Consider the following 54,786-nt stretch of genomic DNA (forward strand, 5'->3'; position numbering starts at 1 on the left):
GTCACACCCGTTCCCATCCCGAACACGGCAGTTAAGCTCTTCAGCGCCGATGGTAGTTGGGGGTCTCCCCCTGTGAGAGCAGGACGCCGCCTGGCAATGACAAGACAACTTGAGAAATCAAGTTGTCTTTTTTGTGTGTTTAAAAGCAAATTCTTTGCAATAAAACAGCTCTTTCCATTATAATTATCGTCAAATATAGTCAAGGTCAAGGTGGGGAATTCAATGAGAAACGTTTCTGATATTATTGAACAGTATTTGAAACAAGTACTCGAGCGTAACGGAAGCGAAATTGTTGAAATTAAACGAAGTGAAATTGCGGATAAATTTCAATGTGTCCCTTCTCAAATAAACTATGTGATCAATACTCGTTTTACAATTGAGCGTGGATATATTGTAGAAAGCAAACGGGGAGGCGGCGGCTATATCCGGATCATTAAGGTGACCATCCATGAGCAAAGTGACTTACTGGATCAGCTGCTCGCCCTTGTAGGTGTAAGACTTTCACAGGCAAGTGCAGAAAATGTGGTGTATCGGCTTCTAGAAGAGAAGGTAATTTCCGCTCGGGAAGCGAAGTTAATGGTAGGTGTAATGGAACGCTCAGTCCTAAACGCTGAACTGCCTGAACGTGATGAGTTAAGAGCAAGAATGATGAAGTCGTTTTTAGTATCCCTTAAATATATATAAGGCAGGTGGATGGTGTGATATGCCAGGAATGCCATGAGCGGCCGGCTGCTCTTCATTTTACGAATACAGTAAATGGACATACAACAGAAGTTTATTTATGTGAGCAGTGCGCCAATGATAAAGGAGAAACGTTATTTAGTGGTCATCCCACTTTCTCTTTAAACAATTTGCTCAGTGGATTATTTAACCCTGATGCTCATTTTTCAGCAAATCCTTCGCTTAACGAGCAAGAAACGCATTGTGAAAAATGCGGGATCACGTTTCAGCAATTTCTGCAGACAGGAAAGTTTGGCTGTGCACATTGCTACAAATCGTTTGATTCAAAGCTGGTGCCTATTTTAAAACGGCTTCATGGCGGCAATACTGTTCATCATGGAAAGATTCCCGCTCGGATGGGCGGTGCTCTTCATTTGCAGAAAGAACTGCAGTCGCTGCGTGAGCAGCTTCAGGAAATGGTAGCAGGTGAGCATTTTGAAAAAGCTGCAGATGTTCGGGATCAAATTCGCGCATTAGAAAAGCAAGTGTCGGATGAAGGAGGCGGCGGGTAATGTCACTGGAGCGGTTTATCAATCAGCAAACAAGTGCCTGGATGAGTGGAACCGGACCTGATTCCGATGTAGTGCTCAGTACACGTGTCCGCTTGGCGCGTAATTTGGATAATACGATGTTCTCTACCGTGTTCGGATTGGAAGAAGCTCAGCGAATAGTGGAAGAAATTCAAGAGGCATCTGCCGAAACGTTAGCACTGGAGCTTTTGAAAATGGAAGATCTGTCTCCTCTTCAAAAAAGAGTCCTCGTGGAAAAACATTTAATCAGTCCGTTTTTGGCGGAAGCTTCTTTATACGGAGCTGCATTCATATCCGAGCAGGAGGACGTCAGCATCATGGTGAATGAAGAGGACCATCTTCGGATTCAGTGCCTTTCTTCAGGCCTCCAGCTTCAGGAAACATTAAATAAAGCCAACCGAATTGATGATGTGATTGAAGAAAAGGTGCAATATGCATTTGATGAGAAAAAAGGGTATTTAACAGCTTGTCCGACAAATGTGGGCACGGGTCTGCGGGCCTCGGTTATGATTCATCTACCTGGCTTAGTTATAACCCGTCAGATGAACCGGATTATTCCGGCCATTAGTCAATTGGGACTTGTTGTTAGAGGAATTTACGGGGAAGGCAGCGAAGCTTTAGGGAACATCTTTCAAATTTCCAATCAATTGACGCTTGGGAAATCAGAAGAAGACATTATCAATGATCTGGACAGCGTGGTGCACGAGCTGATGTCGCGCGAGCAGTCTGCCAGAGACGCACTTATGCAAACGTCGCCTGTGCGGCTGGAGGATCGTATTTACCGGTCATATGGAATTTTGTCCAATAGCCGGATCATTGAAACAGCAGAAGCATTTCAATGTTTGTCCGATGTTAGATTAGGGATTGATTTAGGGTATATCCATGATATATCAAAAAGCATTTTAAACGAGCTGATGATTTTAACGCAGCCAGGCTTTCTGCAGCAATACGCGGGAGGACCGCTTCGAGCAGAGGAGAGGGATATTCGCCGGGCAGCATTGATCAGGGAGCGCTTTGAGCTAGATGAAACGAATTGAGATAAGGGGGAAATGGATATGATGTTTGGACGTTTTACAGAGAGAGCGCAGAAAGTATTAGCACTGGCACAAGAGGAAGCAATTCGGCTTGGCCACAATAATATTGGAACAGAACACATTTTACTCGGCCTCGTTCGTGAAGGCGAAGGAATTGCGGCAAAAGCCCTTTACGGCTTAGGGCTAAGCGCAGAAAAAATTCAAGAAGAAGTAGAAGAATTAATCGGTAAAGGCGACGGGGCATCGAAAACCGTTCACTATACACCTCGTGCAAAGAAGGTAATCGAGCTTTCCATGGACGAAGCGAGAAAGTTAGGCCACTCTTATGTAGGAACAGAGCACATTTTACTCGGCTTGATTCGTGAAGGCGAAGGGGTTGCGGCACGCGTGCTCGGCAATCTCGGTGTCAGCTTAAATAAAGCGCGTCAGCAGGTGCTGCAATTGTTAGGCAGCAACGAGTCAGGCAGTGGGCAGGGAGGCCAGGCTTCTAATGTCAGCACGCCGACGCTTGATGGCCTTGCACGTGACCTGACAGTTATTGCCCGCGAAGGAAGCCTTGATCCGGTTATTGGCCGCAGCAAAGAAATTCAGCGAGTCATTGAAGTGCTGAGCCGCCGGACGAAAAACAATCCTGTTTTAATTGGTGAACCAGGGGTTGGGAAAACGGCGATTGCGGAAGGGCTTGCCCAGCAGATTATTAACAATGAAGTGCCGGAAACACTCCGCAACAAACGAGTGATGACACTTGATATGGGAACGGTAGTCGCAGGCACGAAATACCGCGGTGAATTTGAAGACCGTTTGAAAAAAGTGATGGACGAAATTCGCCAGGCAGGCAATATCATTTTGTTTATCGATGAATTGCATACATTGATTGGGGCTGGTGGAGCAGAAGGCGCTATCGATGCCTCCAACATTTTAAAACCATCGCTCGCCCGTGGTGAACTGCAATGTATCGGTGCGACAACACTGGATGAGTACCGCAAGTACATTGAGAAGGATGCTGCACTAGAGCGCCGTTTCCAGCCAATTCAAGTTGATGAGCCAACGCTTGATGAGTCGATTCAAATCTTAAAAGGGCTGCGCGACCGTTATGAGGCGCATCACCGTGTAGCGATTTTGGATGAAGCGATTGATGCAGCGGTGAAAATGTCAGACCGTTACATTTCCGACCGGTTCCTGCCGGATAAAGCCATTGATTTAATTGATGAAGCGGGTTCAAAGGTTCGTCTTCGCTCTTTTACAACACCGCCGAACTTAAAAGAGCTGGAAGTGAAGCTCGAAGCCTTAAAGCATGAGAAGGATTCTGCGGTGCAAAGCCAGGAATTTGAAAAAGCGGCTTCACTGCGCGATGCGGAGCAAAAGCTGCGTGAAGAGCTGGATCAAACGAAAAATAGCTGGAAAGAAAAGCAAGGTACTGAAAACAGTGAAGTGACGATGGAGGATATCGCCATGGTCGTGTCCAGCTGGACTGGCATTCCAGTATCAAAATTAGCGCAAACGGAAACCGACCGTTTGCTCAATTTGGAAGAAATTCTTCACTCCCGCTTAATCGGGCAGGAAGAAGCGGTTACGTCGATTTCAAAAGCAGTTCGCCGAGCACGTGCAGGCTTGAAGGATCCGAAGCGGCCAATTGGCTCATTTATTTTCCTCGGCCCAACAGGCGTCGGGAAAACAGAGCTTGCCAAGGCGCTGGCGGAATCCATGTTCGGCGATGAGGATGCGATGATCCGTATCGATATGTCTGAATACATGGAGAAGCATTCGACTTCCCGTCTCGTGGGATCGCCTCCAGGATATGTAGGGTATGAAGAAGGCGGCCAATTAACAGAAAAAATCCGCCGCAAGCCGTATTCCGTTGTCCTGCTTGATGAAATTGAAAAAGCGCATCCGGATGTATTCAACATTTTGCTGCAGGTGCTTGAAGACGGTCGTTTAACAGACTCCAAAGGCCGGACGGTCGATTTCCGCAACACGGTGCTGATCATGACGTCAAACGTTGGCGCACAGTCGCTGCAGAAAAATAAATACGTCGGCTTTAACATTCAGGACGGTGCGCAGGATCATAAGGATATGAAAGGCAAAGTCATGGAAGAATTAAAACGCGCTTTCCGTCCGGAGTTCTTAAACCGGATTGACGAAATCATTGTGTTCCATGCACTTGAAAAGAAACATTTAAAAGAAATTGTCACACTGATGGCCGATCAGCTGACGACCCGCTTGAAAGAGCAGGATATCAATGTTGAACTAACGGAAAAAGCGAAGGAAAAAATAGCGGACGAAGGCTATGATCCAGAGTACGGAGCACGCCCGCTCCGCCGGGCTCTTCAAAAACAAGTGGAAGACCGTTTGTCGGAAGAGCTGCTGAAGGGCAATGTGCTGACTGGCCAGCAAGTCGTTGTAGATGTAGATGACAAAGGAGAATTTGTTGTCCGCACAGCAGCGGGGTCAGCCTCTTAACAGAATCAAATTTATCCAGCGGGTCTTTAAGACCCGCTGTTTTTCATTGAAAGGAGATTATTGTGGCAAAAGCAAAAACAAAATTTGTCTGCGGTGCATGCGGCTATGAATCCCCGAAGTGGATGGGAAAATGTCCGGGCTGCGGTCAATGGAATCAGATGGTAGAAGAAATGGAGATTACCGGAAAGCCGAAACGGACGACGTTTGCTCATTCAGACACCGTTATGGCAAAGCCTTCTCGCCTCGCAGATGTGGAAACTGCGCAGGAGCCGCGTGTCGAAACAGATTTAAATGAGCTGAACCGCGTTCTAGGCGGAGGAGTGGTACCGGGCTCTCTTGTTTTAATAGGCGGTGATCCGGGTATTGGAAAATCCACCCTTCTCTTACAGGTGTCATCACAGCTTGCCTCAAAAGCAAGCAATGTTCTTTATATTTCCGGTGAGGAGTCGGTGAAGCAAACGAAAATGCGGGCGTCGCGGATGGGCATCAATGATCAAAGCTTATACATTTATGCAGAAACAAATCTGCAGCTCATTCACTCCGCGATTGAGAACATGAAGCCGGAGTTCGTCATTATCGATTCCATTCAAACCATCCATCATCCGGAAGTCACATCAGCACCCGGCAGCGTTTCGCAGGTGCGTGAATGTACAGCTGAGCTAATGAGGATCGCCAAGATGAACAATATTGCGATCTTTATTGTTGGTCACGTAACGAAGGAAGGCGCGATTGCCGGACCGAGGCTGCTTGAGCACATGGTGGACACGGTCCTTTATTTTGAAGGAGAGCGGCATCATACGTACCGCATTTTACGGGCGGTGAAAAACCGGTTCGGCTCCACCAATGAAATGGGCATTTTTGAAATGAAGGAAGCAGGTCTTGAAGAGGTGGCGAATCCGTCTGAAATTTTCCTGGAAGAACGGACGAAAGGGACATCCGGATCGACCGTTGTCGCTTCGATGGAAGGAACAAGACCGGTGCTGGTTGAAATTCAAGCGCTCGTTTCTCCAACCGTTTTTGGAAATCCGCGAAGAATGGCGACAGGGATTGATCACAATCGTGTGACGCTGATCATGGCTGTGCTGGAAAAAAGAGTCGGGCTGCTCCTGCAAAATCAGGATGCGTATTTAAAAGTGGCAGGCGGCGTCAAGCTGGATGAACCGGCTATCGACTTAGCAGTCGCAGTCAGCATTGCGTCAAGCTTTCGAGACGAGCCGACAGGAGCCTCTGACTGTTTAATTGGCGAGGTGGGCCTGACAGGTGAGGTAAGGCGCGTATCAAGAATTGAACAGCGCGTAAATGAAGCAGCGAAGCTCGGGTTTACGAGAGTGATTGTCCCGGCGAACAATATCGGAGGATGGACAGCGCCGGCGGGGGTGGATATCGTTGGGGTTTCAACTGTAAATGAAGCGTTAAAAACGGTTTTTGGCAAATAAATCATGGAACAAATTGTATTCGAGTCTCGTATTAATAGCGCGGGGCTCGAAACGTGTTTATAATAAAAAGAATAAGGAGGTGAAACAAAACATGTTAAAGCGTCTTGTACAGGGTGGGTTCATTATTTTAGGCGGTACGCTTGGCGTATTTCTTCTTTCGGACTTATTCCTTTATTTTCATCTCGATCATCCATTCATTAATAACCCATATGTCACAGCGCTTTTAGGAGCTCTTCTTTTCTACCTGCTTACGTTTTGGGCAGTAGATTACATCGTGGAGTTTATTAAGTGGATAGAAGACCGGATTGTGAATGCGCCGCTGACGGATATCGTCACAGGCGGTCTCGGGCTGCTTATTGGCTTGCTTGTCGCTATGCTTGTCGGTATTCCGCTATCACAGCTTCAGCTGCCGATCGTGAATACTGTCGTGCCCATTCTTCTAACGATCGGCCTTGGCTATCTCGGCTTTCAGTTTGGGTTTAAGCGGCGCGATGAATTAACGTCTCTTTTTTCATCGAACAAAGCAGCGAAGCGGAAAGAAGGACAAGTGGAAGAAGTGTTGCCAGCGCTGCCGTTAAAGTCCTTTAAAATCCTCGATACGAGTGTCATTATCGACGGGCGGATTGCTGATATTTGCGAAACCGGCTTTTTGGATGGAACGATTGTTATTCCTCAATTTGTTCTGGAGGAACTGCAGCATATCGCCGATTCTTCTGATACACTAAAGAGAACGAAGGGACGCCGCGGTCTGGATATTTTAAACCGGCTTCAGAAGGATGTCCCGATTGATGTGGAAATGACGGAAAAAGATTACGAAGATGTGCATGAAGTGGACTCCAAGCTGATTAAGCTGGCGAAGGACATCGGCGGCATCGTGGTGACGAATGATTTTAACTTGAATAAAGTATGTGAGTTCCAGAAAGTGCCGGTGCTTAATATTAATGATCTAGCGAATGCAGTGAAGCCCGTTGTTATTCCGGGAGAAGAAATGCATGTGCTTGTGATTAAAGATGGGAAAGAACAGCGTCAGGGCATTGCGTATCTCGACGACGGCACGATGATCGTTGTGGAGGATGGCCGTGATTTCATCGGCAAGCAAATCGACGTCATTGTCACCAGCGTTCTTCAAACATCTGCCGGACGAATGATTTTTGCGAAACCAAAGCATGCATGATAAGAAAGGAAAGGGTTTAAACGAATGGACTATTATGTCGTGATTCCGGCTGCCGGAAAAGGAAAACGAATGAAAGCAGGGATGAATAAGGTGCTTCTCGAATTAGAAGGGCAGCCGCTTATTATTCATACCCTCGCTGTTTTTGAAGCAGACGTTTTCTGCAAGGGGATCGTGTTATCTGTTCATCCAGATGAACGAATGGAGTTTGAAAAGCTGCTGGCTGCGCACCGGATCACCAAAGTATGTGCGTTTGCAGACGGCGGTCAGGAACGGCAGCACAGCGTTTACAGCGGCTTAAAATCGCTCCCGCCGGAATCAGACATTGTCCTCGTTCACGACGGGGCAAGACCGTTTATTACCACTGAAACGATCGGCATGCTCGTCGAAAGCGCCCGTTTAACAGGGGCGGCCATTGCAGCGGTGCCTGTGAAGGATACGATCAAAAAAGCGGAAAGCGGCACAGTCACAGAAACAGTTGCAAGGGCAAGCCTTTGGTCCGTTCAAACGCCGCAGGCTTTTCAAAAGCAGGTCCTGCTTGAGGCACAGCAAAAAGCGGAAAAAGAGAGCTTTTTAGGAACCGATGAATCATCACTTGTGGAGCGAACCGGCTATCCGGTTCAAATCGTTGAAAGTGATTATGATAACATTAAATTAACAACGCCGGAGGATTTATATTTTGCCCGGGCGATTATTGCAAAAAGAAATGAAAGTCAGGTGTAAGGATCATGTTTCGAATTGGACAAGGGTTTGACGTTCATCAGTTAACGGAAGGGCGGCCTTTAATTATTGGCGGTGTCACCATTCCGCACGATAAAGGGCTGCTCGGCCATTCGGATGCGGACGTTCTGCTGCATACGGTAGCCGACGCGTGTCTCGGGGCGATTGGCGAAGGAGACATCGGCCGTCATTTTCCAGACACGGATGAAGCATTTAAAGACGCGGATTCAGCGAAGCTTCTCGAGCATGTATGGAAGTTAGTAAAGGAAAAAGGCTATGAGCTTGGGAACATCGATTGTACCATTATCGCTCAAAAGCCGAAAATGGCCCCGTATGTTGGCGCGATGCAGGAGCGGATTGCTGCGCTGCTTGAAGCGGAGAAAGAACAAGTGAATGTAAAAGCAACAACGACGGAAAAGCTAGGGTTTCCAGGACGGGGAGAAGGCATTGCTTCGCAGGCAGCCGTTCTGCTGGTGAAAAGAAACGGATAAACGGAATCAAAGGCAAAACAGCATCGGAGGAAAAAGGTTATGACAAACAGTGTACGCGTTCGTTACGCGCCAAGCCCAACCGGCCATCTGCATATTGGGAATGCACGGACAGCGCTATTTAATTACTTATATGCCCGCAATCTGGGCGGCTCGTTTATTATTCGGATTGAAGATACGGATCAAAAGCGGAATATTGAAGGCGGCGAACAAAGCCAGCTGGACTATTTAAAGTGGCTTGGCGTGGAGTGGGATGAAGGCCCGGACGTCGGCGGCGAATATGGTCCTTACCGCCAGTCTGAACGCAATGATTTGTATAAGCAATATTATGAGCAGCTTCTGGAAGAAGGCAAAGCATACAAATGCTACTGCACAGCAGAAGAGCTTGAGGCAGAGCGTGATGCGCAGCAGGAGCGCAATGAGATTGCCGGCTATTCGGGGAAATGCCGCAACTTGACGAAAGAAGAGCAGTCTGCGCTTGAAGCGGAAGGACGCCGTCCGAGCATCCGTTTTCTTGTTCCTGCGGGTGAAGCGATTGTTTTCAATGATATAGTGAAGGACGAAGTATCGTTTGATTCTGATGGCATCGGCGGCGACTTTGTCATTGTGAAGCAGGACGGAACGCCAACGTATAACTTTGCAGTAGCGGTTGACGATCACTTAATGAAAATGACGCATGTTCTTCGTGGGGATGACCATATTTCGAATACGCCAAAGCAGCTGTTGATTTACAAAGCACTCGGCTTTGAGCCACCGGTATTTGGCCATATGACACTTATCGTTAACGAAAACCGTAAAAAGCTGAGCAAGCGTGATGAGTCCATCATTCAATTTATCGAACAGTACAAAGATCTTGGCTATTTGCCGGAAGCTTTGCTGAATTTTATTACCCTACTCGGCTGGTCGCCAAAGGAAGAGCAGGAGATCTACACGAAAGAGCAGTTTATTGAGCAGTTTGATGCAGACCGCCTGTCGAAATCACCGGCTTTCTTTGATAAGCAAAAGCTTCTCTGGATGAATAACCAGTATATGAAGGAGCAGCCGGTAGAGCGTGTGACGGAGCTGGCGCGTCCGCATTTGGTGAAGGCTGGCTTGATCGAAGAAACGCTTTCAGCCGAACAGGAGGCATGGGTCACAGACCTTGTCGGACTTCTTCAGGAAAAAATGAGCTGCGGTGCGGAAATTGTCGAATTGTCTGAGCTGTTTTTCAAAGAAGAACTTGCCTATGAGGGCGAAGCGAAAGATGTCCTGGCTGAAGAGCAGGTGCCGGAAGTCTTGCGGGCATTTGCCGAAAAAGCAACAGCGCTCGATCCGTTTGAAGCAGACGGCGTGAAAAAAGCGATGAAAGAGGTTCAAAAAGAAACCGGCCATAAAGGGAAAAAGCTGTTTATGCCGATTCGGGCTGCGGTAACCGGGCAGACACATGGACCAGACCTTCCGAAAGCAATTGAACTGCTGGGCCGTGAAAAAGTGCTGACCCGCTTAAAGGCTGTTCTTGATTAAACGGCGGACCTGTATATAATAGAACATATAGTAAAAAACGTTGAAGAGGAAAAGTATGCGGCAGATGCCTTTCAGAGAGAACCGCCACGGCTGCGATCGGTTCAGGCCCCTCTGTCCGCAGAAGTGCCCCTCTGAGTCTGCGGCTGAACAAAAGTAAGCAGCAGCGGGTTAACACCCGTTATCAATTTGGAGTTGGGAAGACGGCCAGGCCGTTTTTCAAACAGAGTGGAACCGCGTTTACAAAACGTCTCTGTCTTTCAGAGGCGTTTTTTTATATGCCTGAAAAAGGGTTTGGAGAGGAGTGCGAGAAGCATGTTTCGTGTGTTAAAGCAGGACATCGATACTATTTTTGAGCAGGACCCGGCAGCAAGAAGCTATTTGGAAGTGATCTTAACGTATTCAGGTCTTCATGCGATCTGGTCGCACCGGCTTGCGCACGGCTTTTACAAGCGGAAATTTTATTTCATTGCCCGTGTGATTTCACAGATCAGCCGGTTTTTTACCGGCATTGAAATACACCCCGGCGCCCGCATCGGCAAAGGGCTGTTTATTGATCATGGCATGGGCGTCGTCATCGGGGAAACGTGTGAAATTGGTGATAACGTGACGCTTTATCAAGGAGTGACGCTCGGCGGGACCGGAAAAGAAAAAGGAAAACGCCACCCGACGGTTTTAGACGGCGCTCTGATCGCAACAGGCGCTAAAGTGCTGGGCTCGATTACCGTTGGCGAATGCGCGCGGGTTGGGGCAGGCTCGGTCGTCTTAAAGGATGTACCGGCTAACTCAACCGTCGTCGGCATTCCGGGACGCATTGTCGTCCAAAACGGAAAGAAGGTCGAACCGGCTGTGAAGGATTTAAACCACAGCAATATGCCCGATCCAGTTGCTGACCGGCTGAAGGGGCTTGAAGCAGAGATTGAGCGATTAAAAGAAGAAATCAAGAAAGGGGACCGTACGAATGTCCGTTAAATTATACAATACACTGACGCGTAAAAAAGAAACGTTTATCCCGATTGAAGAAGGCAAAGTAAAAATGTATGTGTGCGGCCCGACCGTTTACAATTACATTCATATTGGCAATGCCCGTCCGGCTATTGTGTTCGACACCGTCCGCCGCCACCTTCAATACCGTGGATATGACGTAATGTACGTGTCGAATTTTACGGATGTGGACGATAAGCTGATCCGTGCAGCGAACGAACTCGGTGAAGAAGTGCCGGCTGTTGCGGAACGGTTTATTGAGGCGTATTTTGAAGACACCGAGGCACTCGGCTGCCAGAGGGCGGATGTACACCCGCGTGTAACGGAAAACATTGAACTCATTGTGGCATTTATTTCAGAGCTTGTGAACAAAGGGTTTGCTTACGAGTCGGGTGGCGATGTGTATTACCGGACGCGCAAATTCGACGGCTACGGGAAGCTGTCTCATCAATCGATTGATGAATTAAAGGTAGGGGCACGGATCGGGGCTGGAGAGAAAAAAGACGACGCGCTCGATTTTGTTTTATGGAAAGCGGCAAAGGAAGGGGAAATTTCCTGGAGCAGCCCATGGGGAGAAGGGCGTCCGGGCTGGCACATTGAATGCTCGGCTATGGCGCGCAAATACCTCGGTGATTCCATCGACATTCATGCCGGTGGACAGGATCTTGCCTTCCCTCACCATGAAAACGAAATTGCCCAGTCAGAGGCGCTGACGGAAAAACCGTTTGCCCGCTACTGGCTGCACAATGGCTACATTAACATCGACAACGAGAAAATGTCGAAATCACTCGGAAACTTTGTGCTTGTGCATGACATTATTAAAGAAGTTGACCCGCAGGTGCTCCGCTTTTTCATGCTGTCGGTTCACTACCGTAATCCGGTCAACTATAATAGAGAGCTTCTCGACAGTGCTGCTGCCTCGCTCGACCGGCTGAAAATTGCGTATGATAATGTGAAGCATCGGAAAGCATCCAGCACGGATCTCACGGAAAATAATGACCAGTGGCTGGAGAAGATCGAGGCTCATCATACGCGTTTTCTTCAAGAAATGGATGATGACTTCAATACTGCAAATGCGATTTCCGTCCTGTTTGATTTGTCAAAAGACGCCAATGTATATTTACTGGAAGATCATACCGCAACAGCTGTTCTGGATGCGTTTTTGTCGAAATTTGAAGATATGTTTTTCGTGCTCGGTCTTCAGGTGAAGCAGGAGGAGCTTTTAGACGAAGACATTGATGCGTTAATTCAGGAACGAAACGAAGCGCGGAAAAACCGCGACTTTGCCCGTGCAGACAGCATTCGCGATCAATTAAAGGACATGAACATTATTCTTGAAGATACAGCACAGGGCATCCGGTGGAGACGCGGATGATGAAGCAGCTGGCTGAACCGATGAAGGATGCACGGCAGTTAAACGGCTTGGCGCTTGCGTACATGGGAGATGCTGTGTATGAAGTGTACGTTCGGAAATTCTTATTGGAATCCGGGCGGGTCAAGCCGAACGATCTTCACCGCACGTCGACAAAATTCGTGTCTGCTAAAGCACAGGCCGCACAGCTTCACCGGCTGCGGGAAATCGGCTTTTTAACGGAAGAAGAAGTGACAGTAGCCAAGCGCGGCCGGAATGCGAAGTCTGGCCACGTGCCAAAAAACACCGATGTTCTGACCTACAATCACAGCACGGCCTTTGAAGCGGTGATCGGGTTTTTATTTTTAACCGGACAGCTTGAACGAATGGAAGCCATTATACACGACATCTTAGAGAACGGAGGAGCGATCTAATGACACAGGAGCAGGAATGGATTGGCGGACGAAACCCGGTCATGGAAGCATTGCGGGCGGGACGCGACATAAACAAGCTATGGGTGCAGGAAGGTGCACAAAAAGGATCGATTCAGCAAATTTTAGCCAAAGCAAAGGAGCTCGGCATCCCGGTTCAAACCGTGCCAAAGCGGAAAATTGAACAAATGGTGCCGGAAAACCACCAGGGAGTGGCGGCGTCTGTCGCTGCTTACCAGTATGCAGAAATCGACGACTTGTTTGCGAAAGCGGAAGAAAGCGGGCAGCCGCCGTTTTTCCTCCTGCTGGACGAGCTGGAGGACCCGCATAACCTTGGATCGATTATGCGGACAGCAGACGCAGTCGGCGCACACGGCATCATTATCCCGAAACGTAGGTCGGTCAGCTTAACGGCCACAGCAGCTAAAGCCTCTACGGGAGCGATTGAATACATTCCCGTGGCACGTGTAACGAATCTCGCGCGTACGATCGAGGAATTAAAAGAGCGCGGTGTATGGATTGCCGGAACGGATGCAACGGGTGCGGAAGATTACCGCCGCTTTGACGGTACGATGCCGCTTTGTCTGGTCATCGGAAGTGAAGGCCGGGGAATCAGCCGGCTTGTGAAGGAAAAGTGTGATTTCTTGATTCAGATGCCGATGGTCGGCCATGTAACGTCATTGAATGCATCGGTTGCGGCATCATTGCTTATGTACGAGGTATACCGGAAGCGTCACCCGCTGGAGAACTGACGATGGAGATTCTTCTCGTCGACGGTTATAACATGATTGGTGCCTGGCCGGAGCTGCGTGCGCTGAAGGAAAAAGACTTCGCCGGAGCACGCGACCGGCTCGTCACACTGATGGCCGAATATCAAGGTGCGCACGGGTGCCGGGTGATTATCGTCTTTGATGCCCACTTTGTAAAAGGCACGGAGAAAAAGTTTCGTGATGCCCGGGTGGAGGTGATCTTCACCCGTGAAAACGAAACGGCAGATGAACGGATTGAAAAAATGGCGATCGAATTAACAAATGTTCGGGACCAGGTGACGGTTGCCACTTCAGATTACACGGAGCAATGGGCCGTTTTTGGACAGGGCGCTCTGCGGATCTCGGCGCGGGAACTTTTAACAGAGCTTTCGATCACACAAAAAGCCATCCAAAAAAACCTTGGTGAAATTGGCTGGGACAAGCCCCAGGCCCGCATTTCACTCAGCAAAGAAACAGCGGAAATGTTCGAAAAGTGGCGCCGGGGAGAAAAATGAACCGTTGACGTAGAAAAAATTGGTACTGTATACTAATCCTAGCGAAGTTTGACAAGCGGAGGGGGATGTGTAAGCGTGAACCGTTCGATAAGTGCAGGAACGATGGAGACATTAAGTGATGAGCAATTGGTTGAGCTTGTGCACAGCGGCAACAGTGAAGCCCTCGATTTTGTCATTCATAAATATCGGAATTTCGTCCGTGCCAAGGCCCGCTCCTATTTTTTAATTGGAGCCGATAAAGAAGATATTATACAAGAAGGCATGATTGGGCTGTATAAGGCCGTTCGCGATTACAAAGGGGACAAGCTCAGTACGTTTCGTGCGTTTGCAGAGCTGTGCATCACCCGGCAGATTATTACAGCCATTAAAACGGCAACGCGTCAAAAACATATCCCGCTTAATTCCTATGTTTCCCTGGATAAGCCGATTTACGATGAAGAATCAGACCGGACGCTTATGGATGTGCTCACGGGCACGAAGGCGAGCGACCCGCAGGAACTGATTATTAACCGTGAACAGTTTACGAGTATTGAAGGAAAAGTGAATGAGCTGCTGAGTGATTTAGAGCGACAGGTGTTAGCGCTTTATCTGGACGGGCGCTCGTACCAGGAAATTTCTGAAGAATTAAACCGCCACGTGAAATCAATCGATAATGCTCTTCAGCGGGTAAAGCGGAAGCTGGAGCGCTACCTGGAATTCAAAGAAATTACCATGCAGTGAATACTTGACGATATACCGCTTTCAATGGTACGTTTAAAGAATTGAAATGGTAAGGTGATTAAGATGGCGAAAAAAGTGCCGCTTGCGTGCTCTGTATGCGGAACGCGCAACTACTCAACGACGGCGAATACAGCCAGCGGTGAGCGCCTTGAAATAAAAAAATATTGCGGTGTCTGCAATCAGCATACTGTGCATAAACAGACGAAATGACACCGGCGCATTTCTTTTGGAGGTTTCAGCAAATGTCACGCATTACACAATTTTTCCGTAACGTGCGTTCTGAAATGAGCAAGGTCAGCTGGCCGAAACGAAAAGAGCTCACGACGTATACGATCACGGTCGTAACGACAGTAATCTTTCTGGCTCTTTTTTTCTCGGTTGTCGATCTCGGCATTTCAACGCTTTTACGCTGGGTTTTAGCGCTGTAAAGGGCTCGTTGGAAAATTACTTGAATACAGTCTGTTTTTTCCGTGCTATAATAAGAGTGGAATGAAACACTCATATTGTGAAACTTAAAAGCCCGTTTAACGGGTTTTTTCATTTGGCTGAAAAATGAATCGAAGCGTATTTTTATAAAAAAAGGAGGGAAGGACACAAGTCCCTTTCTATGGAAAAAAATTGGTATGTAGTTCATACGTATTCAGGCTACGAAAATAAAGTAAAAGCAAATCTAGAAAAACGCGTGGAGTCAATGGCGATGCAGGACAAAATCTTCCGCGTGATCGTACCGGAAGAAGAAGAACGCGATATTAAAAATGGCAAAGAAAAAATCACGAAACGAAAAGTATTCCCTGGGTATGTGCTGGTTGAAATTGTTATGACCGATGATTCATGGTATGTCGTTCGGAATACACCTGGGGTCACCGGGTTTGTTGGTTCAGCTGGTCACGGCTCCAAGCCGACGCCGCTTTTGCCGGACGAGGTTACATCAATCCTGAAGCAAATGGGAATGGAAGACCGTCGTCACGACGCGGACTACGAGCTGGGTGAAACCGTCATCGTAAAAGATGGGCCGTTTGCAGACTTTGAAGGCACGGTGGAAGAGATTGATCAAGACAAAGGCAAGCTGAAAGTGCTGGTGAATATGTTTGGCCGCGAAACGCCGGTTGAGCTTGATTTTGACCAGGTCAATAAATTATCCTAAAAAACAGGTTGAAATGTTAGTTGAAAAATGTTACTATTTCTTAGGTCAGTACGTCTCGTACTGGGTAAGAATTATTTTATAATCATCTTTATTCAAATAAAGATAGACAAGAGTGGGAGGGGCAAAGCCCCATGTACCACATCACGGACTTAAGGAGGTGTGTCTCGTGGCTAAAAAAGTAATTAAAGTCGTAAAACTGCAAATTCCTGCAGGTAAAGCAAACCCTGCGCCGCCGGTTGGTCCGGCACTAGGTCAAGCTGGTGTTAACATTATGGGATTCTGTAAAGAATTCAATGCTCGCACAGCCGATCAAGCAGGATTGATCATTCCGGTTGAAATTTCGGTTTTTGAAGACCGTTCATTTACATTCATCACTAAAACTCCGCCTGCAGCTGTTCTTTTGAAAAAAGCAGCTGGTATCGAATCAGGATCTGGAGAACCGAACCGCAACAAAGTTGCAACGGTTAAACGTGATAAAGTGCGTGAAATTGCTGAAACAAAAATGCCTGATCTAAACGCAGCTGACGTTGAAGCAGCAATGCGTATGGTTGAAGGAACTGCCCGCAGCATGGGTATTGTGATCGAAGACTAATCAGTTGTCTGTTTTTTGGAGGTTGCGTGAGGAGTAGAAATACTTCGTGCGCAGCCTTTGTTTGTGGGAGGTAAATTCCGCTAAAACCACTAAGGAGGAAACATAAAATGGCTAAACAAGGTAAAAAGTTTCAAGATGCGGCGAAGCTCGTTGACCGCACGAAACAATATTCAGTAGAAGAAGCGATTGAGCTTGTAAAGAAAACAAGCACAGTGAAATTTGACGCAACAGTTGAGGCGGCATTCCGTCTTGGCGTTGACCCTAAAAAAGCGGATCAGCAAATCCGTGGTGCGCTTGTACTTCCAAACGGAACAGGTAAAACACAACGTGTTCTTGTATTCGCTAAAGGCGAAAAAGCAAAAGAAGCAGAAGCAGCTGGTGCAGACCATGTAGGCGACAGCGACTTCATCAACAAAATCCAACAAGGCTGGTTCGAATTCGATGTGATCGTTGCAACACCAGACATGATGGGTGAAGTTGGTAAATTGGGCCGTGTTCTTGGACCAAAAGGCTTAATGCCGAATCCGAAAACAGGCACAGTAACATTCGACGTAACAAAAGCGATTCAAGAAATCAAGGCAGGTAAAGTGGAATACCGTGTAGACAAAGCCGGTAATATTCACGTGCCAGTTGGTAAAGTATCATTCGAAAGCGACAAGCTGATCGAAAACTTTACAGCAATCTTTGATACAATGATGAAAGTAAAGCCGTCTGCAGCAAAAGGCGTTTACATGAAAAACATCGCGGTTACATCAACAATGGGTCCTGGCGTGAAAGTAGACGCAGCCTCTTTTACAGCAGTTAAAAACTAAGTTGACAACGTGATTCTTTTCTGATAGAGTATATTTCGTTGAGCTTACGCAAGGTGAGCACTAAAAGCATTCTTGCTTTTATCAACTTGATCACATATGTACATTTGTACCGTAGACAGCAGGGGCGTTCGCGCTTAATCATCCTGCCGAGGACTAACGAGATAGATTATGCGGCTTTTCCGCTTTTCGTGCCTCCATGTCTTCCGGGATATGGGGGCCTTTTCACGTCTGACGGTATTAAATGATGAACGATCCTTCGTTCAGACAAATTCTACAGGAGGTGTAGCAGATGAGCAGCGTTATCGAGAAAAAACAAGCACTTGTTGGTGAAATTGCTGACAAGCTTAAAAACAGCCCATCGACAGTCATCGTTGATTACCGCGGTCTTTCCGTGGCACAAGTAACGGAACTTCGTAAGCAGCTTCGTGAAGCAGGCGTTGAGTTCAAAGTATACAAAAATACAATGACTCGCCGTGCAGCTGAGCAAGCAGGAATCGAAGGACTTCAAGAATTCCTTACAGGTCCAAACGCAATCGCGTTCGGTGCTGAGGATGTAGTCGCTCCGGCGAAGATCTTGAACGAATTCGCTAAGAAAAATGATGCCCTTGAAATCAAAGCCGGTGTTCTTGAAGGCAACTTCGTATCTGTTGAAGAAGTTAAAGCACTTGCAGAACTTCCTTCACGCGAAGGTCTACTTTCAATGGTACTCAGCGTTCTTCAAGCGCCAATCCGCAACTTCGCTCTTGCAGCGAAAGCAGTGGCCGACCAAAAAGAAGAGCAAGGCGCGTAATACAAGAGAAAGAGGCTGTTTAAAAGCGGCTTAGGCAGCTGGCCTCTGGCACGAGATTCGAATGAAAAAACATTTTTAAAACACACTAAGGAGGAACAACAAAATGTCTAAAGAGCAAATCATTGAAGCAATCAAAGAAATGTCCGTTCTAGAATTGAACGACCTTGTAAAAGCAATCGAAGAAGAATTCGGCGTAACAGCAGCAGCACCAGTTGCAGCAGCAGGTGCTGGCGGCGGCGAAGCAGCAGCAGAAAAAACTGAATTTGACCTTGTTCTTAACGGAGCAGGCGACCAAAAAATCAAAGTAATCAAAGTTGTTCGCGAAGTAACAGGCCTTGGCTTGAAAGAAGCGAAAGAACTAGTTGATAACACGCCTAAAACACTTAAAGAAGGTATCGCGAAAGAAGAAGCTGAAGAGCTTAAAGCGAAACTTGAAGAAGTTGGAGCTTCTGTAGAAGTTAAGTAATTTCTTGATACAATGACACAAAAGCCCGCTGGATCTGCAGCGGGCTTTTGTTTGTTGAAAGGGGAATGAACGATGGGCGACCATTATTTTTCCAAAAACCCGAACAGTGAGCATAAACCGCAGCGCTTTGACTTTACATTGCGCGGAAAACGATTTACGTTTGAGACCGATGCAGGCGTTTTTTCAAAATCAGAAGTGGATTTTGGCTCGCGGTTATTAATTGAAACGGTTGAATGGCCGGTCGTTGAGGGTCCGATTTTAGATGTCGGCTGCGGCTATGGTCCAATCGGTATTTCAATCGGTGCCCAACAGCCGGACCGAACCATTCACATGATTGACGTGAATGAGCGGGCGCTGGAGCTGGCGCGTGAAAACGCAAAAAGAAACGGTGTCGAAAATGTTCGGATTTATGAAAGTGACCGTCTGGAAAGTGTATCCGAAAGCGGATTTGCAGCCGTCTTAACAAACCCGCCAATCCGAGCAGGCAAGCAAGTCGTGTTTGATATGATTCAAAACGGATTCGCAAAGCTTGCAGAAGGCGGAGAGCTTTGGGTTGTCATTCAGAAAAAGCAGGGAGCGCCATCTGCGATCAAAGAAATAGAGCGGTTGGCTGGTACATGTGAAGTCGCTGCAAAAAGCAAGGGTTATTTTATTTTGCGCGGGAAAAAGTAATTGACCCTAAAATAACCGTATGCTATTATTGTAAAATGCCAATATAATATTTGTGCCCGTTTGTCAATGGGAATATTTTTTTGCCGGAATGGGAACAATGACAACAAAATAGGGCCATTTGTGATAAAAACGAGGTTTTCTTTGACAAAACCTTTTTCTTTTTGTCTTATTGAGTATGAAAATACTCTGCCTTAAGATGAATAATAGGCAATAATAACGCTTGATTTGAGGGGTGAATCAGTTGACAGGTCAACTAGTTCAGTACGGACGACACCGCCAGCGCAGAAGTTATGCGCGCATTAGTGAAGTATTAGAGTTACCGAATTTGATTGAAATTCAAACAGCCTCCTATCAATGGTTTCTTGATGAGGGTCTGCGTGAAATGTTCCAGGACATTTCTCCGATTGAAGATTTCACAGGTAATCTGGCACTGGAATTTATTGATTACAGTCTGGCAGAACCAAAGTATCCCGTGGATGAGTCGAAAGAACGCGATGTAACGTATTCTGCGCCACTGCGTGTGAAGGTCCGTCTTTTGAATAAAGAAACGGGCGAAGTGAAAGATCAAGAAGTTTTCATGGGCGATTTCCCGCTTATGACTGAAACAGGAACATTCATTATTAATGGTGCAGAGCGCGTTATCGTTTCCCAGCTCGTTCGTTCTCCGAGTGTGTATTACAACGGAAAATTGGACAAAAACGGAAAACGCGGGTTCACTGCTACTGTTATTCCAAACCGTGGTGCGTGGCTCGAGTATGAAACAGACGCGAAAGACATCGTTTATGTCCGTATCGACCGGACACGTAAGCTGCCGATTACGGTGCTATTACGTGCGCTTGGGTTTGGCACTGATCAAGAAATCATCGATTTGCTCGGTGATAACGAATATTTACGCAATACGCTTGAGAAGGACAACACGGAAACAACTGAAAAAGCGCTGATTGAAATTTATGAGCGTCTTCGTCCGGGTGAGCCGCCAACAGTTGAAAATGCAAAAAGCCTTCTGGTTTCACGCTTTTTCGATCCAAAACGGTATGACCTTGCAAGTGTAGGCCGTTATAAAATGAATAAAAAGCTTCATACGAAAAACCGTTTGTTCGGACAGCGTCTTGCTGAAACACTGGCAGATCCGGAAACAGGCGAAATCATTGCAGAAGCAGGCACGTTGCTTGACCGCCGTACGCTAGATAAAGTGATTCCATTCCTTGAAAAAGGTGCTTCGTTTAAATCATACCGTCAAACAGGCGGCGTGGTTGAAGATGATATGACGGTTCAAACAATTAAAGTATATGCGCCGAACAGTGAAGAAGAGCAAGTCATCAACATTATCGGAAACGGCTTCCCGGAAATGAACGTGAAGAACATCACACCGGCAGACATTATTGCGTCAATCGGGTATTTCTTCAACCTTCTTTACGGTGTAGGCGATACAGATGATATCGATCACTTGGGCAACCGCCGCCTTCGGTCGGTCGGCGAGCTGCTTCAAAACCAATTCCGTATCGGGCTTTCCCGTATGGAACGTGTTGTTCGTGAGCGTATGTCGATTCAGGACACGCAAACGATCACACCGCAGCAGCTGATCAACATCCGTCCGGTTATTGCATCGATTAAAGAGTTTTTCGGAAGCTCTCAGCTTTCACAGTTTATGGATCAAACGAACCCGCTTGGCGAATTAACGCATAAGCGTCGTTTATCTGCACTTGGTCCGGGTGGTTTGACGCGTGAGCGTGCCGGCTTTGAAGTCCGTGACGTTCATTACTCCCACTATGGCCGTATGTGTCCGATTGAAACACCGGAGGGTCCGAATATCGGGCTGATCAACTCCTTGTCTTCATTCGCAAAGGTGAACCGTTTCGGCTTTATTGAAACACCGTACCGCCGTGTTGACCCGGATACCGGCTGTGTAACCGAGCGAATTGATTACTTAACAGCGGATGAAGAGGATAACTACGTTGTCGCACAGGCGAACGTTCCATTGAATGACGATGGATCCTTTGCAGAAGAAGAAGTTGTAGCCCGTTTCCGCGGGGAAAATACAGTTGTAAAACGGGAACGTGTCGATTACATGGACGTATCACCGAAGCAGGTTGTATCTGCTGCGACAGCTTGTATCCCGTTCCTGGAAAACGATGACTCCAACCGTGCCCTTATGGGAGCGAACATGCAGCGTCAGGCTGTGCCGTTGATGCAGCCGGAAGCGCCAATTGTCGGAACAGGTATGGAGTACGTATCTGCAAAAGACTCTGGAGCTGCTGTTATTTGCAAACATGAAGGAATTGTTGAGCGAGTAGAAGCCCGCCAGATTTTTGTCCGCCGCATTCAAGAAGTGGATGGACAGGAAGTTAAAGGCGATCTCGATAAATATAAATTGCAAAAATTCATTCGTTCTAACCAGGGAACATGCTACAACCAGCGTCCGATTGTTGCAGTGGGCAACCGTGTAACAGCAGGCGAGATTTTAGCAGATGGTCCGTCGATGGAGCTAGGTGAGCTTGCCCTTGGCCGTAATGTCCTTGTCGGCTTTATGACATGGGATGGCTATAACTATGAAGATGCGATCATTATGAGTGAGCGTCTTGTAAAAGATGATGTGTATACATCCATCCATATTGAAGAATACGAGTCAGAGTCTCGTGATACAAAGCTTGGACCTGAAGAAATCACACGTGATATTCCAAACGTCGGAGAAGATGCACTTCGCAACCTTGATGACCGCGGCATTATCCGTGTCGGTGCTGAAGTAAAAGACGGCGACCTGCTTGTTGGGAAAGTAACGCCTAAAGGGGTAACAGAACTAACAGCAGAAGAACGTCTTCTTCATGCGATCTTCGGTGAAAAAGCGCGTGAAGTTCGTGATACGTCCCTTCGTGTTCCTCACGGAGGCAGTGGAATTGTGCTGGACGTGAAAGTCTTCAACCGTGAAGACGGCGACGAACTGCCACCGGGCGTAAATCAGCTTGTCCGTGTGTACATCGTTCAGAAGCGGAAGATTTCTGAAGGAGATAAAATGGCCGGCCGTCACGGTAATAAAGGGGTAATTTCCCGTATATTGCCTGAGGAAGATATGCCGTTCCTTCCGGATGGAACACCGGTTGATATCATGCTTAACCCGCTCGGCGTACCGTCTCGTATGAACATTGGACAGGTGCTTGAGCTTCACTTAGGTATGGCTGCACGCTACCTCGGCATTCATGTTGCATCACCGGTATTTGATGGTGCATCCGAGGATGATGTGTGGGAAACGATTGAAGAAGCAGGCATGAGCCGTGATGCGAAAACCGTCTTGTACGATGGCCGCAGCGGTGAGCCGTTTGACAACCGCGTATCTGTTGGAATCATGTACATGATCAAGCTTGCGCACATGGTTGACGATAAGCTTCACGCACGTTCGACTGGACCATACTCTCTAGTGACGCAGCAGCCTCTTGGCGGTAAAGCCCAGTTTGGCGGACAGCGCTTCGGTGAGATGGAAGTATGGGCACTTGAAGCATATGGTGCCGCTTATACACTTCAGGAGATCTTAACAGTAAAATCAGATGACATCGTGGGCCGTGTGAAAACATACGAAGCGATTGTTAAAGGGGAAAACGTTCCAGAACCAGGTGTTCCTGAATCATTCAAAGTATTGATTAAAGAGCTTCAAAGTCTTGGACTTGATGTGAAAATCATGTCAGGGGATGACCAGGAAATTGAAATGCGCGATCTTGAGGACGAAGAAGATGTGCAGCCGGCCGATTCATTAAACATCGCTCCTGAAGCCGCTGGAATCGAACCAATCGGATCAACAGACTAACTTATGTAATAGCATTCTGCCCAAAAAGCGCTCTTAGCGCTTTTTGGGCGCTTTCAAGGAAATCGGTGTAAAAAGAAAAGGGAGGTAAGCCCCTTGCTGGATGTCAATAATTTCGAATATATGAAAATTGGTCTTGCTTCACCGGATAAGATTCGTTCATGGTCTTACGGAGAAGTGAAGAAACCTGAAACAATTAATTACCGTACACTAAAGCCGGAAAAAGACGGCTTATTCTGTGAACGTATTTTTGGCCCAACAAAAGATTGGGAATGTCATTGCGGAAAGTATAAGCGTGTTCGGTATAAAGGCGTTGTCTGTGACCGATGCGGCGTAGAAGTAACAAAAGCGAAAGTGCGCCGTGAGCGTATGGGTCATATTGAATTGGCCGCTCCTGTTTCGCATATCTGGTACTTTAAAGGCATTCCGAGCCGGATGGGTCTTGTTTTGGACATGTCCCCACGTGCGCTCGAAGAAGTTATTTATTTTGCTTCATACGTTGTAACCGAATCAGGTGACACAGCGCTTGAGAAAAAGCAGCTTCTTTCTGAGAAGGAATTCCGGACGTACCGCGACAAGTACGGAAGTAAATTCCAGGCATCCATGGGTGCAGAAGCCATTAAAAAGCTTCTTCAAGACATTGATCTGGACAAAGAAACGGAAACATTGAAGGAAGAGTTGAAATCCGCACAAGGCCAGCGTCGTACACGTGCGATTAAGCGCCTTGAAGTGATTGAAGCATTCCGTCACTCCGGCAACAACCCGGACTGGATGATTCTTGATGTTCTTCCTGTTATTCCACCGGAACTTCGCCCGATGGTTCAGCTTGATGGCGGACGCTTCGCAACGTCTGACTTAAATGACCTGTACCGCCGTGTGATTAACCGGAACAACCGCTTAAAGCGTTTATTGGATCTTGGTGCACCGAGCATTATTGTTCAAAATGAAAAGCGTATGCTGCAGGAAGCAGTCGATGCACTTATTGATAATGGCCGCCGTGGCCGTCCTGTTACTGGACCGGGTAACCGTCCATTAAAATCTCTTTCTCATATGCTGAAAGGGAAGCAGGGACGTTTCCGCCAGAACTTGCTCGGAAAACGGGTTGACTACTCGGGTCGTTCTGTAATCGTCGTTGGACCAAACTTGAAAATGTATCAATGCGGCCTTCCGAAAGAAATGGCGCTTGAGCTGTTCAAGCCGTTCGTTATGAAGGAGCTTGTTGAGCGCGGGCTTGCCCACAATATTAAAAGTGCCAAACGCAAAATCGAACGTGTTCAGTCCGATGTATGGGATGTACTCGAAGAAGTGATTCGCGAGCATCCGGTTTTATTGAACCGTGCACCGACGCTTCACCGTCTTGGCATCCAGGCGTTCGAGCCGACACTGGTTGAAGGACGCGCGATTCGTCTTCACCCACTCGTTTGTACAGCCTACAACGCTGACTTTGATGGTGACCAGATGGCCGTTCACGTGCCGCTTTCAGCTGAAGCGCAGGCAGAAGCCCGTATGCTGATGCTTGCTGCACAGAACATTTTGAATCCGAAAGACGGAAAACCGGTTGTTACGCCGTCTCAGGATATGGTTCTCGGTAACTACTACTTAACACTTGAACGTGAAGGGTCAGTAGGAGAAGGGGCTATTTTCAAGGACACAAGCGAAGCGATTCTGGCGTATCAAAACGGATATGTTCACCTGCACACACGTGTGGCAGTGGCAGCTTCTTCCCTTGAAAATCAAACATTTACAGAAGAACAAAACAAAAAATTGCTTGTGACAACGGTTGGTAAATTGATCTTTAACGAGATTTTACCGGATACATTCCCATACATTAATGAACCGACAATCAGCAACCTTGAAGTGAAAACACCGGAACGCTATTTCATTGATGCAGGTGTGAATGTGCCTGAGCACATTGCCAAGCAGGAAGTAGTTGAGCCGTTTAAAAAGAAAATTCTCGGTAACATTATCGCAGAAGTATTCAAACGCTTTAAGATTACGGAAACATCAAAAATGCTTGACCGCATGAAAGACCTCGGCTTTAGACACTCGACTAAAGCAGGTATTACTGTAGGGGTTGCGGATATCGTCGTACTAGGCGAAAAAGAAGAAATTCTAAAAGAAGCACAGGCGAAAGTCGATAACGTCATGAAGCAGTTCCGCCGTGGTTTAATTACCGAGGAAGAACGATATGACCGTGTTATTTCTGTCTGGAGTGCAGCGAAAGATGTAATCCAGGGCAAGCTGATGGCGTCTCTTGATAAGCGCAACCCGATCTTCATGATGAGTGATTCCGGAGCCCGTGGTAACGCGTCCAACTTCACGCAGCTTGCAGGTATGCGCGGACTGATGGCCAATCCGGCCGGACGTATTATTGAGCTTCCAATCAAATCGTCGTTCCGTGAAGGTCTGACCGTACTCGAGTACTTTATTTCAACGCATGGTGCGCGTAAAGGTCTTGCCGATACCGCCCTGAAAACAGCCGATTCCGGTTACTTAACACGCCGTCTCGTTGATGTGGCACAGGATGTCATTGTCCGTGAAGACGATTGTGGAACAGACCGCGGTCTTGAAATCAGCTCCATTAAAGATGGAACAGAGATCATCGAAGCGCTGGAAGAACGTCTTGTCGGCCGTTATTCACGCAAGGCAGTCAAGCATCCTGAAACAGGAGACGTGCTTGTTGGCGAAAATCAGCAAATCGATGAAGATCTGGCGAAGATCATTATTGAAGCCGGCGTGGAAAAAGTGTGGATTCGCTCCGCCTTCACATGCAACACTCGTCACGGCGTTTGTAAAAAATGCTACGGACGCAACCTGGCAACAGGCCAGGAAGTGGAAGTCGGCGAAGCGGTCGGTATTATTGCCGCTCAGTCAATTGGAGAGCCGGGAACACAGCTTACAATGCGTACGTTCCATACAGGCGGAGTAGCTGGAGACGATATTACACAGGGTCTTCCGCGTATCCAGGAGATTTTCGAAGCGCGTAATCCGAAAGGTCAAGCGATCATTTCTGAAATCAACGGCAGCATTACGTCGATTACAGAAGGCCGTGACCGCCAGCAGGAAATCACAATTCAAGGCGACGTGGAAACACGTTCATACACAGCACCATACACAGCCCGTTTGAAAGTCACAGTTGGCGATCAAATTGAGCGTGGTCAAGTCCTAACCGAAGGGTCGATTGATCCGAAAGAGTACTTGAAAATTAAAGATGTCACGTCTGTTCAGGAATACTTATTGCGTGAAGTGCAAAAAGTATACCGTATGCAAGGTGTGGAAATCGGCGATAAGCACGTGGAAGTCATGGTTCGTCAAATGCTTCGCAAAGTACGTGTTCTTGAAGCGGGAGATACCGATGTTCTTCCAGGCAGCTTGCTTGAAATTCATCAGTTCCGCGACGCCAATGAAAAAGCCCTTCTTGAAGGCGGCATCCCCGCAACGGGCCGTCCGATCCTTCTCGGGATTACAAAAGCATCACTCGAAACAGATTCCTTCTTATCTGCTGCATCCTTCCAGGAAACAACTCGTGTCCTGACTGATGCCGCAATCAAAGGGAAACGCGACGAGCTGCTCGGCTTGAAGGAAAACGTCATTATCGGAAAACTCGTTCCGGCGGGTACTGGTATGCAGCGTTACCGTCAATCCGAAGCAAAATTAAAAGTCGAAGAATCCGTTACAGTCGAATAAGAATGGTTCGGCGCCTGGATCACCAGGCGCCGATCATTTTTTTGCAAAGAATAGTTGACACTAAAAAATGAAAATGGTACTATGATCAAGGTGCTCCTATCAGACCGTATTTTTATGTTCGGAAGTAGGACCAAAACAATCATTGCCACTATTCGCAAAGAACGTTTTTGCAGGTTTGCTGCAAGAACTTTGTTTTTGCCCAAAAATGAGCCACCTGGAAGTGTGGGCTTAGAAAAAAAGGAAGGGAGGATCTTTACATGCCTACTATTAATCAGTTAGTACGTAAGCCTCGTAAATCAAAGATCACTAAATCGAAGTCTCCGGCGCTTAATAAAGGATTCAACAGCTTCAAGAAATCCCAAACAGATGTACTTTCTCCGCAGAAACGCGGTGTTTGCACACGTGTTGGTACAATGACGCCGAAGAAACCGAACTCCGCGCTTCGTAAATATGCGCGTGTTCGTTTGAGCAACGGTATTGAAGTAACAGCTTATATCCCTGGTATCGGCCATAACCTTCAAGAACACAGCGTTGTGTTGATTCGCGGCGGACGTGTAAAAGATTTACCGGGAGTACGCTACCACATCGTTCGTGGTGCGCTTGATACTGCCGGCGTTGAAACTCGTCGTCAAGGCCGTTCTAAATACGGTACAAAACGTCCTAAAGCACCAAAAGCATAATCATTAAAATAAATTAGAACTTGAATTTCCGAAAGGAGGAAAACACATGCCACGTAAAGGTCCTGTAGCAAAAAGAGACGTATTGCCTGATCCGCTTTACAACTCAAAATTAGTTACTCGTCTTATTAATAAAATGATGGTTGACGGGAAGCGCGGTAAATCCCAAGCCATCCTTTACGCAGCTTTTGATACAATCCGTGAACGTACGGGTAATGATCCAATGGAAGTATTTGATCAGGCGATGAAAAACATCATGCCTGTACTAGAGGTGAAAGCACGCCGTGTCGGTGGTGCTAACTACCAGGTGCCAATCGAGGTTCGTCCGGAACGCCGTACAACTCTTGGTCTTCGCTGGTTGGTAAACTATGCGCGTCTTCGCGGTGAAAAAACAATGGAAGAACGCCTTGCAGCTGAAATCCTTGATGCTGCGAACAACAGCGGTGCTTCTGTTAAGAAACGTGAAGATACACATAAAATGGCGGAAGCGAACAAAGCATTCGCTCACTACCGCTGGTAATTTTTAAAACGAAACTTAAACCTACCCTAATTCAGGAAGGAGAAAGATATTAGATGGCAAGAGAGTTCTCCTTAAAAAACACTCGTAACATTGGAATCATGGCTCACATCGATGCTGGTAAGACAACAACGACTGAGCGTATCCTTTATTATACGGGCCGTATCCACAAAATTGGTGAAACGCATGAAGGTGCATCACAAATGGACTGGATGGAGCAAGAGCAGGAGCGCGGGATTACAATCACGTCTGCTGCAACGACTGCTCAATGGAAAGGTCATCGCGTTAACATCATCGATACACCAGGACACGTAGACTTCACAGTTGAAGTTGAACGTTCACTTCGTGTACTTGATGGTGCCGTAACGGTCCTTGATGCCCAATCAGGCGTAGAGCCGCAAACGGAAACAGTATGGCGTCAAGCGACAACATACGGTGTTCCACGTGTCGTATTCGTCAACAAAATGGACAAATTGGGTGCGGACTTCCTTTACTCTGTTCGAACAATCCATGACCGGCTAATGGCGAATGCACATCCAATTCAATTGCCAATTGGTGCTGAAGACGAGTTCTCAGGCATCATTGACTTAATTGAAATGAAAGCAACAATGTATGGAAACGACCTCGGTACTGAAATTGAGGTTGTAGACATTCCTGCAGATTACCAGGATCAAGCAGACGAATACCGTGAAAAGCTAATTGAAGCGGTCGCTGAGCTTGATGAAGAACTAATGGAGAAATACCTTGGCGGCGAAGAATTGACGAACGAAGAAATCAAAGCTGCGATCCGTAAAGGTGTTATTAACGTAGAATTCTTCCCAGTAATGGTTGGTTCTGCATTTAAAAACAAAGGCGTTCAGCTTATGCTTGATGCTGTTATCGACTATCTTCCAGCACCGATTGATGTACCGTCAATTAAAGGTATTCTTCCGGACAGCGAAGAAGAAGTGGAACGTGAATCTAGCGACGAATCGCCGTTCTCGGCTCTTGCGTTTAAAGTTATGACGGACCCTTATGTCGGTAAATTAACATTCTTCCGCGTATACTCAGGTGTTCTTTCATCTGGTTCATACGTTCAAAACTCAACAAAAGGGAAGCGTGAGCGCGTAGGACGCATCCTGCAAATGCACGCAAACTCTCGTGAAGAGATTTCGGAAGTATACGCAGGCGACATCGCAGCTGCTGTTGGATTGAAAGATACAACAACAGGCGATACGCTATGTGACGAGAAAAACCTTGTTATTCTTGAGTCTATGGAGTTCCCTGATCCAGTTATCTCTTTGTCAGTTGAGCCTAAGTCAAAAGCTGACCAAGATAAAATGACGATCGCACTTCAAAAGCTTCAAGAAGAAGATCCTACATTCCATGCGCATACTGACCAGGAAACTGGCGAAGTTATTATCGCAGGTATGGGTGAGCTTCACCTTGATATCCTTGTTGACCGTATGCGTCGCGAGTTCAAAGTAGAAGCAAACGTTGGTGCACCGCAAGTATCTTACCGCGAAACGTTCCGTTCAAGTGCACAAGTTGAGGGTAAATTTGCCCGTCAATCTGGTGGACGTGGACAGTTCGGTCACGTTTGGATCGAATTCTCTCCTAACGAAGAAGGAGCAGGCTTCGAATTCGAAAATGGCATCGTCGGTGGTTCAGTACCACGTGAATACATTCCAGCAGTTCAAGCAGGTTTACAAGACGCTATGAAAAATGGCGTACTTGCCGGCTACCCGCTAATCGATGTGAAGGCCCGCCTATTTGACGGTTCTTACCATGATGTCGATTCATCTGAGATGGCATTTAAGATCGCTGCTTCAATGGCGCTGAAAAATGCAATTTCAAAATGTAACCCGGTACTTCTTGAGCCGCTTATGAAAGTTGAAGTTGTTATCCCTGACGAATATCTAGGCGATATCATGGGTGATGTTACATCACGCCGTGGACGCGTAGAAGGAATGGAAGCGCGCGGTAACGCACAAGTTGTTAAAGCGTTCGTTCCACTTTCTGAAATGTTCGGTTACGCAACGTCACTTCGTTCAAACACGCAAGGGCGCGGTAACTACTCTATGCACTTCGATCATTACGAAGAAGTTCCTAAGAGTGTTATGGAAACAATCATCAAAAAAAATAAAGGCGAATAATTGATTTATACGCATCAATCAAGTATAAATACTATTGTAAGCTTTCCCTTCTTTCGGAAAACGGCCGTTTTCCGAAAGAAGACCAATATAAACCACTACTAATTTCTATATTTTGAAGGAGGACTTCCTAATGGGAAAAGCAAAATTCGACCGTTCAAAGCCACACGTTAACATTGGTACTATTGGCCACGTTGACCATGGTAAAACAACTCTAACAGCTGCAATCACAACTGTACTAGCTAAATCAGGCGGTGCAGAAGCACGTGCATACGATCAAATCGATGGTGCTCCAGAAGAGCGCGAGCGCGGTATCACAATCTCAACTGCACACGTTGAGTACGAAACTGAAACTCGTCACTATGCACATGTAGACTGCCCAGGACATGCTGACTATGTTAAAAACATGATCACAGGTGCTGCACAAATGGATGGCGGTATCCTAGTAGTATCTGCTGCTGACGGTCCAATGCCACAAACACGTGAGCACATCCTTCTTTCACGTCAAGTAGGTGTACCATTCCTAGTTGTATTCATGAACAAATGCGACATGGTGGATGACGAAGAGCTTCTTGAACTAGTTGAAATGGAAGTTCGCGATCTTCTTTCTGAATATGATTTCCCTGGCGATGACATTCCTGTTATCAAAGGTTCAGCTCTTAAAGCTCTTGAAGGCGATGCTGCATGGGAAGAAAAAATCCATGAGCTTATGGCTGCTGTGGATGAGTACATCCCAACACCAACACGCGACACTGACAAGCCTTTCATGATGCCTGTTGAGGATGTTTTCTCAATCACAGGTCGTGGAACAGTTGCTACAGGACGCGTTGAGCGTGGACAAATCAAAGTCGGTGACACAATCGAAATCATCGGTTTCACTGAAGAGCCAAAATCAACAACTGTAACAGGTGTTGAAATGTTCCGTAAGCTTCTTGATTATGCTGAAGCTGGCGACAACATCGGCGCACTTCTTCGCGGCGTAGCTCGTGAAGATATCCAACGTGGTCAAGTATTGGCTAAACCAAGCACAATCACACCACATACAACGTTCAAAGCGGAAGTTTACGTTCTTTCTAAAGAAGAGGGTGGACGTCACACTCCATTCTTCACAAACTACCGTCCACAGTTCTACTTCCGTACAACTGACGTAACTGGTATCTGCAACCTTCCTGAAGGCGTAGAAATGGTTATGCCTGGTGACAACGTAGAAATGTCAGTAGAATTGATTGCTCCAATCGCGATTGAAGAAGGTACTAAATTCTCAATCCGTGAAGGCGGTCGTACAGTAGGCGCTGGCGTTGTAGCAACAATCCAAAAATAAGATTTCTTCTTAAACAGTCCGGTTCCGGCCGGGCTGTTTTTTGTTTGAAAAAAAGTTTTGCATCTTCTGTTGCAATCAAAGAGAAAAGCATGTATAATAATCAATGTTGGTTTTTGACAGCGTTGATGCGAAAGGTTGCTGACACACCCGGCCGCTTTGCCATGGCGGTGTCGTCAGGGAAAAATTTTCGCGGAGTATGTCTATTAGCTAAATAGGCGATAAAGGAGGGAAAATAATGGCAAAACAAAAAATTCGTATTCGTTTGAAAGCATATGATCACCGTATTCTTGATCAATCTGCAGAGAAAATCGTTGAGACAGCTAAACGTTCTGGTGCAAGTGTATCCGGTCCGATCCCGCTTCCAACTGAGAAATCAATCTACACGATTCTTCGTGCGGTTCATAAGTACAAAGATTCTCGTGAGCAGTTCGAAATGCGCACTCATAAACGTTTAATCGATATCGTGAACCCAACTCCAAAAACAGTTGATTCATTGATGCGTTTAGACTTGCCGTCAGGCGTTGACATCGAAATTAAACTTTAATAAATAAATAATAAAAAATCAGGAGGTGTGACTCATGACCAAAGGAATCTTAGGAAGAAAAATCGGTATGACGCAAGTGTTTGCTGAAAATGGTGAACTGATCCCAGTAACTGTTATCGAAGCAGCACCAAACGTTGTACTTCAAAAAAAATCAGTCGAAAGCGACGGCTACTCAAGCGTTCAGTTAGGTTTTGAAGATAAGCGCGAAAAGCTTTCAAACAAACCAGCACTTGGACACGTGAAAAAAGCAGGCGAAGGCATCGCACCTAAGCGCTTCATTCGTGAGTTCCGTAACATCGACAGCGATCTTGAAATTGGTCAAGAAGTCAAAGTTGATATTTTTGCAGAAGGCGACATCGTCGACGTAACAGGAATTTCAAAAGGGAAAGGCTTCCAGGGTGCAATCAAGCGCCACGGACAAAGCCGCGGACCTATGACTCACGGTTCCCGTTATCATCGTCGTCCAGGTTCAATGGGACCTGTAGCGCCAAACCGCGTATTTAAAAACAAATTGCTTCCAGGCCGTATGGGCGGAGAGCAAGTAACAGTACAAAACCTGCAAATCGTTAAAATTGATGCTGAGCGTAACGTCCTTCTTATTAAAGGTAACGTTCCAGGATCTAAAAAAGCGTTGATTCAGGTGAAAACAGCGGTAAAAGCAAAGTAATCAACTTTTACAAGAAAGGAGGAAACAGAAATGGCTAAAGTTAAAGTATTAAACCAAACTGGTTCTGAAGTCGGCGATATCGAATTAAACGATGCTGTATTCGGAATCGAACCAAATGAACACGTCGTATTTGAAGCTGTGATTATGCAACGCGCATCTTTGCGTCAAGGTAATCACAAAGTGAAAAATCGTTCGGAAGTTCGCGGCGGCGGTCGTAAACCTTGGAAACAAAAAGGAACTGGACGTGCGCGTCAAGGTTCTATTCGTTCTCCACAATGGCGCGGCGGTGGTGTGGTCTTCGGTCCAACTCCACGTAGCTACAGCTACAAATTGCCGAAAAAGGTACGTCGTTTAGCATTGAAATCTGCTTTGTCATCAAAAGTACAAGAGCAAAACATTCTAGTGTTGGAAGCTTTGTCATTCGACGCGCCAAAAACAAAAGAATTCACAGCTGTACTGAAAAACTTGTCTGTTGACTCAAAAGCATTGATCGTAACTGATACAGTAAATGAATTCGTTGCATTGTCAGCTCGCAATATCCCTGGTGTAACAGTGGTTGAAGCATCTGGCATCAACATCCTTGACCTGCTTGGACATGATAAGCTTATCATGACAAAAGCAGCGGTTGAAAAAGTAGAGGAGGTGCTTGCATAATGGATGCACGCGATGTGATTAAGCGCCCCGTTATTACTGAACAATCTATGGCTGTAATGGCTGATAAAAAATACACATTTGAAGTGGACGTACGCGCGAACAAAACACAGGTGAAGACGGCTGTTGAAGCGATCTTCGGTGTAAAAGTGAAAAACGTAAACGTCATGAACTACAAAGGTAAATTCAAGCGCATGGGACGTCACGCTGGCTATACAAACAAACGCCGCAAAGCGATCGTAACATTGACGCAAGACAGCAAAGAAATCGAACTTTTCGAAGCGTAATAAACGCATAAAATAGAAGAGGAGGGACACGAAATGGCGATTAAAAAGTATAAACCGACCACAAATGGTCGTCGTAATATGACGTCTTTGGATTATGCTGAAATTACAACAAGCACACCAGAGAAATCATTGCTTGAGCCGTTGAAAAAGAAAGGCGGCCGTAATAACCAGGGTAAAATCACTGTTCGCCACAGAGGCGGCGGTCACAAGCGTCAATACCGCATCATCGACTTTAAGCGCGATAAAGATGGCATTCCAGGCCGCGTTGCTACGATCGAATATGATCCGAACCGTTCGGCTAATATCGCACTCGTGAACTATGCGGATGGAGAAAAACGCTACATCCTAGCGCCAAAAAACATCCAGGTTGGAACGGAAATCATGGCCGGTCCGGAAGCAGATATCAAAGTAGGAAATGCACTTCCACTTGTGAATATCCCGGTTGGTACAGTTATCCACAACATTGAATTGAAGCCAGGCAAAGGCGGCCAGTTGGTTCGTTCTGCAGGAACTTCAGCTCAAGTACTTGGTAAAGAAGGCAAATATGTTCTTGTTCGTTTGAACTCTGGCGAAGTGCGCATGATTCTTGCAACATGCCGCGCAACAATCGGCCAAGTAGGCAACGAGCAGCATGAACTTGTTAACGTTGGTAAAGCAGGACGTTCACGCTGGTTGGGTAAACGCCCTACTGTACGTGGTTCTGTAATGAACCCGAACGACCATCCACACGGTGGTGGTGAAGGACGCGCGCCAATCGGACGTAAAGGTCCAGTTACACCATGGGGCAAACCAGCTCTTGGTTACAAAACGCGTAAAAAAGTTAACAAATCCGATAAATTTATCGTACGTCGTCGTAAAAAATAACGTAATTGTCCTACGGTTCCAAACGCGAACCGTAGATCAATCACGAAGGGAGGTACACAAATGGGCCGCAGCTTGAAAAAAGGACCTTTTGTTGATGATCACTTATTCAATAAAGTTGAAAAATTAAACGAGACGGAAAAAAAGCAAGTTATTAAAACTTGGTCACGCCGTTCTACAATTTTCCCAACATTCATCGGACACACTATCGCAGTATACGATGGTCGTAAACACGTACCTGTATTCGTAACTGAAGATATGGTTGGACATAAATTGGGTGAATTCGCACCAACGCGTACGTACAAAGGACACGTTGCTGACGATAAGAAAACAAGACGTTAATTGAGAGGAGGATACCACAATGGAAGCTAAAGCTGTCTTAAGAACAGTCCGCATTGCTCCTCGTAAGGTACGTCTAGTGATTGACCTGATTCGAGGCAAGCAAGTTGGAGAAGCAGTGGCGATCTTGAAGCATACGCCGAAAACGTCATCTCCTGTTATTGAAAAACTTTTAAACTCTGCGATTGCAAATGCAGAACATAACTACGATCTTGATGTAAACAATCTTGTTGTTACACAAGCTTTTGTAGACGAAGGACCAACATTGAAACGTTTCCGTCCACGTGCAATGGGACGTGCAAGCGCAATTAACAAACGCACTAGCCACATCACAATCGTCGTGGCAGAAAAAAAGGAGGGATAATTCGTGGGTCAAAAAGTACATCCTCATGGACTGCGCGTCGGGATCATTCGCGACTGGGATTCTAAATGGTACGCTGAAAAAGACTACGCTGATCTTCTTCACGAAGATTTGAAAGTGCGCGGATACATTGAAGAACGTCTTAAAGATGCTTCTCTATCCCGTGTTGAAATCGAACGTGCTGCAAACCGCGTGAACATCACTGTTCATACTGCTAAGCCAGGTATGGTTATCGGTAAAGGTGGTTCTGAAGTAGAAGCACTTCGTAAAGCTTTAAATGAATTAACAGGCAAACGTGTTCACATTAACATCGTTGAAGTGAAACGTGCTGACCTTGATGCAAAATTAGTAGCGGAAAACATCGCTCGCCAGCTTGAAAACCGTGTATCATTCCGCCGTGCTCAAAAGCAGGCTATCCAACGGACAATCCGTTCAGGTGCAAAAGGAATCAAAACTCAGGTTTCAGGACGTCTTGGCGGGGCTGAAATTGCCCGTGCTGAACATTACAGTGAAGGATCAGTTCCACTTCATACTCTTCGTGCCGACATTGACTATGCACATGTTGAAGCAAATACAACATACGGCAAGCTTGGCGTAAAAGTATGGATCTACCGTGGAGAGGTTCTTCCAACGAAGAAGCAAACTCAGGAAGGAGGCAAATAATATGTTGTTGCCAAAACGCGTGAAATATCGTCGTGTACACCGCGGCAAAATGCGCGGTCAAGCGAAAGGCGGAACAGAAGTAGCATTTGGTGAATATGGTCTTCAAGCTGTTGAAGCTTCTTGGATCACAAACCGTCAAATCGAATCTGCCCGTGTCGCAATGACTCGTTACATGAAACGTGGCGGTAAAGTTTGGATTAAAATTTTCCCTCACAAACCATATACGAAAAAACCTCTTGAAGTACGGATGGGTTCCGGTAAAGGTGCTCCTGAAGGATGGGTAGCGGTTGTTAAACCAGGCAAGATCATGTTTGAAATTGCCGGCGTTTCTGAAGAAGTAGCACGTGAAGCACTTCGTTTGGCAGCACATAAGCTTCCAATCAAATGCAAAATCGTAAAACGCGAAGAAATTGGTGGTGAATCAAATGAAAGCTAATGAAATCCGTGAACTTACCACTGCTGAAATTGAACAACAAGTAAAGTCGCTCAAAGAAGAACTTTTCAACCTTCGCTTTCAATTGGCGACGGGACAGCTTGAGAATACTGCCCGTATTCGTGAAGTACGTAAAGCAATCGCCCGCATGAAAACCGTGATTCGTCAACGGGAAATTGATAACCGATAATTGAAAGGAGGTTTGCACGATGAGCGAACGCAATCAGCGCAAAGTTTACACTGGCCGTGTTGTTTCTGACAAAATGGACAAAACAGTAACGGTTCTTATTGAAACATACAAAACACACAAGCTTTATGGCAAACGCATAAAGTACACGAAAAAGTTTAAAGCTCATGATGAGAACAACGAAGCAAAAATCGGTGACGTAGTGCGCATCATGGAAACTCGCCCGCTTTCTGCAACAAAACGTTTCCGCCTTCTAGAAGTAGTGGAAAAAGCAGTCATCATCTAATTAATTGTTCGGATAGATGTTAAAGTCCGAAAGGAGGTAACCTAAATGATCCAGCAAGAATCACGTTTAAAAGTAGCTGACAACTCTGGTGCACGTGAAGTATTAACGATTAAAGTCCTCGGTGGTTCTGGCCGTAAAACAGCTAACGTCGGTGATGTAATCGTGTGTACTGTAAAACAAGCAACACCAGGTGGCGTTGTCAAAAAAGGTGAAGTGGTAAAAGCGGTTATCGTTCGTACGAAACGCGGCGTTCGCCGTAATGACGGTTCATACATCCGCTTCGACGAAAACGCGTGCGTTATCATTCGTGACGACAAAAGCCCACGTGGCACACGTATTTTCGGCCCGGTTGCCCGCGAACTTCGCGACAGCAATTTCATGAAGATTGTTTCCCTAGCTCCGGAAGTAATCTAATTGAACTGAATAAATAAAAGGCCCATCAAGGAGGTGCGCAACATGCACGTGAAAAAAGGCGATAAAGTCATGGTCATCACAGGTAAAGACAAAGGCAAAACAGGCGTTGTTCTTGCAGCTTTTCCTAAAAAAGACCGTGTCCTTGTAGAAGGCATTAACATCGTTAAGAAACATGCGAAACCTTCACAATTAAATCCGCAGGGCGGCATCCTGAGCCAGGAAGCAGCTATTCACGTATCCAACGTAATGCTGTTGGATCCGAAAACAAATGAACCTACTCGTGTAGGTCGTAAAGTAGTGGACGGCAAAAAAGTCCGCGTAGCAAAAAAATCCGGTGAAACTCTAGATAACTAAAAGTCAAGAAGGGAGGTATTCTAAGTGAACCGCCTTAAAGAAAAATACCAAAAAGAAATTACACCTGCTCTTGTGAGCAAGTTCAACTATGCGTCAGTAATGCAAGTACCTAAAATTGAAAAAATCGTTGTAAATATGGGTGTTGGTGAAGCAGTTCAAAACGCGAAAGTGTTAGATACAGCTGTGGAAGAACTTACTCAAATCACTGGTCAAAAGCCAATGGTAACAAAAGCGAAAACTTCAATCGCAGGATTCCGTCTTCGTGAAGGTATGCCAATCGGTGCGAAAGTAACACTTCGCGGCGAGCGCATGTACGAATTCCTTGATAAACTTGTTTCTGTTTCACTTCCACGTGTACGTGACTTCCGCGGCGTTTCGAAAAAAGCGTTCGACGGTCGTGGCAACTACACGCTAGGTGTAAAAGAACAGTTAATCTTCCCTGAGATTGATTACGATAAAGTATCAAAAGTACGCGGCATGGACATCGTTATCGTCACTACTGCCAACACGGACGAAGAAGCTCGTGAATTGTTAACACAAATTGGAATGCCGTTCCAAAAGTAATCGCTATATAAGGGAGGCGAAAACGTGGCTAAAAAATCAATGATTGCGAAACAACAACGCACGCAAAAGTTTAAGGTACAAGAGTACACACGTTGCGAACGCTGCGGACGTCCACACTCTGTATACCGCAAATTTAAACTTTGCCGTATTTGTTTCCGTGAACTAGCTTATAAAGGTCAAATTCCTGGCGTTAAAAAAGCCAGCTGGTAATACACTGATTCCGGAAGGAGGTAATTATAAATGGTTATGACAGATCCGATTGCTGACTTGCTGACTCGCATCCGTAATGCGAACATGGTTCGTCACGAAAAACTGGAAGTACCTGCTTCCAAAATTAAACGTGAAATCGCTGAAATCCTGAAACGTGAAGGATTTATCCGTGACGTTGAGTTCATCGAGGACGACAAACAAGGCGTTATCCGTATTTTCTTGAAATACAGTGGCAACGAGCGTGTAATCACAGGCTTGAAGCGTATTTCTAAACCAGGCCTTCGCGTTTATGCGAAAGCTGATGAGGTACCACGTGTTCTTAACGGACTGGGTATTGCGATTATTTCTACATCTACTGGTGTAGTAACTGATAAAGAAGCCCGTGCTAAACAAGTAGGCGGCGAAGTACTAGCGTACGTTTGGTAATAATCTTTTAAAAGAATGGAGGTGCGACTATGTCACGCGTAGGTAAAAAAGTAATCGAGCTTCCAGAAGGCGTTACGATTACAAACAATAACAATGAAGTGACTGTCAAAGGTCCTAAAGGAGAATTGACTCGTCAATTCAACAAAGATTTGACAATTGAAATTGATGGCAGCAACGTAACGGTTGTTCGTCCTTCAGATTCAAAAGAACACCGTACAATCCACGGAACAACTCGTGCACTTCTTGCCAATATGGTAGAAGGCGTATCAAAAGGGTTCGAACGCAATCTTGAATTAGTTGGTGTCGGTTACCGTGCTCAGAAACAAGGAACGAAGCTTGTTTTGAACGTAGGTTACTCTCATCCAGTAGAATTCGAAGCGGAAAACGGTATTGATATCGATGTTCCTGCGAATACGAAAATCAGCATCAAAGGGATCGACAAGGAGCGCGTTGGCGCAATTGCTGCTAACATCCGCCAAGTTCGTCCTCCTGAGCCGTACAAAGGCAAAGGTATCCGTTATGAAGGCGAGCAAGTTCGCCGCAAAGAAGGTAAAACAGGTAAATAATGCCGCATAGGCATCAGAAAGGAGTGACCTCGGGATGATCACAAAAGCTGATAAGAATAAAACGCGTAAAAGACGCCACGCCCGTGTACGTGCGAAAATCGCTGGTACAGCTGCGCGTCCACGCTTGAACGTATTCCGTTCAAACAAGCACCTTTACGCTCAATTGATTGATGATGCAAATGGTGTTACACTTGCAAGTGCTTCAACTATTGAAAAAGATTTCGGTCTTGAATCAACAAGCAACCTTGAAGCTGCTGCGAAAGTTGGCGAAACGCTTGCTAAACGCGCAACTGAAAAAGGTGTCGCTTCTGTTGTATTCGACCGTGGGGGCTACCTTTACCACGGCCGCGTTAAAGCCTTGGCTGACGCTGCACGTGAAAACGGCCTTGAATTCTAATAAAAGGAGGGACACATTTAATGCGTCGCATTGATCCAAACAAACTCGAACTTGAAGAACGCGTAGTAACGGTCAACCGTGTTGCGAAAGTTGTAAAAGGTGGACGTCGTTTCCGCTTTACTGCACTCGTTGTCGTTGGCGATAAAAATGGTAATGTCGGTTTTGGAACTGGTAAAGCGCAAGAAGTTCCAGATGCAATCCGTAAAGCAATTGAAGATGCGAAGAAAAACCTTGTATTCGTACCGATGGTTGGCACTACTTTGCCACACCAAGTAATCGGTCAATTTGGTGCGGGTTCAGTCCTATTGAAGCCTGCTTCTGAAGGTACTGGAGTTATCGCAGGCGGACCTGTCCGTGCGGTACTTGAACTTGCTGGTGTTGGTGATATCCTCTCCAAATCACTTGGTTCAAACACGCCGATCAACATGGTTCGTGCTACAATCGCTGGATTGAAAGAACTAAAAACAGCTGAAGAAGTAGCAAAACTTCGCGGCAAGTCTGTAGAAGAACTGTTAGGATAAGGAGGGAATCATAATGGCTGAAAAATTACAAATTACCCTCACTCGCAGCCTGATCGGACGTACGCAAGATCAGCGCGAAACTGTAAAGGCACTTGGTCTTCGCAAAATGCATCAAACAGTTGAACAAGCTGATAATGCGGCAATTCGCGGAATGATCAAAAAAGTGTCTCATCTTGTGACTGTTACAGAAAAATAATTTCATCTTATACAACAAGGAGGTGCAAGAGCATGAAACTTCATGAATTGAAACCAGCTGCTGGTTCCCGTAAAGAACGCAATCGCGTTGGACGCGGTACAGGTTCAGGTAACGGTAAAACGTCAGGTAAAGGTCATAAAGGCCAAAACGCACGTTCAGGCGGTGGTGTCCGTCTTGGATTTGAAGGTGGACAAACGCCTTTATTCCGTCGTCTTCCAAAGCGCGGATTTACAAATGTAAACCGTAAAGAATACGCAGTTGTGAACATCGATACATTGAATCGTTTCGAAGAAGGAACAGAGGTAACTCCTGAACTTCTAATCGAAAGCGGCATCGTGAAAAGCGAAAAAGCAGGAATCAAAATTCTTGCGAACGGCAACGTAGAGAAAAAGCTTACAGTTAAAGCGCACAAATTCTCTGCTGCTGCTAAAGAAGCAATTGAAGCGGCTGGCGGTACGATTGAGGTGATCTAATGTTTCGCACAATCTCCAATTTTATGCGTGTGGGTGATATAAGAAACAAGATTATATTCACCCTTCTTATGTTAATCGTGTTCCGGATCGGCACCTTTATTCCTGTTCCCTATGTTAATGCGGATGTTCTCCGCATGCAGGAGCAGGCCGGGCTGATCGGATTTCTGAACACGTTTGGCGGCGGAGCGCTTCAAAATTTCTCTATTCTCGCAATGGGGATCATGCCTTACATTACAGCATCAATCATCGTGCAGCTTTTGCAGATGGATGTTGTGCCTAAATTCACTGAATGGTCGAAGCAAGGTGACGTTGGACGGCGAAAACTGACGCAGTTTACCCGCTACTTCACAATCGTGCTCGGCCTCATTCAAGGTTTTGGGATGTCATACGGGTTTAACAGCTTGTATGGCGGAATGCTTGTCGAAAACAACAGTGCAGGCGGCTATATGCTTATTGCATTAGTGCTGACCGCTGGTACCGCTTTTCTTATGTGGCTTGGTGAACAAATCACAGCAAAAGGCGTCGGCAATGGAATCTCTATTATTATCTTCGCCGGAATTGTGGCGGCCATTCCAGGAGCAGTAAGTCAAATTTACGCACAGCAAATCGAAGGAGCGGGCGATCAGCTCTTCCTGCGTATTGTCGTTCTTCTTTTGATCCTGCTGGCAGTACTGGCAATTGTCGTAGGGGTTATTTTCTTTCAGCAGGCGCTGCGGAAAATCCCGATTCAATACGCGAAGCGCGTTGGAGCTGGGGGCGGTACGGCGCCAGTAGGCGGTCAATCCACTCACCTTCCACTCAAAGTAAACGCGGCGGGTGTTATCCCGGTTATCTTTGCAATCTCGTTCCTGATCACACCGCAGACCATCGGTTCGTTCTTTGGATCAAATGATGTGACGAGCACCATTCAGAACATTTTTGATTACACGAAACCAGTCGGCATGGCGATTTATGTAGCGTTGATTGTGGCGTTTACGTATTTCTATGCTTTCATTCAAGTAAACCCTGAACAAGTTGCGGACAACTTGAAAAAGCAGGGTGGATATATTCCGGGCATTCGCCCTGGGAAGAACACACAGGATTATTTGACAAATGTGCTTTACCGTCTGACTTTTGTCGGTGCAATTTTCCTTTCAGCCGTTGCTGTGCTGCCTGTTTTCTTCATTCAATTCGCGGGTCTTCCACCAGCGGCGCAAATCGGCGGTACGAGTCTTTTGATTGTCGTCGGTGTGGCACTTGAAACAATGAAGCAGCTCGAAGCACAACTTGTAAAGCGTCATTATAAAGGCTTTATGAAGTAAGCAACGTGATAGTGTGTTATTCACTTCACTCAATCAGACTGAGGGGGTATATTGATGAATCTCGTGTTAATGGGATTGCCGGGTGCCGGTAAAGGAACTCAGGCAGAAAAAATTGTTGAAAAGTACGGCGTGCCGCACATTTCAACAGGGGACATGTTCCGTGCTGCAATGAAGGATGAAACAGCGCTTGGCTTAAAAGCAAAATCATATATGGACAAAGGCGAACTCGTTCCTGATGAAGTAACGATTGGGATTGTTGAAGAGCGCCTTGCAAAAGCGGACTGTGCAGAAGGCTTCCTATTAGACGGATTTCCTCGCACGGTGGCGCAGGCAGAAGCGCTTGAAGACATTACGTCGAGCCTGAACCGTAAAATTGATTATGTGATTAATGTGGAAGTGAACCAGGACATTTTAATGGGGCGCTTAACAGGCCGCCGCATCTGCAAAAGCTGCGGTGCAACGTATCATCTGGAATTCAATCCGCCGGCTAGTGCCGATACATGCGACCGCTGTGGCGGAGAATTGTATCAGCGCGCTGATGACAATGCGGAAACGGTTCAGAACCGCCTTGACGTGAATGTAAAGCAGACAGCACCATTGCTTGCTTTCTACAGCGAAAAAGGTTATTTGAAAAACATTAACGGCCAGCAGGACATCAATGTTGTCTTTGAAGACATCGACGAGCTCCTTAAAGGTCTTCGTAACTAATGATCATTTGTAAAACCCCTCGTGAACTGGAGATTATGAAAGAAGCGGGGCGTATTGTCGCGCTTACACATCAGGAACTGCAAAACCATATCTCTCCCGGGATAAGCACGATGGAGCTGGATGCTGTTGCAGAAAACTTCATCCGAAGTATGGATGCAGCACCTTCTTTTAAAGGGTATAATGGTTTTCCCGGCAGCATTTGCGCATCGGTTAACGAGGAGCTTGTGCACGGGATTCCCGGCAGCCGCACACTAAAAGAAGGCGACATTATCAGCATTGATATCGGTGCTTATTATAAGGGGTATCATGGCGACTCGGCCTGGACATATCCTGTCGGCCGGATTGCACCTGAGACGGAGAAGCTTCTCGACGTAACTGAGGAATCGCTTTACATCGGACTCAATGAAGCGAAACCGGGTGAACGTCTTTCTACCATCTCCCATGCGATTCAAACGTATGTGGAATCGAATGGCTTTTCAATCGTTCGTGAGTATGTTGGGCACGGTGTCGGGCAGAACCTCCATGAGGCTCCGCAAATTCCTCATTATGGTCCGCCAGGAAGGGGACCGGTACTAAAACCTAGTATGGTGCTCGCGATCGAACCGATGGTCAATGCCGGTCGTCGTTACGTAAAAACACTTGAGGATAATTGGACTGTCATTACACAGGATGGAAAAATGTGTGCTCATTTTGAACATACAATTGCGATAACCGAAACAGGCTTTGAGATTTTAACAAAAGCCTAGGCAGCTGCCAGTCGGATGAAAAGTGAAGGGAGATGAACAAAAGTGGCGAAAGACGATGTAATTGAAATTGAAGGTACAGTCACTGAAACTTTGCCAAACGCCATGTTTAAGGTAGAATTGGAAAATGGACATACTATTTTAGCGCACGTTTCAGGCAAAATCCGTATGCACTTTATCCGTATCTTGCCTGGTGATAAAGTAACAGTAGAACTTTCACCGTATGATTTAACACGCGGACGGATCACGTACCGTTACAAATAACATATATGGCGCTCCGGACTATGAAGGAGGTTGGAGAAATGAAAGTAAGACCATCAGTTAAGCCAATCTGTGAGAAATGTAAAGTTATTCGCAGACGCGGCAAAGTTATGGTTATTTGTGAAAACCCTAAGCATAAACAAAAACAAGGCTAATATTAAAGGGAGGTGCACATTTTATGGCACGTGTAGCAGGTGTTGATATTCCACGCGACAAGCGTGTAGTTATCTCATTAACTTATATTTTCGGAATCGGCAGACCAACGTCTGAACAAATTCTTGATGAAGCAGGTGTTTCTCAAGACACTCGTGTACGCGACTTAACGGAAGATGAATTGAACAAAATCCGTGATATCGTTGACCGCTTAAAAGTAGAGGGTGACCTTCGTCGTGAAGTATCTCTTAACATTAAACGTTTGATGGAAATCGGTTCGTTCCGTGGTATCCGTCATCGTCGTGGTCTTCCAGTGCGTGGACAAAACACGAAAAACAACGCGCGTACTCGTAAAGGCCCGCGTAAAACTGTAGCGAACAAGAAAAAATAATTGGTAAAGGAGGCAGAATTAAGACATGGCTCGTAAACAACAAACTCGTAAGCGTCGTGTGAAAAAGAATATCGAATCTGGTATTGCTCACATCCGCTCAACGTTCAACAATACAATTGTCACTATTACAGACGTTCACGGTAACGCTCTATCTTGGTCAAGTGCAGGTGCCCTTGGTTTCAGAGGTTCACGTAAATCCACTCCGTTTGCTGCTCAAATGGCTGCTGAAACAGCTGCAAAAGCATCAATCGAACATGGTATGAAAACTCTTGAAGTAACAGTAAAAGGTCCAGGTTCAGGCCGTGAAGCAGCTATTCGTGCGCTTCAAGCAGCAGGTTTGGAAGTTACTGCAATTAAAGACGTAACTCCAGTGCCTCACAATGGCTGCCGTCCTCCAAAACGTCGTCGTGTTTAATCTTCCTGCATAAAGGAGAACTATTCCGGTTATAATGGAAAATTGACTGTTTTGATTCAGGAATTGACCACTTTTTATGATAAATCGGGAATGGTAAACATGGGGAATTTCGGGTTGCCGGAATTTCGACGTATTCAAGGAGGGAAAATGGAATGATCGAAATTGAAAAGCCAAAAATTGAAACGGTTGAGATCAGCGATGATGCTACGTTTGGAAAGTTCGTCGTGGAACCACTTGAACGCGGATATGGTACAACTCTAGGGAACTCCTTGCGTCGTATTTTATTATCTTCACTTCCGGGTGCCGCAGTAACAGCCATTCAGATTGATGGTGTACTGCACGAATTCTCAACAATTGAAGGCGTCGTAGAAGATGTTACGTCGATCATTTTGAACATTAAGAAGCTTGCGCTCAAAATCTACTCGGACGAGGAGAAGACGCTTGAGATCGATGTTCAAGGTCCTGGTACCGTAACGGCTGCCGACATTACTCACGATAGCGATGTGGAAATTCTAAATCCTGATCTGCATATTGCGACTTTAGGCGAAAACGCTAATTTCCGTATGCGCTTGACGGCACAACGCGGTAGAGGGTACAACCGGGCTGATCACAACAAAAAAGAAGATCATCCAATCGGCGTCATTGCGATCGACTCCATCTATACACCTGTATCACGCGTGAACTTCCAGGTGGAAAACACACGTGTTGGGCAGCTTTCAAACTTTGATAAATTGTCACTGGACGTATGGACAGATGGCAGCATCGGACCAAAGGAAGCCATTTCTTTAGGTGCGAAAATTTTAACAGAACATCTTAACATTTTCGTAGGATTAACAGATGAAGCACAGCATGCGGAAATCATGGTTGAAAAAGAAGAAGACCAGAAAGAAAAAGTCCTTGAGATGACGATCGAAGAACTTGATCTATCTGTGCGTTCTTACAACTGCTTGAAACGCGCTGGTATTAATACTGTTCAAGAACTTGCGAACAAGAGCGAGGACGACATGATGAAAGTCCGCAATCTTGGCCGTAAATCACTTGAAGAAGTTAAAGCGAAACTGGACGAGCTTGGTCTCGGCTTACGAAAAGAAGATTGATTGACTAAACGACATCAATAAAGGAGGGTATTTTCATGGCTTACAGAAAGCTAGGACGTACAAGCGCTCAGCGCAAAGCGATGCTTCGTGATTTGACAACTGATCTTATCATCAGCGAACGCATTGAAACGACTGAAGCACGTGCAAAAGAATTGCGCTCAGTTGCAGAAAAAATGATTACACTTGGTAAACGCGGTGATTTGCATGCCCGCCGTCAGGCTGCTGCATTCCTTCGTCACGAAGTCGCTTCTACAAAAGAAGTAGAAAAGAACGGCAAAACAGTTGAGCGTCCTGTTTACGCTTTGCAAAAATTGTTTGATGATGTGGCACCACGCTACACTGAGCGTCAAGGTGGCTACACACGTATTATGAAAGTTGGTCCACGCCGCGGCGATGGCGCACCAATGGTGATTATCGAGCTCGTATAAGCTCAGGTAAAACCGCGAACGGGGCAGAACAAAACGAACGTTGCTTTGTTTTGCCCTTTTTTCATACAACGATAAAGCGGAGCGGCGACTCTCGCTTATCGATTTACAAGGCTTAGAGCGTTACGATGGGCGTACCCCTTAAACGCTTCATGTGCGTCCCGTCTAGCTCATGCACCCCCTGCCACGCTGCTTTAGCGGCAAGAAGAGAATGATTTTCTTCGGTTCGGGGTGCGGGCTTTTTTTATTTTTGTCCAAAATAGGAGGAGATCCTGTGGGAGATTCCATTATTTCGATTGAGCGGGTATCATTTCAATATCCGGACCAGTCCGATTTTGCTTTAAAGGATGTATCGCTTCACGTACAGCGCGGGGAATGGCTGGCGATTGTCGGTCATAACGGATCAGGGAAGTCTACTCTGGCAAAGATGCTGAACGGCCTTCACTATCCGCAAGCGGGGCACGTCACAATAGGCGGTTTAGAGCTGTGTGAAGAAAATGTTTGGACTATCCGCGTAAAGCTTGGAATGGTCTTTCAGAATCCAGATAATCAATTTGTCGGCACAACCGTGCAGGATGATGTGGCTTTTGGGTTAGAAAACAGCGGTGTCGAACAAACGGTGATGAAGGAACGTGTGCTGACGTCGCTCGAAAAGGTCGGCATGGCTTCTTTTCTGAATCAAGAGCCGCACCATCTGTCTGGCGGTCAAAAGCAGCGGGTGGCGATTGCAAGCGTCATTGCGCTTCAACCGGATATTATTTTACTGGATGAAGCAACATCTATGCTGGATCCGCTCGGCCGCGATGAAGTGATGGAAACCATTCGTGAGCTCAAGGAGCGGGAAGGCTTAACGGTCATTTCGATTACGCATGATCTCGAAGAAGCGGCGAAAGCGGACCGCGTCATTGTGCTCAACAAAGGAAGCGTTTATACAGAAGGGACGCCGCAGGCCATTTTTCAAATGGACCAGGAGCTGCTGCAGCTTGGCCTCGGCGTGCCGTTTACCGTCAAGATGAGTCACCTTCTGGCAGAGGCGGGTTTGCAGCTGTCGAAGCGACATTTTAACGAAGAAGAGCTGGTGAAAGAGTTATGGACATTAAACTTCGAGAAGTAGAATACCGGTACGCGGCCGGAACACCGTTTGAACGACTGGCGATTACGGACGTGTCGTTTCATATTCCATCAGGCGAATACGTGGCGATTATCGGTCATACGGGCTCTGGAAAGTCAACCGTTCTCCAGCACTTAAACGTCCTGCTAAAGCCGTTAAAAGGGGAAATAGAGATTGGCCGACGCACTATCGTCGCCGGCCGAAAAGAAAAGAATTTAAAGGATGTCCGGCGGCGTGTCGGCATCGTCTTTCAATTTCCAGAGCACCAGCTGTTTGAGGAAACCGTGGAAAAGGACATTTGCTTCGGTCCGTTTAATTTTGGTGTGCCGATGGAGCAGGCGAAAAAACGCGCGCGTGAAGCGGTTCAATTAGTCGGACTGCCGGAAAGTGTGCTGGAGCGGTCGCCGTTTGAGTTGTCAGGCGGACAGATGAGACGTGTGGCCATCGCAGGCGTTTTGGCGATGAAGCCGGATGTGCTCGTTCTGGATGAACCAACAGCGGGGCTCGATCCGAGAGGCCGGCATGACATGATGGAAATGTTTTCGTCCTTGCAAAAGAAAAACGGGCTGACGTGTGTGCTGGTTACGCACAGCATGGAAGATGCCGCACGGTACGCTGATCGAATCGTGATGATGCATAAAGGGCGTGTATACAAAACAGGCACCCCTCACGACATTTTCAGAGACCGGGACAGCTTAACAGCGATCGGTCTTGATGTACCGGAAACAGTTCGTTTTCAGCGTTTAATGGAAGCGCAGCTCGGCCGTCCTCTTAGCCGTCTTTGCTTAACGCCGGAGGAACTGGCTGAAGAACTAAGCCGGATGCGGAGGGAAAGCCTATGATGGAGAAAATCATTCTGGGACGCTACCTCCCGGCCGATTCCGTTATTCACCGGATGGACCCGCGTGCCAAGCTGATGTTTATTTTCGGCTTTGTGCTGATTGTTTTTTTAGCGAATAATGTGGCGACATACGCACTGCTCGGTGCGTTTACACTTTTCGTTGTTTTTTTATCAAAAGTAAAGCCCCAATTTTTAATTGCCGGATTAAAGCCTGTAATTATTTTAATTTTATTTACGTTTTTTCTGCACGTGTTTTTTACGAAAGAAGGAGAGCTGCTGGCGGAGATCGGCTTTTTCACTATTTATAAAGGCGGGGTCATCAAAGGGATTTTTATTTCGCTTCGCTTTTTCCTCCTTATTTTGGTGACGTCTCTTTTAACGCTGACGACGCCGCCTATTTCGGTTACAGATGGAATTGAAGCACTCTTTGGCCCGTTGAAAAAAATCAAGGTGCCTGTGCATGAGCTGGCACTGATGATGTCCATCTCGCTGCGCTTTATACCGACACTGCTCGATGAAACGGATAAAATTATGAAGGCGCAAATGGCACGGGGCGCAGACTTTGCAAGCGGCCCGATTTTAGAGCGTGTAAAAGCGGTCATCCCGCTTTTGATTCCGCTGTTTGTCAGTGCATTTAAGCGGGCAGAGGAGCTCGCAGTGGCGATGGAGGCGCGCGGCTATAAAGGGGGCGAGGGACGGACGAAATACCGCATCCTCGCCTGGAAAAGCCGGGATACGGTCTCTCTCGTGCTTCTTGCTGTACTGGCAGCTGCTCTGCTCGTTCTGAGAAGCTAAGGAGGCGTATGCATGAAACGAATCAAATGTGAGCTTATGTACGATGGTTCACGCTTTTCCGGCTATCAGTCACAGCCAAGGGACCGGACCGTTCAGCAGGAAATTGAAAAAGCGCTCTGGAAGATTCATAAAAAAACATCTGTGAAAACACATGCCTCGGGCCGTACAGATGCAGGTGTACATGCGATGGGGCAGGTTCTTCATTTTGATACGCCGATCACGATGCCCGCAGAGCGCTGGGCCCGTGCGTTAAATGGCGAGCTGCCCGTGGATATATCAGTGAAGCAAACGGAAGAAGTGCCGGAAACGTTTCATTCCCGCTATTCTTCTGTTGGCAAGGAGTACCGCTACCGCATTTACCGCACGCCGTACCGCGATCCGTTCAGAACCGTATATGCGCACCATTATCCGTACCCGCTGGAGGTGGAGCGGATGAAGGATGCGGCGAAGTATATGCTGGGCGAGCATGACTTCACGTCGTTTTGTTCCACGAAAACGGATAAAGAAAACAAAGTCCGGACTGTGCATGATATTTCATTCATCGAGCAGGGAGACGATCTGGAAATCCGCTTTACCGGCAATGGGTTTTTATACAATATGGTCCGGATTATGGCCGGCACGCTGATCAAAGCCGGGAATGGACGGCTAGAACCGGCGGATGTAGCCCGGATTTTAGCGGCAAGGGACCGGAATCAAGCACCTCAAACGGCACCGGCGGAAGGATTATATTTGTGGAAGGTGCACTATCATTCAACTTTTTCGTGCCATCCAGTTCCAGGCGACTTGCACTTTTGAATAGACAACTTCACCAAGTGTTGCATTTTGTCTTGACATTAGATAACAAGCGGTATATTATAGCATATGGTATGTTATTTGACCCCACGATCAGCCCCGGAAAGTTAATCGTGATATAAATACATGGAACCGTAAAACATAAACAAATCAGGAGGGTAAACAATGCGTACGACTTATATGGCTAAAGCAAGCGAAATCGAGCGTAAATGGTTCGTGATCGACGCTGAAGGCAAAACATTGGGCCGTCTTTCAAGCGAAGTAGCTTCTATTTTGCGCGGCAAACATAAACCAACTTTCACACCACACGTTGACACTGGCGATAACGTAATTATCATCAATGCGTCTAAAATCGAATTAACAGGCAACAAACTTCAAGGGAAAATCTACTACCGTCACAGCATGTATCCAGGCGGTTTGAAACAAACAACTGCTGGCCAAATGCGTGATAAAAACCCTGAAAGAATGCTTGAGCTTGCAATTAAAGGCATGCTTCCAAAAGGTTCTTTAGGCCGTCAAATGTTCAAGAAACTTCACGTTTACGCTGGAGCTGAACATAAACACGAAGCACAACAACCAGAAGTTTACGAACTTCGCGGATAATTTTAATTATTAAAAGGAGGAAATGACATTGTCACAAGTTCAATACTTAGGCACAGGACGCCGTAAAAGTTCAGTAGCCCGCGTACGTCTCGTACCAGGCGAAGGTAAAATCATCATCAACGGCCGTACTGCTGAAGATTATATTCCATTCGAAGCGCTGCGCACTGTGATCAACCAGCCGCTCGTTGCGACTGAAACAGTAAACAGCTACGATGTACACGTAAATGTAAACGGAGGCGGCTACACAGGCCAAGCAGGAGCGATCCGTCACGGTATCGCCCGCGCTCTTCTGCAAGCTGACCCAGAATTCCGTCCAACACTTAAGCGTGCTGGCTACCTAACTCGTGATGCACGTGCGAAAGAACGTAAAAAATACGGTCTTAAAGGCGCTCGTCGCGCACCTCAGTTCTCAAAACGTTAATTTTTGGCGTTTTAAGCCCTTTTCCCTTTTTGGGAGAAGGGCTTTTTTTCATGCCTCCTGTTTGTTGCACATATAGTGTAGGGACGGGAGGCGGGCGAATGAAAAAATTCCTGCTGTTTAGTATGCTTGCGGCTATCGTTTCGTTGATCTATTTCGTTTACGCCGACGTGAAGCCTGCGTTTAATGCATGGCGGCCGCCGCTGTCCGGCATCACGGTCATGATTGATCCGGGGCATGGGGGCTTAGACGGAGGAGCGGGCAGCGAGCCTGTCCTTGAAAAGGACATTGCGCTGTCTGTGTCAGAAAAGCTGAGAGACTTTTTAAACGGGCAGGGAGCGGTCGTCATGATGACACGTGAAGAAGATACGGATTTGGCACAGAAGGAAACGAAGAGCATTCGAACGCGCAAAACCGAGGATTTAAATAAACGAAAGCAGCTCATTAATGAATCGAAAGCGGACCTGTTTATCAGCATTCATTTAAACGCGATTCCGGCAGAGCAGTGGCGGGGGGCACAGACCTTTTATTCACCGCACTTGCCGGAAAACGAAAAAATTGCGTCAGATATACAGAAAGAGCTGAAAGGAAACCTCGGAAATACAGACAGGCAGCCGGCTGAAATCGGGCACGTGTTTATTTTAAAAGAGGCCGATATCACGGGAGCGCTTGTGGAAATCGGATTTTTGTCTAATCCGTCTGAACGGCGGCTGCTCGAAAGCGAGGAGTATCAAGAAAAAACCGCCGCCGCCATTTCGCGGGGGATCCTCCGCTTCTTTGCCCGGGAGTAACCGTTTCCCATCCTTCTCCGAAACGTGTATGCTATACTAAATAACGAGAATAATACAGGTGAAGGATGGTGCTCCCATGATTACAGAATCGCAGGTGCGTGAAATCGTGAATGCCCTTGAAGACCCATTTTTACATAAAAAACTTGCGGAAACGGGCGGCATTGAAGAAATATCAATTAAAGAAGAAAAAAACCATGTCAGCGTCAAAATTGCGATTGCGCAAACCGGCACGCCCGAACAGCTTCAGCTGCAAATGCGGATTGTTAATTCACTAAAAGAAGCCGGTGTGGAAACAGTCGGCATCCGCTTCAAAGAACTGTCTGACGAAGCAGTGGCCAAGTTCCGTGGTGCAGATGCGGCAGGCCAGGATGAAAGCCTTTTGTCTCCCGACAGTGAGACCACCTTCTTGGCGATTGCCAGTGGAAAAGGCGGCGTCGGCAAATCGACGGTGTCTGTCAACCTGGCTGTTTCTCTTGCACGCCTCGGTAAAAAGGTAGGACTTGTGGATGCAGATATTTACGGCTTCAGCGTGCCGGATATGATGGGCATTACCACGCGGCCAGTCGTGCGCGGCGAAAAGATTTTTCCAGTGGACCGCTTTGGCGTAAAGGTCATTTCGATGGGCTTTTTTGTGGATGACAATGCGCCGGTCATTTGGCGCGGGCCGATGCTTGGCAAAATGCTGAATAACTTTTTCTCGGAAGTGGAATGGGGCGACCTGGACTACTTGCTCCTTGACTTGCCGCCGGGCACAGGCGATGTAGCGCTTGATGTGCATACGATGCTGCCGCATTGTAAAGAAGTCATCGTTTCAACACCGCATCCGACCGCCGCGTTCGTTGCTGCCCGTGCCGGTGCGATGGCCCTGCAAACAGATCACGAAGTAGTAGGAGTCATTGAAAACATGGCGTATTTTGAAAGCAAAAACACGGGCGAAAAGGAATACATTTTTGGCCGCGGCGGCGGGGACAAGCTAGCGGATGAATTGCAGACAGAAGTGCTTGGGCGTCTGCCGCTTCAGCAGCCGGACTGGAACGAAGAAGATTTTGCTCCATCCGTTTACGCAGAAGATCATCAGCTCGGCACGATTTATCAGGATATCGCGAAAAAATTGGACGAAAAGCTATCATCGAATTAAAAGCTCCCGGGCACAGTCCCGGAAGCTTTTTTCATTGAAAGACAAAAAATGTCCATAGCGAATGAAAGCGCATATTGGTACAATCTAAACAGAAGAACAAACAGGAGGATTTTTGCGTGGGTATACGAAATTGGATCCGCTTTTTCACACATACATTATTGATCGGCGGTGCTGTAGCTGGTATTTTAGGCTTTATTATCCGCTGGAATGAGTTTTCGCCGTTGTTTGCAAATGGAGAATGGAAGGAAGTCCTGTCCGTTTTAACCTGGCTGATCGGTGTTGGCTTTACATTCAGCGTCATCAGCCAAATGGGCTTTTTTGCGTATTTGACGATTCATCAGTTCGGTCTTGGCCTGTTTCGGTCGTACTGGACCTTTATACAAATTGCCCTCATCGTGGTTGTTTTATTCGACCTTGTTTATTTTCGCTTTAAAGCGTTCAGCAACGGAGAAGCAATTGGCTCTTACTTGATCCTGGCCGCCATATTACTCATTTTCGGTTTGATAACAGCCTACATAAAAGCGAAAGGGAAAAGCAAAAATGTATTTGTCGCCGCTCTTTTCTTTATGATTGTTGTCACCACACTAGAATGGCTGCCGGTTTTGCAGGCAAATGAAAACAGCTGGCTGTACTTGATGCTGTTCACCCTGCTCCCATGCAACGCTTTTCAATTGCTTATGCTGCCTAAATACAATCAAAAAACCTCGAAAGCGGGATAATCCCTGCTTTCGAGGTTTTTTCAAGGAATGTATTCGATGCGCGTATCATTGCCGGCCAGTTCAGACAAGCTGACCGCTTTTTCTTTTTTTGCCAGGATCGACAGCCATTTTTCAGTCACACGCAGGTCTTCCTCGGGATTTAATAAAACGATGTCGCCCTTTTTCATATTGCGTATAAAGTCAGAAGGAGGCCGTTCGGCTAAATCCACGCTCCATTGTACGGTCAGCAGTCCGAGTGAGCTGCTGGTTTCTGGCAAGCCGCCCATTTCTTCAGCGGCCCGTACATAAAGTACCCTCTCCATGCCATACGCCTTCAGCCTTTTTTGAACAGCGTTTATTTCTTTTTCGATTTCCCCGGCATCTGAAGTGTCAGTGAGCAGGACGCCGATATCAAATGCCCGTTCTACTAAAAGTTTTGCCGTTTTAGGATGTTGATCAAGCCAGGAGGAGGTCACAAAAAAAGAAGCTGTCATATCGTGCTTCATAAAGAGCCTGGCCCATTTTCCGGCATTCGTTTCGGTGTCGTCTACATTCACAGTCAGCGCCACGTTCGTGCTGCCCTTGTAAATGGCGGCAGGCGGGCCGACGAATGATACAACGGGCTGTTCAGGAGGAGGGGGAATCGTAATTAAAAAAAAGATAGCAGAAAATAGAAAGAGCAACATCCATTTTAGTTGTTTTATTCGGATAAATAACCAGGGCATCGCTGCATCAGCTCCCGCTTTTTTTATGGTTTGAGAAATTATATGAAAAAAAACGAGAAAAAGAAGAAAAAGTATTGACCTTTTGTTCTAAGGCGTGGTAAATTAAATCTTGCCCGTTACGAAACACACATGAGTGAAAAACATTTTAAAAAAAGATGTTGACATTCAAAACGGACAAATGATATTATGTAAAAGTTGCTGTGAGCAACATATTGAACATTGAAAACTGAACAAAATCAATAAAAACGTCAACGTTTTAAGTTTTAACTTCTTATAAGAATACACCCCGTATTCTTATAAGAAACAAGAGTTAAGGAACATCGGTTAAGATCGCAACGTCCTGTTGCAACACCGATGTCAGCACATCCTGTGCAAGCAAACACTTTTTGGAGAGTTTGATCCTGGCTCAGGACGAACGCTGGCGGCGTGCCTAATACATGCAAGTCGAGCGGACTTGACGGAGCTTGCTCCGTTCAAGTTAGCGGCGGACGGGTGAGTAACACGTGGGCAACCTGCCCTGCAGATTGGGATAACTCCGGGAAACCGGGGCTAATACCGAATAATATAG

The 54,786-nt window shown here is 46.5% G+C and carries 69 protein-coding genes, 2 rRNA genes and 2 other annotated features; of the genes, 70 read left to right on the forward strand and 1 reads right to left on the reverse strand.

The window, feature by feature from the left end; all coding sequences use genetic code 11:
- The 69 genes from rrf to BW952_RS18130 form a co-directional block, all read left to right on the forward strand.
- Window positions 1-95: ribosomal RNA gene (gene rrf, locus BW952_RS17790) — 5S ribosomal RNA — on the forward strand; the annotation flags it as partial.
- A 127-nt stretch (window positions 96-222) separates the two neighbouring features.
- Complete coding sequence (locus BW952_RS17795; RefSeq protein WP_045851824.1) at window positions 223-684, forward strand: CtsR family transcriptional regulator; 462 nt, start codon at window positions 223-225, stop codon at window positions 682-684.
- Window positions 685-698: 14 nt separating this feature from the next.
- Complete coding sequence (gene mcsA, locus BW952_RS17800; protein ID WP_045851825.1) at window positions 699-1,232, forward strand: protein-arginine kinase activator protein McsA; 534 nt, start codon at window positions 699-701, stop codon at window positions 1,230-1,232.
- Complete coding sequence (gene mcsB / locus BW952_RS17805) at window positions 1,232-2,287, forward strand: protein-arginine kinase McsB (protein WP_045851826.1); 1,056 nt, start codon at window positions 1,232-1,234, stop codon at window positions 2,285-2,287. Before mcsA ends, mcsB begins: the two co-directional genes overlap by 1 nt.
- An 18-nt stretch (window positions 2,288-2,305) precedes the next feature.
- Window positions 2,306-4,744, forward strand: coding sequence for an ATP-dependent protease ATP-binding subunit ClpC (clpC, locus tag BW952_RS17810; RefSeq protein WP_045851827.1), 2,439 nt, complete (start codon window positions 2,306-2,308; stop codon window positions 4,742-4,744).
- Window positions 4,745-4,806: 62 nt separating this feature from the next.
- Window positions 4,807-6,180 (forward strand): DNA repair protein RadA, encoded by a 1,374-nt coding sequence (gene radA, locus BW952_RS17815; RefSeq protein ID WP_045851828.1) that lies wholly within the window; start codon window positions 4,807-4,809, stop codon window positions 6,178-6,180.
- A 91-nt stretch (window positions 6,181-6,271) separates the two neighbouring features.
- A complete protein-coding gene (locus tag BW952_RS17820; protein ID WP_045851829.1) occupies window positions 6,272-7,354 on the forward strand; it encodes a PIN/TRAM domain-containing protein in 1,083 nt (360 codons plus the stop codon).
- Between the two features lie 24 nt (window positions 7,355-7,378).
- Window positions 7,379-8,074 carry a 2-C-methyl-D-erythritol 4-phosphate cytidylyltransferase gene (gene ispD / locus BW952_RS17825; protein ID WP_045851830.1) on the forward strand — a complete coding sequence of 232 codons (696 nt, stop codon included), beginning with the start codon at window positions 7,379-7,381 and terminating at the stop codon, window positions 8,072-8,074.
- A gap of 5 nt (window positions 8,075-8,079) precedes the next feature.
- Window positions 8,080-8,562: a 2-C-methyl-D-erythritol 2,4-cyclodiphosphate synthase gene (gene ispF, locus BW952_RS17830; protein ID WP_045851831.1), complete on the forward strand. Its 483-nt coding sequence runs from the start codon at window positions 8,080-8,082 to the stop codon at window positions 8,560-8,562.
- 39 nt (window positions 8,563-8,601) lie between these two features.
- On the forward strand, window positions 8,602-10,062 hold the full coding sequence (gltX, locus tag BW952_RS17835; RefSeq protein WP_045851832.1) for a glutamate--tRNA ligase: 1,461 nt from the start codon (window positions 8,602-8,604) through the stop codon (window positions 10,060-10,062).
- 31 nt (window positions 10,063-10,093) lie between these two features.
- Window positions 10,094-10,317 (forward strand) — a binding site (T-box leader).
- Complete coding sequence (cysE, locus tag BW952_RS17840; RefSeq protein ID WP_076496370.1) at window positions 10,288-11,031, forward strand: serine O-acetyltransferase; 744 nt, start codon at window positions 10,288-10,290, stop codon at window positions 11,029-11,031. (Overlaps the previous feature by 30 nt.)
- Entirely contained in the window at window positions 11,021-12,418 is a 1,398-nt protein-coding gene (cysS, locus tag BW952_RS17845; protein WP_045851834.1) for a cysteine--tRNA ligase, read from the forward strand. Before cysE ends, cysS begins: the two co-directional genes overlap by 11 nt.
- On the forward strand, window positions 12,418-12,828 hold the full coding sequence (locus BW952_RS17850; protein WP_094032005.1) for a Mini-ribonuclease 3: 411 nt from the start codon (window positions 12,418-12,420) through the stop codon (window positions 12,826-12,828). Before cysS ends, BW952_RS17850 begins: the two co-directional genes overlap by 1 nt.
- Window positions 12,828-13,577: a 23S rRNA (guanosine(2251)-2'-O)-methyltransferase RlmB gene (gene rlmB, locus BW952_RS17855; RefSeq protein ID WP_045851836.1), complete on the forward strand. Its 750-nt coding sequence runs from the start codon at window positions 12,828-12,830 to the stop codon at window positions 13,575-13,577. Before BW952_RS17850 ends, rlmB begins: the two co-directional genes overlap by 1 nt.
- 2 nt (window positions 13,578-13,579) lie before the next feature.
- Window positions 13,580-14,089: an NYN domain-containing protein gene (locus BW952_RS17860; RefSeq protein ID WP_045851837.1), complete on the forward strand. Its 510-nt coding sequence runs from the start codon at window positions 13,580-13,582 to the stop codon at window positions 14,087-14,089.
- A gap of 102 nt (window positions 14,090-14,191) precedes the next feature.
- A complete protein-coding gene (sigH, locus tag BW952_RS17865; protein WP_045851887.1) occupies window positions 14,192-14,809 on the forward strand; it encodes an RNA polymerase sporulation sigma factor SigH in 618 nt (205 codons plus the stop codon).
- Between the two features lie 63 nt (window positions 14,810-14,872).
- Window positions 14,873-15,019 (forward strand): 50S ribosomal protein L33, encoded by a 147-nt coding sequence (gene rpmG / locus BW952_RS17870; RefSeq protein WP_045851838.1) that lies wholly within the window; start codon window positions 14,873-14,875, stop codon window positions 15,017-15,019.
- 32 nt (window positions 15,020-15,051) lie between these two features.
- Entirely contained in the window at window positions 15,052-15,237 is a 186-nt protein-coding gene (secE, locus tag BW952_RS17875; RefSeq protein WP_045851839.1) for a preprotein translocase subunit SecE, read from the forward strand.
- A gap of 179 nt (window positions 15,238-15,416) precedes the next feature.
- Window positions 15,417-15,953, forward strand: a complete 537-nt coding sequence (nusG, locus tag BW952_RS17880; protein ID WP_045851840.1) for a transcription termination/antitermination protein NusG — start codon at window positions 15,417-15,419, stop codon at window positions 15,951-15,953.
- A gap of 166 nt (window positions 15,954-16,119) precedes the next feature.
- Entirely contained in the window at window positions 16,120-16,545 is a 426-nt protein-coding gene (gene rplK, locus BW952_RS17885) for a 50S ribosomal protein L11 (protein WP_045851841.1), read from the forward strand.
- 107 nt (window positions 16,546-16,652) lie between these two features.
- Window positions 16,653-17,357 (forward strand): 50S ribosomal protein L1, encoded by a 705-nt coding sequence (rplA, locus tag BW952_RS17890; RefSeq protein WP_045851842.1) that lies wholly within the window; start codon window positions 16,653-16,655, stop codon window positions 17,355-17,357.
- Window positions 17,358-17,448: 91 nt separating this feature from the next.
- Window positions 17,449-17,589, forward strand: a sequence feature (ribosomal protein L10 leader region).
- A 57-nt stretch (window positions 17,590-17,646) separates the two neighbouring features.
- Complete coding sequence (gene rplJ, locus BW952_RS17895; RefSeq protein ID WP_045851843.1) at window positions 17,647-18,147, forward strand: 50S ribosomal protein L10; 501 nt, start codon at window positions 17,647-17,649, stop codon at window positions 18,145-18,147.
- A gap of 103 nt (window positions 18,148-18,250) precedes the next feature.
- The gene (gene rplL, locus BW952_RS17900) at window positions 18,251-18,613 is read left to right on the forward strand and encodes a 50S ribosomal protein L7/L12 (protein WP_045851844.1); all 363 of its coding nucleotides are present in this window, start codon (window positions 18,251-18,253) and stop codon (window positions 18,611-18,613) included.
- Window positions 18,614-18,685: 72 nt separating this feature from the next.
- Window positions 18,686-19,285, forward strand: coding sequence for a class I SAM-dependent methyltransferase (locus tag BW952_RS17905; RefSeq protein ID WP_045851845.1), 600 nt, complete (start codon window positions 18,686-18,688; stop codon window positions 19,283-19,285).
- 241 nt (window positions 19,286-19,526) lie between these two features.
- Window positions 19,527-23,081, forward strand: coding sequence for a DNA-directed RNA polymerase subunit beta (gene rpoB, locus BW952_RS17910; RefSeq protein ID WP_045851846.1), 3,555 nt, complete (start codon window positions 19,527-19,529; stop codon window positions 23,079-23,081).
- Between the two features lie 93 nt (window positions 23,082-23,174).
- Entirely contained in the window at window positions 23,175-26,765 is a 3,591-nt protein-coding gene (gene rpoC, locus BW952_RS17915; RefSeq protein WP_045851847.1) for a DNA-directed RNA polymerase subunit beta', read from the forward strand.
- Window positions 26,766-27,022: 257 nt separating this feature from the next.
- The gene (rpsL, locus tag BW952_RS17920; RefSeq protein ID WP_045851848.1) at window positions 27,023-27,445 is read left to right on the forward strand and encodes a 30S ribosomal protein S12; all 423 of its coding nucleotides are present in this window, start codon (window positions 27,023-27,025) and stop codon (window positions 27,443-27,445) included.
- A 46-nt stretch (window positions 27,446-27,491) separates the two neighbouring features.
- Window positions 27,492-27,962, forward strand: coding sequence for a 30S ribosomal protein S7 (gene rpsG / locus BW952_RS17925; RefSeq protein WP_045851849.1), 471 nt, complete (start codon window positions 27,492-27,494; stop codon window positions 27,960-27,962).
- A 53-nt stretch (window positions 27,963-28,015) separates the two neighbouring features.
- A complete protein-coding gene (fusA, locus tag BW952_RS17930) occupies window positions 28,016-30,094 on the forward strand; it encodes an elongation factor G (protein ID WP_045851850.1) in 2,079 nt (692 codons plus the stop codon).
- A gap of 130 nt (window positions 30,095-30,224) precedes the next feature.
- The gene (gene tuf / locus BW952_RS17935; RefSeq protein WP_045851851.1) at window positions 30,225-31,412 is read left to right on the forward strand and encodes an elongation factor Tu; all 1,188 of its coding nucleotides are present in this window, start codon (window positions 30,225-30,227) and stop codon (window positions 31,410-31,412) included.
- Window positions 31,413-31,647: 235 nt separating this feature from the next.
- Window positions 31,648-31,956: a 30S ribosomal protein S10 gene (gene rpsJ / locus BW952_RS17940; RefSeq protein ID WP_018395154.1), complete on the forward strand. Its 309-nt coding sequence runs from the start codon at window positions 31,648-31,650 to the stop codon at window positions 31,954-31,956.
- A gap of 34 nt (window positions 31,957-31,990) precedes the next feature.
- Complete coding sequence (gene rplC / locus BW952_RS17945; RefSeq protein ID WP_045851852.1) at window positions 31,991-32,623, forward strand: 50S ribosomal protein L3; 633 nt, start codon at window positions 31,991-31,993, stop codon at window positions 32,621-32,623.
- A 30-nt stretch (window positions 32,624-32,653) separates the two neighbouring features.
- The gene (rplD, locus tag BW952_RS17950; RefSeq protein WP_045851853.1) at window positions 32,654-33,277 is read left to right on the forward strand and encodes a 50S ribosomal protein L4; all 624 of its coding nucleotides are present in this window, start codon (window positions 32,654-32,656) and stop codon (window positions 33,275-33,277) included.
- Window positions 33,277-33,561 (forward strand): 50S ribosomal protein L23, encoded by a 285-nt coding sequence (gene rplW / locus BW952_RS17955; RefSeq protein WP_045851854.1) that lies wholly within the window; start codon window positions 33,277-33,279, stop codon window positions 33,559-33,561. Before rplD ends, rplW begins: the two co-directional genes overlap by 1 nt.
- 33 nt (window positions 33,562-33,594) lie before the next feature.
- A complete protein-coding gene (gene rplB / locus BW952_RS17960; RefSeq protein ID WP_045851855.1) occupies window positions 33,595-34,425 on the forward strand; it encodes a 50S ribosomal protein L2 in 831 nt (276 codons plus the stop codon).
- A 60-nt stretch (window positions 34,426-34,485) separates the two neighbouring features.
- On the forward strand, window positions 34,486-34,764 hold the full coding sequence (gene rpsS / locus BW952_RS17965) for a 30S ribosomal protein S19 (RefSeq protein WP_045851856.1): 279 nt from the start codon (window positions 34,486-34,488) through the stop codon (window positions 34,762-34,764).
- A 19-nt stretch (window positions 34,765-34,783) separates the two neighbouring features.
- Window positions 34,784-35,125, forward strand: a complete 342-nt coding sequence (rplV, locus tag BW952_RS17970) for a 50S ribosomal protein L22 (protein ID WP_045851857.1) — start codon at window positions 34,784-34,786, stop codon at window positions 35,123-35,125.
- 3 nt (window positions 35,126-35,128) lie between these two features.
- Window positions 35,129-35,785, forward strand: a complete 657-nt coding sequence (rpsC, locus tag BW952_RS17975; protein ID WP_045851858.1) for a 30S ribosomal protein S3 — start codon at window positions 35,129-35,131, stop codon at window positions 35,783-35,785.
- 1 nt (window position 35,786) lies between these two features.
- A complete protein-coding gene (gene rplP / locus BW952_RS17980; protein WP_045851859.1) occupies window positions 35,787-36,221 on the forward strand; it encodes a 50S ribosomal protein L16 in 435 nt (144 codons plus the stop codon).
- Window positions 36,211-36,408, forward strand: coding sequence for a 50S ribosomal protein L29 (gene rpmC, locus BW952_RS17985; protein ID WP_045851860.1), 198 nt, complete (start codon window positions 36,211-36,213; stop codon window positions 36,406-36,408). The genes rplP and rpmC overlap by 11 nt, the downstream gene beginning before the upstream one ends.
- Window positions 36,409-36,427: 19 nt before the next feature.
- A complete protein-coding gene (gene rpsQ / locus BW952_RS17990) occupies window positions 36,428-36,691 on the forward strand; it encodes a 30S ribosomal protein S17 (protein ID WP_045851861.1) in 264 nt (87 codons plus the stop codon).
- A 45-nt stretch (window positions 36,692-36,736) separates the two neighbouring features.
- A complete protein-coding gene (gene rplN, locus BW952_RS17995; RefSeq protein ID WP_018395165.1) occupies window positions 36,737-37,105 on the forward strand; it encodes a 50S ribosomal protein L14 in 369 nt (122 codons plus the stop codon).
- Between the two features lie 42 nt (window positions 37,106-37,147).
- Window positions 37,148-37,459, forward strand: coding sequence for a 50S ribosomal protein L24 (gene rplX / locus BW952_RS18000; RefSeq protein WP_045851862.1), 312 nt, complete (start codon window positions 37,148-37,150; stop codon window positions 37,457-37,459).
- A 24-nt stretch (window positions 37,460-37,483) separates the two neighbouring features.
- Window positions 37,484-38,023, forward strand: coding sequence for a 50S ribosomal protein L5 (gene rplE / locus BW952_RS18005; RefSeq protein ID WP_045851863.1), 540 nt, complete (start codon window positions 37,484-37,486; stop codon window positions 38,021-38,023).
- A 24-nt stretch (window positions 38,024-38,047) separates the two neighbouring features.
- The gene (rpsN, locus tag BW952_RS18010; protein ID WP_076496371.1) at window positions 38,048-38,233 is read left to right on the forward strand and encodes a 30S ribosomal protein S14; all 186 of its coding nucleotides are present in this window, start codon (window positions 38,048-38,050) and stop codon (window positions 38,231-38,233) included.
- 30 nt (window positions 38,234-38,263) lie between these two features.
- On the forward strand, window positions 38,264-38,659 hold the full coding sequence (gene rpsH, locus BW952_RS18015; protein WP_045851864.1) for a 30S ribosomal protein S8: 396 nt from the start codon (window positions 38,264-38,266) through the stop codon (window positions 38,657-38,659).
- 29 nt (window positions 38,660-38,688) lie between these two features.
- Complete coding sequence (rplF, locus tag BW952_RS18020) at window positions 38,689-39,225, forward strand: 50S ribosomal protein L6 (RefSeq protein WP_045851865.1); 537 nt, start codon at window positions 38,689-38,691, stop codon at window positions 39,223-39,225.
- 34 nt (window positions 39,226-39,259) lie between these two features.
- Entirely contained in the window at window positions 39,260-39,622 is a 363-nt protein-coding gene (gene rplR, locus BW952_RS18025; RefSeq protein ID WP_045851866.1) for a 50S ribosomal protein L18, read from the forward strand.
- 20 nt (window positions 39,623-39,642) lie between these two features.
- Window positions 39,643-40,143, forward strand: a complete 501-nt coding sequence (gene rpsE / locus BW952_RS18030; RefSeq protein ID WP_045851867.1) for a 30S ribosomal protein S5 — start codon at window positions 39,643-39,645, stop codon at window positions 40,141-40,143.
- Between the two features lie 13 nt (window positions 40,144-40,156).
- Window positions 40,157-40,339 carry a 50S ribosomal protein L30 gene (gene rpmD, locus BW952_RS18035; protein ID WP_045851868.1) on the forward strand — a complete coding sequence of 61 codons (183 nt, stop codon included), beginning with the start codon at window positions 40,157-40,159 and terminating at the stop codon, window positions 40,337-40,339.
- 32 nt (window positions 40,340-40,371) lie between these two features.
- Window positions 40,372-40,812 (forward strand): 50S ribosomal protein L15, encoded by a 441-nt coding sequence (gene rplO / locus BW952_RS18040; protein WP_045851869.1) that lies wholly within the window; start codon window positions 40,372-40,374, stop codon window positions 40,810-40,812.
- Window positions 40,812-42,113, forward strand: a complete 1,302-nt coding sequence (secY, locus tag BW952_RS18045; RefSeq protein WP_045851870.1) for a preprotein translocase subunit SecY — start codon at window positions 40,812-40,814, stop codon at window positions 42,111-42,113. The genes rplO and secY overlap by 1 nt, the downstream gene beginning before the upstream one ends.
- Window positions 42,114-42,167: 54 nt before the next feature.
- Window positions 42,168-42,821 carry an adenylate kinase gene (locus BW952_RS18050; protein ID WP_045851871.1) on the forward strand — a complete coding sequence of 218 codons (654 nt, stop codon included), beginning with the start codon at window positions 42,168-42,170 and terminating at the stop codon, window positions 42,819-42,821.
- Window positions 42,821-43,567 carry a type I methionyl aminopeptidase gene (gene map / locus BW952_RS18055; RefSeq protein WP_045851872.1) on the forward strand — a complete coding sequence of 249 codons (747 nt, stop codon included), beginning with the start codon at window positions 42,821-42,823 and terminating at the stop codon, window positions 43,565-43,567. Before BW952_RS18050 ends, map begins: the two co-directional genes overlap by 1 nt.
- 42 nt (window positions 43,568-43,609) lie before the next feature.
- Window positions 43,610-43,828 carry a translation initiation factor IF-1 gene (infA, locus tag BW952_RS18060; RefSeq protein ID WP_018395177.1) on the forward strand — a complete coding sequence of 73 codons (219 nt, stop codon included), beginning with the start codon at window positions 43,610-43,612 and terminating at the stop codon, window positions 43,826-43,828.
- 38 nt (window positions 43,829-43,866) lie between these two features.
- Entirely contained in the window at window positions 43,867-43,980 is a 114-nt protein-coding gene (rpmJ, locus tag BW952_RS18065; protein ID WP_000868344.1) for a 50S ribosomal protein L36, read from the forward strand.
- 23 nt (window positions 43,981-44,003) lie between these two features.
- A complete protein-coding gene (gene rpsM / locus BW952_RS18070) occupies window positions 44,004-44,369 on the forward strand; it encodes a 30S ribosomal protein S13 (RefSeq protein ID WP_045851873.1) in 366 nt (121 codons plus the stop codon).
- Window positions 44,370-44,394: 25 nt separating this feature from the next.
- Window positions 44,395-44,784: a 30S ribosomal protein S11 gene (gene rpsK / locus BW952_RS18075; protein WP_045851874.1), complete on the forward strand. Its 390-nt coding sequence runs from the start codon at window positions 44,395-44,397 to the stop codon at window positions 44,782-44,784.
- Window positions 44,785-44,936: 152 nt separating this feature from the next.
- The gene (locus tag BW952_RS18080; protein WP_045851875.1) at window positions 44,937-45,881 is read left to right on the forward strand and encodes a DNA-directed RNA polymerase subunit alpha; all 945 of its coding nucleotides are present in this window, start codon (window positions 44,937-44,939) and stop codon (window positions 45,879-45,881) included.
- Window positions 45,882-45,916: 35 nt separating this feature from the next.
- Window positions 45,917-46,309 carry a 50S ribosomal protein L17 gene (gene rplQ, locus BW952_RS18085; RefSeq protein WP_045851876.1) on the forward strand — a complete coding sequence of 131 codons (393 nt, stop codon included), beginning with the start codon at window positions 45,917-45,919 and terminating at the stop codon, window positions 46,307-46,309.
- A 271-nt stretch (window positions 46,310-46,580) separates the two neighbouring features.
- Window positions 46,581-47,420 carry an energy-coupling factor ABC transporter ATP-binding protein gene (locus BW952_RS18090; protein WP_045851877.1) on the forward strand — a complete coding sequence of 280 codons (840 nt, stop codon included), beginning with the start codon at window positions 46,581-46,583 and terminating at the stop codon, window positions 47,418-47,420.
- A complete protein-coding gene (locus BW952_RS18095) occupies window positions 47,396-48,259 on the forward strand; it encodes an energy-coupling factor ABC transporter ATP-binding protein (protein ID WP_045851878.1) in 864 nt (287 codons plus the stop codon). Before BW952_RS18090 ends, BW952_RS18095 begins: the two co-directional genes overlap by 25 nt.
- A complete protein-coding gene (locus BW952_RS18100; protein WP_045851879.1) occupies window positions 48,256-49,053 on the forward strand; it encodes an energy-coupling factor transporter transmembrane component T family protein in 798 nt (265 codons plus the stop codon). The genes BW952_RS18095 and BW952_RS18100 overlap by 4 nt, the downstream gene beginning before the upstream one ends.
- 12 nt (window positions 49,054-49,065) lie before the next feature.
- Window positions 49,066-49,848, forward strand: coding sequence for a tRNA pseudouridine(38-40) synthase TruA (gene truA, locus BW952_RS18105; protein ID WP_045851880.1), 783 nt, complete (start codon window positions 49,066-49,068; stop codon window positions 49,846-49,848).
- Between the two features lie 162 nt (window positions 49,849-50,010).
- Window positions 50,011-50,448, forward strand: a complete 438-nt coding sequence (gene rplM / locus BW952_RS18110; RefSeq protein ID WP_045851881.1) for a 50S ribosomal protein L13 — start codon at window positions 50,011-50,013, stop codon at window positions 50,446-50,448.
- A 28-nt stretch (window positions 50,449-50,476) separates the two neighbouring features.
- Complete coding sequence (gene rpsI, locus BW952_RS18115) at window positions 50,477-50,869, forward strand: 30S ribosomal protein S9 (RefSeq protein ID WP_045851882.1); 393 nt, start codon at window positions 50,477-50,479, stop codon at window positions 50,867-50,869.
- A gap of 98 nt (window positions 50,870-50,967) precedes the next feature.
- Window positions 50,968-51,657, forward strand: coding sequence for an N-acetylmuramoyl-L-alanine amidase CwlD (gene cwlD / locus BW952_RS18120; protein ID WP_045851883.1), 690 nt, complete (start codon window positions 50,968-50,970; stop codon window positions 51,655-51,657).
- A 76-nt stretch (window positions 51,658-51,733) separates the two neighbouring features.
- Window positions 51,734-52,795: an Mrp/NBP35 family ATP-binding protein gene (locus tag BW952_RS18125; RefSeq protein ID WP_045851884.1), complete on the forward strand. Its 1,062-nt coding sequence runs from the start codon at window positions 51,734-51,736 to the stop codon at window positions 52,793-52,795.
- A gap of 116 nt (window positions 52,796-52,911) precedes the next feature.
- Window positions 52,912-53,514 (forward strand): KinB-signaling pathway activation protein, encoded by a 603-nt coding sequence (locus BW952_RS18130; RefSeq protein WP_045851885.1) that lies wholly within the window; start codon window positions 52,912-52,914, stop codon window positions 53,512-53,514.
- Between the two features lie 20 nt (window positions 53,515-53,534).
- On the opposite strand, the gene BW952_RS18135 is transcribed toward BW952_RS18130, so the two are convergent.
- A complete protein-coding gene (locus tag BW952_RS18135) occupies window positions 53,535-54,218 on the reverse strand; it encodes a polysaccharide deacetylase family protein (protein WP_045851886.1) in 684 nt (227 codons plus the stop codon).
- A 383-nt stretch (window positions 54,219-54,601) separates the two neighbouring features.
- On the opposite strand from BW952_RS18135, the gene BW952_RS18140 reads away from it, so the two are divergent.
- Window positions 54,602-54,786 (forward strand): 16S ribosomal RNA (locus tag BW952_RS18140); the annotation flags it as partial.

This window comes from Domibacillus enclensis, assembly GCF_900156125.1.
Classification (GTDB): Bacteria; Bacillota; Bacilli; order Bacillales; family Domibacillaceae; genus Domibacillus; species Domibacillus enclensis.

What these genes read in the sequence shown, in the direction of transcription:
- BW952_RS17795 (WP_045851824.1), top strand. Translation starts at nt 223, where the DNA reads ATGAGAAACGTTTCTGATATTATTGAACAGTATTTGAAACAAGTACTC.
- mcsB (WP_045851826.1), top strand. Translation starts at nt 1,232, where the DNA reads ATGTCACTGGAGCGGTTTATCAATCAGCAAACAAGTGCCTGGATGAGT.
- clpC (WP_045851827.1), top strand. Translation starts at nt 2,306, where the DNA reads ATGATGTTTGGACGTTTTACAGAGAGAGCGCAGAAAGTATTAGCACTG.
- BW952_RS17820 (WP_045851829.1), top strand. Translation starts at nt 6,272, where the DNA reads ATGTTAAAGCGTCTTGTACAGGGTGGGTTCATTATTTTAGGCGGTACG.
- ispD (WP_045851830.1), top strand. Translation starts at nt 7,379, where the DNA reads ATGGACTATTATGTCGTGATTCCGGCTGCCGGAAAAGGAAAACGAATG.
- ispF (WP_045851831.1), top strand. Translation starts at nt 8,080, where the DNA reads ATGTTTCGAATTGGACAAGGGTTTGACGTTCATCAGTTAACGGAAGGG.
- gltX (WP_045851832.1), top strand. Translation starts at nt 8,602, where the DNA reads ATGACAAACAGTGTACGCGTTCGTTACGCGCCAAGCCCAACCGGCCAT.
- cysS (WP_045851834.1), top strand. Translation starts at nt 11,021, where the DNA reads ATGTCCGTTAAATTATACAATACACTGACGCGTAAAAAAGAAACGTTT.
- BW952_RS17850 (WP_094032005.1), top strand. Translation starts at nt 12,418, where the DNA reads ATGAAGCAGCTGGCTGAACCGATGAAGGATGCACGGCAGTTAAACGGC.
- rlmB (WP_045851836.1), top strand. Translation starts at nt 12,828, where the DNA reads ATGACACAGGAGCAGGAATGGATTGGCGGACGAAACCCGGTCATGGAA.
- BW952_RS17860 (WP_045851837.1), top strand. Translation starts at nt 13,580, where the DNA reads ATGGAGATTCTTCTCGTCGACGGTTATAACATGATTGGTGCCTGGCCG.
- sigH (WP_045851887.1), top strand. Translation starts at nt 14,192, where the DNA reads ATGGAGACATTAAGTGATGAGCAATTGGTTGAGCTTGTGCACAGCGGC.
- rpmG (WP_045851838.1), top strand. Translation starts at nt 14,873, where the DNA reads ATGGCGAAAAAAGTGCCGCTTGCGTGCTCTGTATGCGGAACGCGCAAC.
- secE (WP_045851839.1), top strand. Translation starts at nt 15,052, where the DNA reads ATGTCACGCATTACACAATTTTTCCGTAACGTGCGTTCTGAAATGAGC.
- nusG (WP_045851840.1), top strand. Translation starts at nt 15,417, where the DNA reads ATGGAAAAAAATTGGTATGTAGTTCATACGTATTCAGGCTACGAAAAT.
- rplA (WP_045851842.1), top strand. Translation starts at nt 16,653, where the DNA reads ATGGCTAAACAAGGTAAAAAGTTTCAAGATGCGGCGAAGCTCGTTGAC.
- rplJ (WP_045851843.1), top strand. Translation starts at nt 17,647, where the DNA reads ATGAGCAGCGTTATCGAGAAAAAACAAGCACTTGTTGGTGAAATTGCT.
- rplL (WP_045851844.1), top strand. Translation starts at nt 18,251, where the DNA reads ATGTCTAAAGAGCAAATCATTGAAGCAATCAAAGAAATGTCCGTTCTA.
- BW952_RS17905 (WP_045851845.1), top strand. Translation starts at nt 18,686, where the DNA reads ATGGGCGACCATTATTTTTCCAAAAACCCGAACAGTGAGCATAAACCG.
- rpsL (WP_045851848.1), top strand. Translation starts at nt 27,023, where the DNA reads ATGCCTACTATTAATCAGTTAGTACGTAAGCCTCGTAAATCAAAGATC.
- rpsG (WP_045851849.1), top strand. Translation starts at nt 27,492, where the DNA reads ATGCCACGTAAAGGTCCTGTAGCAAAAAGAGACGTATTGCCTGATCCG.
- fusA (WP_045851850.1), top strand. Translation starts at nt 28,016, where the DNA reads ATGGCAAGAGAGTTCTCCTTAAAAAACACTCGTAACATTGGAATCATG.
- tuf (WP_045851851.1), top strand. Translation starts at nt 30,225, where the DNA reads ATGGGAAAAGCAAAATTCGACCGTTCAAAGCCACACGTTAACATTGGT.
- rpsJ (WP_018395154.1), top strand. Translation starts at nt 31,648, where the DNA reads ATGGCAAAACAAAAAATTCGTATTCGTTTGAAAGCATATGATCACCGT.
- rplC (WP_045851852.1), top strand. Translation starts at nt 31,991, where the DNA reads ATGACCAAAGGAATCTTAGGAAGAAAAATCGGTATGACGCAAGTGTTT.
- rplD (WP_045851853.1), top strand. Translation starts at nt 32,654, where the DNA reads ATGGCTAAAGTTAAAGTATTAAACCAAACTGGTTCTGAAGTCGGCGAT.
- rplW (WP_045851854.1), top strand. Translation starts at nt 33,277, where the DNA reads ATGGATGCACGCGATGTGATTAAGCGCCCCGTTATTACTGAACAATCT.
- rplB (WP_045851855.1), top strand. Translation starts at nt 33,595, where the DNA reads ATGGCGATTAAAAAGTATAAACCGACCACAAATGGTCGTCGTAATATG.
- rpsS (WP_045851856.1), top strand. Translation starts at nt 34,486, where the DNA reads ATGGGCCGCAGCTTGAAAAAAGGACCTTTTGTTGATGATCACTTATTC.
- rplV (WP_045851857.1), top strand. Translation starts at nt 34,784, where the DNA reads ATGGAAGCTAAAGCTGTCTTAAGAACAGTCCGCATTGCTCCTCGTAAG.
- rplP (WP_045851859.1), top strand. Translation starts at nt 35,787, where the DNA reads ATGTTGTTGCCAAAACGCGTGAAATATCGTCGTGTACACCGCGGCAAA.
- rpmC (WP_045851860.1), top strand. Translation starts at nt 36,211, where the DNA reads ATGAAAGCTAATGAAATCCGTGAACTTACCACTGCTGAAATTGAACAA.
- rpsQ (WP_045851861.1), top strand. Translation starts at nt 36,428, where the DNA reads ATGAGCGAACGCAATCAGCGCAAAGTTTACACTGGCCGTGTTGTTTCT.
- rplN (WP_018395165.1), top strand. Translation starts at nt 36,737, where the DNA reads ATGATCCAGCAAGAATCACGTTTAAAAGTAGCTGACAACTCTGGTGCA.
- rplX (WP_045851862.1), top strand. Translation starts at nt 37,148, where the DNA reads ATGCACGTGAAAAAAGGCGATAAAGTCATGGTCATCACAGGTAAAGAC.
- rpsH (WP_045851864.1), top strand. Translation starts at nt 38,264, where the DNA reads ATGGTTATGACAGATCCGATTGCTGACTTGCTGACTCGCATCCGTAAT.
- rplF (WP_045851865.1), top strand. Translation starts at nt 38,689, where the DNA reads ATGTCACGCGTAGGTAAAAAAGTAATCGAGCTTCCAGAAGGCGTTACG.
- rplR (WP_045851866.1), top strand. Translation starts at nt 39,260, where the DNA reads ATGATCACAAAAGCTGATAAGAATAAAACGCGTAAAAGACGCCACGCC.
- rpsE (WP_045851867.1), top strand. Translation starts at nt 39,643, where the DNA reads ATGCGTCGCATTGATCCAAACAAACTCGAACTTGAAGAACGCGTAGTA.
- rpmD (WP_045851868.1), top strand. Translation starts at nt 40,157, where the DNA reads ATGGCTGAAAAATTACAAATTACCCTCACTCGCAGCCTGATCGGACGT.
- rplO (WP_045851869.1), top strand. Translation starts at nt 40,372, where the DNA reads ATGAAACTTCATGAATTGAAACCAGCTGCTGGTTCCCGTAAAGAACGC.
- secY (WP_045851870.1), top strand. Translation starts at nt 40,812, where the DNA reads ATGTTTCGCACAATCTCCAATTTTATGCGTGTGGGTGATATAAGAAAC.
- BW952_RS18050 (WP_045851871.1), top strand. Translation starts at nt 42,168, where the DNA reads ATGAATCTCGTGTTAATGGGATTGCCGGGTGCCGGTAAAGGAACTCAG.
- map (WP_045851872.1), top strand. Translation starts at nt 42,821, where the DNA reads ATGATCATTTGTAAAACCCCTCGTGAACTGGAGATTATGAAAGAAGCG.
- rpmJ (WP_000868344.1), top strand. Translation starts at nt 43,867, where the DNA reads ATGAAAGTAAGACCATCAGTTAAGCCAATCTGTGAGAAATGTAAAGTT.
- rpsM (WP_045851873.1), top strand. Translation starts at nt 44,004, where the DNA reads ATGGCACGTGTAGCAGGTGTTGATATTCCACGCGACAAGCGTGTAGTT.
- rpsK (WP_045851874.1), top strand. Translation starts at nt 44,395, where the DNA reads ATGGCTCGTAAACAACAAACTCGTAAGCGTCGTGTGAAAAAGAATATC.
- BW952_RS18080 (WP_045851875.1), top strand. Translation starts at nt 44,937, where the DNA reads ATGATCGAAATTGAAAAGCCAAAAATTGAAACGGTTGAGATCAGCGAT.
- rplQ (WP_045851876.1), top strand. Translation starts at nt 45,917, where the DNA reads ATGGCTTACAGAAAGCTAGGACGTACAAGCGCTCAGCGCAAAGCGATG.
- BW952_RS18095 (WP_045851878.1), top strand. Translation starts at nt 47,396, where the DNA reads ATGGACATTAAACTTCGAGAAGTAGAATACCGGTACGCGGCCGGAACA.
- BW952_RS18100 (WP_045851879.1), top strand. Translation starts at nt 48,256, where the DNA reads ATGATGGAGAAAATCATTCTGGGACGCTACCTCCCGGCCGATTCCGTT.
- truA (WP_045851880.1), top strand. Translation starts at nt 49,066, where the DNA reads ATGAAACGAATCAAATGTGAGCTTATGTACGATGGTTCACGCTTTTCC.
- rplM (WP_045851881.1), top strand. Translation starts at nt 50,011, where the DNA reads ATGCGTACGACTTATATGGCTAAAGCAAGCGAAATCGAGCGTAAATGG.
- cwlD (WP_045851883.1), top strand. Translation starts at nt 50,968, where the DNA reads ATGAAAAAATTCCTGCTGTTTAGTATGCTTGCGGCTATCGTTTCGTTG.
- BW952_RS18125 (WP_045851884.1), top strand. Translation starts at nt 51,734, where the DNA reads ATGATTACAGAATCGCAGGTGCGTGAAATCGTGAATGCCCTTGAAGAC.
- BW952_RS18135 (WP_045851886.1), bottom strand. Translation starts at nt 54,218, where the DNA reads ATGCCCTGGTTATTTATCCGAATAAAACAACTAAAATGGATGTTGCTC.